This window comes from Chelatococcus sp. YT9 (assembly GCF_018398315.1).
Classification (GTDB): Bacteria; Pseudomonadota; Alphaproteobacteria; order Rhizobiales; family Beijerinckiaceae; genus Chelatococcus.
Genome location: NZ_JAHBRW010000002.1, coordinates 343,864 through 401,221 on the forward strand (window position 1 = coordinate 343,864; position 57,358 = coordinate 401,221).

At 61.2% G+C, this 57,358-nt stretch carries 51 protein-coding genes and 1 pseudogene (1 of these 52 cut by a window edge); 35 read left to right on the plus strand and 17 right to left on the minus strand.

All coding sequences use genetic code 11. The features are described 5' to 3' along the window. The first annotated feature begins 40 nt into the window (after positions 1 to 40). Positions 41 to 1,321 carry a Zn-dependent hydrolase gene (locus KIO76_RS21615; RefSeq protein WP_213325663.1) on the plus strand — a complete coding sequence of 427 codons (1,281 nt, stop codon included), beginning with the start codon at positions 41 to 43 and terminating at the stop codon, positions 1,319 to 1,321. Positions 1,322 to 1,799: 478 nt separating this feature from the next. Here the strand turns inward: KIO76_RS21615 and KIO76_RS21620 are convergent, their stop codons facing one another. Continuing rightward, a complete protein-coding gene (locus tag KIO76_RS21620; RefSeq protein ID WP_213325664.1) occupies positions 1,800 to 2,411 on the minus strand; it encodes a TetR/AcrR family transcriptional regulator in 612 nt (203 codons plus the stop codon). A gap of 145 nt (positions 2,412 to 2,556) precedes the next feature. Here KIO76_RS21620 and KIO76_RS21625 point away from each other — a divergent pair, with 145 nt between their 5' ends. Further along, on the plus strand, positions 2,557 to 3,312 hold the full coding sequence (locus tag KIO76_RS21625) for an SDR family NAD(P)-dependent oxidoreductase (protein WP_213325665.1): 756 nt from the start codon (positions 2,557 to 2,559) through the stop codon (positions 3,310 to 3,312). Positions 3,313 to 3,638: 326 nt separating this feature from the next. Further along, a complete protein-coding gene (gene recQ, locus KIO76_RS21630) occupies positions 3,639 to 5,441 on the plus strand; it encodes a DNA helicase RecQ (protein WP_213327059.1) in 1,803 nt (600 codons plus the stop codon). 106 nt (positions 5,442 to 5,547) lie between these two features. Here the strand turns inward: recQ and KIO76_RS21635 are convergent, their stop codons facing one another. Then, a complete protein-coding gene (locus tag KIO76_RS21635) occupies positions 5,548 to 5,994 on the minus strand; it encodes a CBS domain-containing protein (protein ID WP_213325666.1) in 447 nt (148 codons plus the stop codon). Positions 5,995 to 6,386: 392 nt separating this feature from the next. Between KIO76_RS21635 and KIO76_RS21640 the strand changes: the two genes are divergently transcribed. The 3 genes from KIO76_RS21640 to KIO76_RS21650 are packed head-to-tail and all read left to right on the plus strand — an operon-like array spanning position 6,387 to position 9,807. Beyond that, positions 6,387 to 7,868 (plus strand): ABC transporter substrate-binding protein, encoded by a 1,482-nt coding sequence (locus KIO76_RS21640; protein ID WP_213325667.1) that lies wholly within the window; start codon positions 6,387 to 6,389, stop codon positions 7,866 to 7,868. Between the two features lie 28 nt (positions 7,869 to 7,896). Further along, the gene (locus tag KIO76_RS21645; protein ID WP_213325668.1) at positions 7,897 to 9,144 is read left to right on the plus strand and encodes a M24 family metallopeptidase; all 1,248 of its coding nucleotides are present in this window, start codon (positions 7,897 to 7,899) and stop codon (positions 9,142 to 9,144) included. A 27-nt stretch (positions 9,145 to 9,171) separates the two neighbouring features. After that, entirely contained in the window at positions 9,172 to 9,807 is a 636-nt protein-coding gene (locus KIO76_RS21650; RefSeq protein ID WP_213325669.1) for a hypothetical protein, read from the plus strand. Between the two features lie 20 nt (positions 9,808 to 9,827). On the opposite strand, the gene KIO76_RS21655 is transcribed toward KIO76_RS21650, so the two are convergent. After that, on the minus strand, positions 9,828 to 10,739 hold the full coding sequence (locus tag KIO76_RS21655; RefSeq protein WP_213325670.1) for a LysR family transcriptional regulator: 912 nt from the start codon (positions 10,737 to 10,739) through the stop codon (positions 9,828 to 9,830). A gap of 167 nt (positions 10,740 to 10,906) precedes the next feature. Between KIO76_RS21655 and KIO76_RS21660 the strand changes: the two genes are divergently transcribed. Genes KIO76_RS21660 through KIO76_RS21690 form a run of 7 tightly spaced genes read left to right on the plus strand, consistent with a single transcriptional unit; the run spans position 10,907 to position 17,941 of the window. Continuing rightward, positions 10,907 to 12,364: an amidase gene (locus KIO76_RS21660; RefSeq protein ID WP_213325671.1), complete on the plus strand. Its 1,458-nt coding sequence runs from the start codon at positions 10,907 to 10,909 to the stop codon at positions 12,362 to 12,364. Beyond that, the gene (locus KIO76_RS21665) at positions 12,351 to 13,433 is read left to right on the plus strand and encodes a C4-dicarboxylate TRAP transporter substrate-binding protein (protein ID WP_213325672.1); all 1,083 of its coding nucleotides are present in this window, start codon (positions 12,351 to 12,353) and stop codon (positions 13,431 to 13,433) included. The genes KIO76_RS21660 and KIO76_RS21665 overlap by 14 nt, the downstream gene beginning before the upstream one ends. A gap of 22 nt (positions 13,434 to 13,455) precedes the next feature. Continuing rightward, the gene (locus KIO76_RS21670; RefSeq protein WP_213325673.1) at positions 13,456 to 14,013 is read left to right on the plus strand and encodes a TRAP transporter small permease subunit; all 558 of its coding nucleotides are present in this window, start codon (positions 13,456 to 13,458) and stop codon (positions 14,011 to 14,013) included. Continuing rightward, complete coding sequence (locus tag KIO76_RS21675; protein ID WP_213325674.1) at positions 14,010 to 15,317, plus strand: TRAP transporter large permease; 1,308 nt, start codon at positions 14,010 to 14,012, stop codon at positions 15,315 to 15,317. The genes KIO76_RS21670 and KIO76_RS21675 overlap by 4 nt, the downstream gene beginning before the upstream one ends. Positions 15,318 to 15,342: 25 nt before the next feature. Then, complete coding sequence (locus KIO76_RS21680; protein WP_213325675.1) at positions 15,343 to 16,728, plus strand: aminotransferase; 1,386 nt, start codon at positions 15,343 to 15,345, stop codon at positions 16,726 to 16,728. After that, positions 16,725 to 17,483 carry a transporter substrate-binding domain-containing protein gene (locus KIO76_RS21685; RefSeq protein WP_213325676.1) on the plus strand — a complete coding sequence of 253 codons (759 nt, stop codon included), beginning with the start codon at positions 16,725 to 16,727 and terminating at the stop codon, positions 17,481 to 17,483. The genes KIO76_RS21680 and KIO76_RS21685 overlap by 4 nt, the downstream gene beginning before the upstream one ends. A gap of 17 nt (positions 17,484 to 17,500) precedes the next feature. Beyond that, entirely contained in the window at positions 17,501 to 17,941 is a 441-nt protein-coding gene (locus KIO76_RS21690; protein ID WP_213325677.1) for a GlcG/HbpS family heme-binding protein, read from the plus strand. 58 nt (positions 17,942 to 17,999) lie between these two features. Here the strand turns inward: KIO76_RS21690 and KIO76_RS21695 are convergent, their stop codons facing one another. Next, entirely contained in the window at positions 18,000 to 18,968 is a 969-nt protein-coding gene (locus tag KIO76_RS21695) for a carbohydrate kinase family protein (RefSeq protein ID WP_213325678.1), read from the minus strand. A gap of 405 nt (positions 18,969 to 19,373) precedes the next feature. Here KIO76_RS21695 and KIO76_RS31645 point away from each other — a divergent pair, with 405 nt between their 5' ends. From KIO76_RS31645 to KIO76_RS21725, 7 genes and pseudogenes are all read left to right on the plus strand, one after another. After that, positions 19,374 to 20,018, plus strand: coding sequence for a helix-turn-helix transcriptional regulator (locus tag KIO76_RS31645; protein WP_213325679.1), 645 nt, complete (start codon positions 19,374 to 19,376; stop codon positions 20,016 to 20,018). Between the two features lie 305 nt (positions 20,019 to 20,323). Beyond that, the gene (locus KIO76_RS21705; RefSeq protein ID WP_213325680.1) at positions 20,324 to 21,574 is read left to right on the plus strand and encodes an ABC transporter substrate-binding protein; all 1,251 of its coding nucleotides are present in this window, start codon (positions 20,324 to 20,326) and stop codon (positions 21,572 to 21,574) included. Then, positions 21,571 to 22,533 (plus strand): carbohydrate ABC transporter permease, encoded by a 963-nt coding sequence (locus KIO76_RS21710; RefSeq protein ID WP_213325681.1) that lies wholly within the window; start codon positions 21,571 to 21,573, stop codon positions 22,531 to 22,533. The genes KIO76_RS21705 and KIO76_RS21710 overlap by 4 nt, the downstream gene beginning before the upstream one ends. A gap of 92 nt (positions 22,534 to 22,625) precedes the next feature. Then, positions 22,626 to 23,330: pseudogene (locus KIO76_RS21715) on the plus strand (carbohydrate ABC transporter permease); the annotation flags it as partial. Then, a complete protein-coding gene (locus tag KIO76_RS31785; RefSeq protein WP_502761911.1) occupies positions 23,273 to 23,407 on the plus strand; it encodes a hypothetical protein in 135 nt (44 codons plus the stop codon). The pseudogene KIO76_RS21715 and the gene KIO76_RS31785, both read left to right, overlap by 58 nt. Before the next feature lie 2 nt (positions 23,408 to 23,409). Continuing rightward, the gene (locus tag KIO76_RS21720) at positions 23,410 to 24,786 is read left to right on the plus strand and encodes an FAD-dependent oxidoreductase (RefSeq protein ID WP_213325683.1); all 1,377 of its coding nucleotides are present in this window, start codon (positions 23,410 to 23,412) and stop codon (positions 24,784 to 24,786) included. A 110-nt stretch (positions 24,787 to 24,896) separates the two neighbouring features. Further along, entirely contained in the window at positions 24,897 to 25,934 is a 1,038-nt protein-coding gene (locus KIO76_RS21725; protein WP_213325684.1) for an NAD(P)-dependent alcohol dehydrogenase, read from the plus strand. On the opposite strand, the gene KIO76_RS21730 is transcribed toward KIO76_RS21725, so the two are convergent. From KIO76_RS21730 to KIO76_RS21750, 5 genes are all read right to left on the minus strand, one after another. Further along, positions 25,935 to 27,023, minus strand: coding sequence for a Gfo/Idh/MocA family protein (locus tag KIO76_RS21730; RefSeq protein ID WP_213327060.1), 1,089 nt, complete (start codon positions 27,021 to 27,023; stop codon positions 25,935 to 25,937). A gap of 172 nt (positions 27,024 to 27,195) precedes the next feature. After that, positions 27,196 to 28,032, minus strand: a complete 837-nt coding sequence (locus tag KIO76_RS21735; RefSeq protein WP_213325685.1) for a sugar phosphate isomerase/epimerase family protein — start codon at positions 28,030 to 28,032, stop codon at positions 27,196 to 27,198. Between the two features lie 32 nt (positions 28,033 to 28,064). After that, positions 28,065 to 28,910: a carbohydrate ABC transporter permease gene (locus tag KIO76_RS21740; RefSeq protein WP_213325686.1), complete on the minus strand. Its 846-nt coding sequence runs from the start codon at positions 28,908 to 28,910 to the stop codon at positions 28,065 to 28,067. Further along, entirely contained in the window at positions 28,903 to 29,799 is an 897-nt protein-coding gene (locus KIO76_RS21745; protein ID WP_213325687.1) for a carbohydrate ABC transporter permease, read from the minus strand. Before KIO76_RS21745 ends, KIO76_RS21740 begins: the two co-directional genes overlap by 8 nt. A gap of 68 nt (positions 29,800 to 29,867) precedes the next feature. Further along, positions 29,868 to 31,199: an ABC transporter substrate-binding protein gene (locus tag KIO76_RS21750; RefSeq protein ID WP_213325688.1), complete on the minus strand. Its 1,332-nt coding sequence runs from the start codon at positions 31,197 to 31,199 to the stop codon at positions 29,868 to 29,870. Positions 31,200 to 31,439: 240 nt separating this feature from the next. On the opposite strand from KIO76_RS21750, the gene KIO76_RS21755 reads away from it, so the two are divergent. Continuing rightward, the gene (locus KIO76_RS21755) at positions 31,440 to 32,558 is read left to right on the plus strand and encodes an ROK family protein (protein WP_213325689.1); all 1,119 of its coding nucleotides are present in this window, start codon (positions 31,440 to 31,442) and stop codon (positions 32,556 to 32,558) included. Between the two features lie 26 nt (positions 32,559 to 32,584). On the opposite strand, the gene KIO76_RS21760 is transcribed toward KIO76_RS21755, so the two are convergent. Next, positions 32,585 to 34,099, minus strand: a complete 1,515-nt coding sequence (locus KIO76_RS21760) for an MFS transporter (protein WP_213325690.1) — start codon at positions 34,097 to 34,099, stop codon at positions 32,585 to 32,587. Positions 34,100 to 34,262: 163 nt separating this feature from the next. On the opposite strand from KIO76_RS21760, the gene KIO76_RS21765 reads away from it, so the two are divergent. The 3 genes from KIO76_RS21765 (at position 34,263) to KIO76_RS21775 (ending at position 35,998) form a co-directional block, all read left to right on the plus strand. Beyond that, positions 34,263 to 35,117 (plus strand): LysR substrate-binding domain-containing protein, encoded by an 855-nt coding sequence (locus KIO76_RS21765; protein WP_213325691.1) that lies wholly within the window; start codon positions 34,263 to 34,265, stop codon positions 35,115 to 35,117. 198 nt (positions 35,118 to 35,315) lie between these two features. Then, a complete protein-coding gene (locus KIO76_RS21770; protein ID WP_213325692.1) occupies positions 35,316 to 35,588 on the plus strand; it encodes a type II toxin-antitoxin system VapB family antitoxin in 273 nt (90 codons plus the stop codon). Beyond that, positions 35,585 to 35,998 carry a type II toxin-antitoxin system VapC family toxin gene (locus KIO76_RS21775; protein WP_249729996.1) on the plus strand — a complete coding sequence of 138 codons (414 nt, stop codon included), beginning with the start codon at positions 35,585 to 35,587 and terminating at the stop codon, positions 35,996 to 35,998. Before KIO76_RS21770 ends, KIO76_RS21775 begins: the two co-directional genes overlap by 4 nt. A gap of 152 nt (positions 35,999 to 36,150) precedes the next feature. Here KIO76_RS21775 and pdxA read toward each other — a convergent pair whose 3' ends face one another. Then, positions 36,151 to 37,179 carry a 4-hydroxythreonine-4-phosphate dehydrogenase PdxA gene (gene pdxA / locus KIO76_RS21780; protein ID WP_213325693.1) on the minus strand — a complete coding sequence of 343 codons (1,029 nt, stop codon included), beginning with the start codon at positions 37,177 to 37,179 and terminating at the stop codon, positions 36,151 to 36,153. A gap of 250 nt (positions 37,180 to 37,429) precedes the next feature. Between pdxA and KIO76_RS21785 the strand changes: the two genes are divergently transcribed. Together KIO76_RS21785 and KIO76_RS21790 are read left to right on the plus strand one after the other, a co-directional pair. Next, on the plus strand, positions 37,430 to 38,215 hold the full coding sequence (locus KIO76_RS21785; RefSeq protein WP_213325694.1) for a DeoR/GlpR family DNA-binding transcription regulator: 786 nt from the start codon (positions 37,430 to 37,432) through the stop codon (positions 38,213 to 38,215). Next, positions 38,212 to 39,273: a four-carbon acid sugar kinase family protein gene (locus KIO76_RS21790; RefSeq protein ID WP_213325695.1), complete on the plus strand. Its 1,062-nt coding sequence runs from the start codon at positions 38,212 to 38,214 to the stop codon at positions 39,271 to 39,273. The genes KIO76_RS21785 and KIO76_RS21790 overlap by 4 nt, the downstream gene beginning before the upstream one ends. On the opposite strand, the gene KIO76_RS21795 is transcribed toward KIO76_RS21790, so the two are convergent. From KIO76_RS21795 to KIO76_RS21805, 3 genes are all read right to left on the minus strand, one after another. Continuing rightward, positions 39,247 to 40,062: an IclR family transcriptional regulator gene (locus KIO76_RS21795; protein WP_213325696.1), complete on the minus strand. Its 816-nt coding sequence runs from the start codon at positions 40,060 to 40,062 to the stop codon at positions 39,247 to 39,249. The genes KIO76_RS21790 and KIO76_RS21795 overlap by 27 nt on opposite strands. 71 nt (positions 40,063 to 40,133) lie before the next feature. Next, positions 40,134 to 41,744: a hydantoinase B/oxoprolinase family protein gene (locus KIO76_RS21800; protein ID WP_213325697.1), complete on the minus strand. Its 1,611-nt coding sequence runs from the start codon at positions 41,742 to 41,744 to the stop codon at positions 40,134 to 40,136. Positions 41,745 to 41,749: 5 nt separating this feature from the next. Continuing rightward, positions 41,750 to 43,801 (minus strand): hydantoinase/oxoprolinase family protein, encoded by a 2,052-nt coding sequence (locus KIO76_RS21805; protein ID WP_213325698.1) that lies wholly within the window; start codon positions 43,799 to 43,801, stop codon positions 41,750 to 41,752. Between the two features lie 424 nt (positions 43,802 to 44,225). Here KIO76_RS21805 and KIO76_RS21810 point away from each other — a divergent pair, with 424 nt between their 5' ends. The 9 genes from KIO76_RS21810 to KIO76_RS21850 all read left to right on the plus strand — a co-directional run bounded on the left by KIO76_RS21810 (position 44,226) and on the right by KIO76_RS21850 (position 54,857). Next, on the plus strand, positions 44,226 to 45,752 hold the full coding sequence (locus KIO76_RS21810) for an ABC transporter substrate-binding protein (RefSeq protein WP_213325699.1): 1,527 nt from the start codon (positions 44,226 to 44,228) through the stop codon (positions 45,750 to 45,752). Positions 45,753 to 45,819: 67 nt separating this feature from the next. Then, positions 45,820 to 46,767 carry an ABC transporter permease gene (locus KIO76_RS21815; protein ID WP_213325700.1) on the plus strand — a complete coding sequence of 316 codons (948 nt, stop codon included), beginning with the start codon at positions 45,820 to 45,822 and terminating at the stop codon, positions 46,765 to 46,767. Next, on the plus strand, positions 46,764 to 47,576 hold the full coding sequence (locus tag KIO76_RS21820) for an ABC transporter permease (protein WP_213325701.1): 813 nt from the start codon (positions 46,764 to 46,766) through the stop codon (positions 47,574 to 47,576). The genes KIO76_RS21815 and KIO76_RS21820 overlap by 4 nt, the downstream gene beginning before the upstream one ends. A gap of 27 nt (positions 47,577 to 47,603) precedes the next feature. Next, entirely contained in the window at positions 47,604 to 49,427 is a 1,824-nt protein-coding gene (locus tag KIO76_RS21825) for an ABC transporter ATP-binding protein (protein WP_213325702.1), read from the plus strand. 55 nt (positions 49,428 to 49,482) lie between these two features. Further along, positions 49,483 to 50,808 (plus strand): NAD(P)/FAD-dependent oxidoreductase, encoded by a 1,326-nt coding sequence (locus tag KIO76_RS21830; protein ID WP_213325703.1) that lies wholly within the window; start codon positions 49,483 to 49,485, stop codon positions 50,806 to 50,808. 4 nt (positions 50,809 to 50,812) lie between these two features. Continuing rightward, complete coding sequence (locus tag KIO76_RS21835) at positions 50,813 to 51,517, plus strand: SDR family NAD(P)-dependent oxidoreductase (RefSeq protein WP_213325704.1); 705 nt, start codon at positions 50,813 to 50,815, stop codon at positions 51,515 to 51,517. A gap of 71 nt (positions 51,518 to 51,588) precedes the next feature. Continuing rightward, positions 51,589 to 53,046 (plus strand): aldehyde dehydrogenase, encoded by a 1,458-nt coding sequence (aldA, locus tag KIO76_RS21840; protein WP_213325705.1) that lies wholly within the window; start codon positions 51,589 to 51,591, stop codon positions 53,044 to 53,046. An 81-nt stretch (positions 53,047 to 53,127) separates the two neighbouring features. Next, positions 53,128 to 53,568 carry a RidA family protein gene (locus tag KIO76_RS21845; RefSeq protein WP_249729997.1) on the plus strand — a complete coding sequence of 147 codons (441 nt, stop codon included), beginning with the start codon at positions 53,128 to 53,130 and terminating at the stop codon, positions 53,566 to 53,568. Positions 53,569 to 53,855: 287 nt separating this feature from the next. Continuing rightward, the gene (locus KIO76_RS21850; protein WP_249729998.1) at positions 53,856 to 54,857 is read left to right on the plus strand and encodes a L,D-transpeptidase family protein; all 1,002 of its coding nucleotides are present in this window, start codon (positions 53,856 to 53,858) and stop codon (positions 54,855 to 54,857) included. 310 nt (positions 54,858 to 55,167) lie between these two features. Here the strand turns inward: KIO76_RS21850 and KIO76_RS31650 are convergent, their stop codons facing one another. The 3 genes from KIO76_RS31650 to KIO76_RS21870 form a co-directional block, all read right to left on the minus strand. Continuing rightward, positions 55,168 to 55,422: a sugar-binding domain-containing protein gene (locus KIO76_RS31650; RefSeq protein ID WP_349629419.1), complete on the minus strand. Its 255-nt coding sequence runs from the start codon at positions 55,420 to 55,422 to the stop codon at positions 55,168 to 55,170. Between the two features lie 365 nt (positions 55,423 to 55,787). Next, positions 55,788 to 56,732: an SMP-30/gluconolactonase/LRE family protein gene (locus KIO76_RS21865; RefSeq protein ID WP_213325707.1), complete on the minus strand. Its 945-nt coding sequence runs from the start codon at positions 56,730 to 56,732 to the stop codon at positions 55,788 to 55,790. A gap of 4 nt (positions 56,733 to 56,736) precedes the next feature. Further along, on the minus strand, positions 56,737 to 57,358 hold the 3' portion of the coding sequence (locus KIO76_RS21870) for a carbohydrate ABC transporter permease (RefSeq protein WP_213325708.1). It continues 230 nt past the right edge of the window; only the last 622 of its 852 coding nucleotides appear in the window; the start codon falls outside the window, past its right edge; the stop codon is at positions 56,737 to 56,739.

The following is a 57,358-nucleotide window of genomic DNA, read 5'->3' on the forward strand; positions in this document are numbered from 1 at the left end:
GCGCAAGGGCGCGCATGCCGACAACATGGGCTCGCTGACGATGTCCGCTAAGCTTTCGAATGGTCCAGTCGCCGAACCGGACATGGATCTGGCAACACGGCTGTTCGACACGTTGCGCGACAAGACCAGGGACGGGCGGGGCGTGACGCGAGCAGCCTATGGCGACGGCGAGCAACTGGCTCATGATCTCGTTGCTGCCGAGGCTCGGCGCATGGGTCTCGATGTGGCGGTCGACGCGACGGGAAACCTCTATGTCACGATGCGCGGCACAGACCCCGACGGCAAGGCGGTCATCATCGGCTCGCATCTTGATTCCGTGCCTATCGGCGGCAATTTTGACGGCGCCGCAGGGGTGTTCGCCGGCCTCGCGATCTTGTCCGGCTGGCATGCGGCCGGCTTCCGGCCACGCCGGGATGTTATGGTCATGGCCATCCGCGCCGAGGAAAGCAATTGGTTTCCTTACTCCTATGTCGGGTCCAAGGGCGCGCTCGGCCTCCTTCCAGCAGAAGCCCTGGAGGTCAAGAGATCAGACACCGGAAGGTCGTTGCGAGAGCATATGATCGAACTTGGGCTTGATCCGGCGTCGGTGGCAGCGGGTATCCCACATCTGAAACCAGAAGCCGTGGCTGCCTATCTTGAGCTTCACATCGAGCAGGGACCGGTGCTGATCGGCGCGGATCAGCCTGTCACGCTCGTCACCGGCATCCGCGGCAGCTTTCGATATCGGCAGGCGCGGATGATCGGTGAATATGCGCATTCAGGAGCCGTGCCACGCAGCTATCGGCATGACGCCGTGATCGCCGCTGCGGACTTCGTCACACGCTTGCAAGAAGAATGGATTGCGATGGAGAGTGAGGGTCATGATATGACCCTTACCGTGGGCATTTTCTCGACGGATCCGGCCCAGCATGCTTTCAGCAAGATTGCCGGGGAGGTTTCACTGGCGATCGATGTACGAAGCCATGTTACCGATACTCTTGATGAGATGCGACGTCGGCTTCACATACACGCCGATGCCGTGAGTCGGAAACATGGCGTGACCATCGACCTCGGGCCGCTAACGGGCAGCGCTGCCGCGGTCATGGATGCAGGCGTGCTCAAGGTCTTCGGCGGAGCGATGCGGGATCTGGGGCTGCCTCACTTTGAAATGGCGAGTGGTGCAGGGCATGATGCGGCCGTTTTCGCGAATGCCGGCATCCCGACGATCATGCTGTTCGTGCGCAACCAGAACGGCAGCCACAATCCTGACGAAGCAATGGAAATGGATGATTTCGCGATTGCCACACGGCTCCTGGCGACCGGTGTGGAACGGCTGCTGTAGCGATCTCAGAGCCCAGAATATCGAGCCCGCACAGATATCCCCGAAGGACCTGTTGCCGAGGACAACTTCCATTCACCTCCGGATACTTTCGCAGTGTGGGCAAAGGCTGCCTACAAATATCAGCCACGGAACGCGAGGCCCGATCGGTCGGCCGTAAGCACGCTTCACACGAGACGCTCGTCTTGCTCGCAGAGGCCAGACGCATGTAGAGCAACCAGAGCACGAGCAAGGCCAGCATCATACATGCCATTCGACCGACGCGCCGGACCGTCTACTTTGCGAAGCTGCGCCGGCGTAGCGCCCCCACGAGCAGCACTGCATGTGGCATGTATACATTGCACGGCCGCCCCCTCGCCAGGGGGAGCACGCATTCTCCGCAAGACGTTCCATGAGACCGCTGGCCCGTTTTGCTGCCATTACCCGTGGCACAGGCGAACGGCCATATGAATGACGCAACAAATCCCGCATCGCTCACGTCTCATAAAGCCCTATCAGACGGGGAGCATTTCCCGGCCGGCCAGCTGGAAAGCGCCTGCTCGGCAACGGCCTCCAACATGTCGCGGCTAAAGCCCGCTTTAGCTTGCACAGCCATGCCATGAAGAACGGCCATCAGGAAAGCCGCAAGTGCATCGGACTTTGCCGTTGCCGCCAAGTCGCCTTCCGTTTTCGCCCGTTCGAAACGCTCGCGGATCTGGATTTCCGCGGCCGCCCGGGCCTCGATGAGCGCTTGTCGTACGGGCTCCGCTTCATCTGATCCCGCAAGGACCCCGTTGATACCAAGGCAGCCCGGATGCTCGGGATAGCGCGTATTGAGTTCTGCCGCTGCATACAGGATATGCGCGGCGACTTCGCGCGCGGTTGGCAACTGAAGCGCTTCGGGCAGATAGTGCAGATATCGCTCATAGTAGCGTGTGAGCGAACGGCGAAAGAGCGCTTCCTTGTTGCCGAAGGCGGAATAGAGGGCAGGCCTTTCGACGCCGGTCGCCTCCGTCAGATCGGTGTAGGAAGCCCCTTCGTAGCCCTTGCGCCAGAACACGCAAAGCGCAGCATCAAGCGCTTTCTCCACGTCAAATTCCCGATGACGTCCCATCCCGCGCACTCTGCCCTTCCATAACGATCATTATTAAACCACTTGACAGCCAGCGTCCACATTTCATACCAATCGTTATCGTAATGATCGTTACATAATTGGACGCGTTGTCGCGAGACCTTCAGCTGGGACGGGAGTGGTTTTCATGTCGAACATTTTGAAGGGCAAAGTTGCCCTTGTGACTGGAGGATCGCGTGGGCTCGGCGCAGCTACCGCGGAGGCGCTTGCGGCACAAGGCGCGGACATTGCGATCAGCTACGTCGCGTCGGCCGAGAAGGCTGACGCTGTTGTTGAAACGCTGAAGGCAAAGGGTGTCCGGGCGCTTGCCATTCAAAGCGATCAGGCCGACATGGCCGCGGCCAAGCCATTGATCGACAAGGTTGTCGCACAATTCGGCAAGCTCGACATCCTCGTCGCCAATGCGGCCATCGCGGTTCAAGGCAAGACAATCGATGACCCTGAGCTCGATACCATCAATCTTGATCGCCAATGGCAGATCAATGTTCTCGGCACCGTGGCGGTAACACGCGCAGCAGCCCAGAAACTGTCAGATGGCGGTCGCATCATTTTCATCGGCTCCGGACTTGGCAGTCGCGTCCCATTTGCAGGCGTCGCGGATTATGCGGGCACCAAAGCAGCTGTCGCCGGATACGCCAGAGGCGTCCAGCGCGATCTTGGCGCGCGCAATATCACCGTCAATGTCGTCCAGCCCGGCATCATGCCGACCGACATGGCATCGGCTGTTGCTGACAAATTGCCGGACGCCATCATGGATCTTCACGCAATCCGCCGGATCGCAACCCTGGACGAGGTGGCGGCAGCGGTTTGTTTCCTTGCTGGTCCGGATGCCGGTTATACCAGCGGCAGCATTCTTGAAATTTCTGGCGGCTTTCAGGTCTGAGCATCGACGACCGGAACGCTCGCTTCCGAATCCGCCGATGGTAGACTGCTCTTCCGGCGCGCTTAAGGGACGCTCTCACCTCGTGAGGGTTTCTTCGGCTGTGTGGGAGCCGACCAGAATCTCAGCGGCGCAAGCGCTCACACCACTGCTCAGCGAGGCCAATCGAGCGCAATGGAAGCCGTACGCCTTCCATGTGGATCGTCCGGCAGCCACGGCGCGCAAACCATTGGAAAGCTTTAGCAAGGATTGGGGTGAAAGCGCGTCAAGGACGTTGTCGCGGCGAAGCTGCTATGAAGGATATTCCCTGATTCTTCATGTTGACGCTGATGATCCCCACTGCCCTCGAAATCCTTAAGACTGTCTACGGCTATGATGCGTTCAGGGGGCCACAGGCACGCATCGTCGAACATGTCATCAGCGGCAACAATGCCTTCGTGCTGATGCCGACGGGCGGCGGCAAGTCCCTTTGCTACCAGATCCCCGCCATCGCAAGACCAGGTATGGGCCTCGTCGTGTCGCCACTTCTGGCCCTGATGGCAGACCAGGTCGCGGCCTTGCGGCAAGCGGGGGTGAGGGCAGCTGCCCTCAACTCGGATCTGATGCCCGATGAGCGACGTGCACTCTGGCGCGACATTCACAGCGGCGGCCTCGACCTGCTGTACGTCGCGCCGGAGACGCTGCTTCGTCAGGATGTCCTGGAGCGGCTTGGCCAAGCGCGGCTGGCGCTGATCGCCATCGACGAGGCACACTGCCTGTCGCAATGGGGACATGACTTCCGCCCCTCCTATCGCCAACTTGATCTCCTTATCCGGCAGTTTCCCGACACGCCGCGGATGGCGCTGACGGCGACTGCCGACGAGCCGACGCGCGCGGAGATACTCTCCCATCTCGAGATCGCGGAAGCTGACGCCTTTATTGCCGGTTTCGACCGCCCCAATATCCGCTACGCCATCGCGGAGAAGGATAACCCGCGCGCGCAGCTGAAGACTTTTCTCAGGCGCCACGAGGGCGAAAGCGGCATCGTCTACTGTCTGTCGAAACGGAAGACGGAAGAAACCGCGGCCTGGCTGCGTGACCAAGGATATAATGCGCTCACCTATCACGCCGGCATGGAGAAGGCCGCGCGGGAGGCCAACCAGACGCGCTTTCAGCACGATGAAGCGGTCGTCATGGTCGCGACGATCGCCTTCGGTATGGGGATCGACAAGCCGGATGTGCGCTTCGTCGCCCATGTCGATTTGCCGGGCAGCATCGAGGCCTATTATCAGGAGACGGGTCGGGCCGGCCGTGATGGCCTGCCGTCTGAAACCCTCATGCTTTACGGCTACGAAGATATCGCGCTGCGCAGCCGCTTTATCGAGGAATCGGAAGCACCTGACCAGCGCAAGCGCATGGAGCGCCAAAAACTCGATGCACTGCTTGGGCTTGCGGAGACCGCGCGCTGTCGCCGACAAGTGCTTTTGTCCTATTTCGGCGAGCATGGCGCGCCATGCGGGAACTGCGATACCTGCACCGAACCGCCAAAGCTGTTCGATGGCACGATAGCCGCGCAGAAGGCCCTGTCATGCATCTATCGCACGGGCGAGCGCTTCGGGCAGGCCTATATTATCGAGGTGTTGCTCGGTGCCGTAAATGACCGCATCGCGCAGTTCGGGCACGATCGCATCTCCACCTTCGGTATTGGCACCGAGCACGACAGCCGCACCTGGCGAGCGATCCTACGCCAGTTGATCGCGCTACGCTTCGTCGATGTCGATCTCGCTGGTCATGGCGGCCTGTCTATCGGGTCCGCAGGCCGCGACTTTCTGCGGGACAAGCCGACTCTCATGCTTCGTGAACCGGGCGCTCCCCGCCCCAAACGTGATAAACTCGCGCGGGGCATCAAACCCTCGGTTGCCATTCGCGCAGGGGATGATGATCTCTTTCAGGCGCTTCGGAAGAAGCGCATGGAACTAGCACGCGCCCAGAACGTGCCTCCCTACGTAATTTTCCACGACAGGACGTTGGTCGAACTGGCGGCAGCACGTCCCACGTCTCTGGTAGAGATGGCTGATGTGCCCGGCATCGGCGAGGCCAAGCTCGAACGCTACGGCTCCGCCTTTCTCCAGGTCCTGGCAGACCACATCTAGGCGGAGATTCCGGCGAACGCATGGGAAGCGTTGCGACACCGGGCAACCAAATATTGCACGGGTGCGGAAATGCAATTCCCGCACCCGTACTGCGATGGTCGAGCAACTACCAACGAAGACTATTCGTTTGCGAATGGTCTCCACCGGGACGTGAGATCGCCGCGAGGGTCTCGCCAACGCCCGAGATGCTGTTGCTGGTCGCGATATCGCCAAGCGAAAGAATGCCGACGAGCCGCTTTGCCCGGTCCACTACTGGAATGCGGCGGATCTGCTGATCGGCAAGGTTGTGGCAAACCTCCTCCGTATCTTCGTCGTCGAAGCAGTATCTGATATCGCGCGTCATGACCTCCCCCACAGGCGTGGAGGGATCCATGCCCTGCGCCACGGCCCGCACAGCAATGTCACGGTCCGATAGCATGCCCACGAGCCGGTCGTTGTCACCGACGGGCACGATACCCGCATCAATCTCCGCCATGATGCGGGCTGCTTGCTGGATGGTATCTTCGGGACTGGCGACACGAACGTCACGTGTCATCACTTCGCTCACTTTCATGATCGTCACTCCTGTGTTGGAAGTGTTGTGATCCCGCACTCCTAACGACACCAGCACTCAGATGTTCCGATGGGCTCGTTGCCGCAAGCGTCCCCCGCTGACCATCACCTTGAGCGACACCCTATGAGCTCGGCTGTACCCGTAAGCCTCCGCGGAACGACCAAATTCGATAAAAATAAATCCGTATCAAAAAGTACGTCGAACTAGGAGACGACGCGAAGCACTGATAACCTATTTTAAAATCTATAAATTTTGAAATGGGGAACCTTCCGATGACCGATAGCACCCGGCGAGAGCCAACCCGCCGCTCCGTTCTTCTGGCGGGAACCGCCGCGGTTCTGGCACCGACACTCGCGCCTGACCGTTCGAGCGCGGCAGGCACTCCGCTTTTGATGAGCATCAATGTTGAGCCGAGCACATTGCTCGCGGCCTTCAACACGACCGCCGAAGTGGCCGTCATTTCCGGCAAGATGACCGAGGGGCTGCTCACCTATGATTTCAATCTCAAGCCGCAGCCGCAGTTGGCCACCTCTTGGGAGGTCGCACCCGACGGGTTGACCATCTCCTTCAAACTCCGCGACGGTGTGAAATGGCATGATGGCAAACCCTTCACCTCCGCTGACGTTGCCTATTCCATAATGGAGATTCTAAAAAAGCATCATCCGCGTGGACGCGGCGTATTTGCCAAGGTCACGGCGGTAGAAACCCCAGATCCTCTGACAGCGATCTTGAAGCTGAGCGAGCCCGCGCCCGCGTTGATGTATGCCCTAGCCGCATGGGAATCGCCCATGGTGCCCAAGCATGTCTATGATGGCACCGATGTCCTCAAGAACCCTGCCAACAATGCTCCGATCGGGACTGGACCATTCAAGTTTGTGGAATGGCAGCGTGGCAGCCACATTACTCTGGAGAAGAACCCAGCTTATTGGGAAACCGGAAAGCCGCTCCTCGACAAGATCATCGTGCGCTTCTACGCCGAGCCAAGCGCGCGCGTCGCCGCGTTCGAAGTTGGGGAACTGCATCTCGGCGGAGAGGGACCGGTGCCGCTGAACGAGGTAAAGCGTTTCCAGGACAATGCAAAGTTCAAGGTGGAGATGCGTGGCATCGAGCTGACGAATAACAATGATGTCTTGGAACTCAACCTCCGCAACCCGCACCTCGCAAAACTGCCGGTCCGCCAGGCGTTGATGCACGCCATAGACCGCGATGCGATGCGAAAAACCGTGTGGTACGGACTGGCCGAGGAACTCACGGGCCCGATCCCCAAAACGCTCCCGCATTTCTATTCCGCCGATGTGCCATCCTATCCATATGATATCGCAAAGGCAGAGGCTCTCCTCGATGAGGCTGGCTATCCGAAGGGCGCTGATGGAACTCGCTTCAAGTTGACGCTCGTTTGGCCCAATATCGGCGATACCTACGGGCGCGCCGGTCAGTTCTTGCGGCAACAGCTTCGCAAGGTCGGCATTGAACTCGACCTCAAACCTGGTGACGTCCCGTCCGTCATAAGACGAGTCTACACCGATTATGACTTCGATATTTTGATCCTTCCTTGCACGGTCGCAGCAGACCCTTCAATCGGACTTCAACGTTTCTATCATTCGGCCGCGATCAAGCAAGGCACGCCTTTTGTTAACGCATCCGGCTATCATAATCCTGAAATGGACGAGATTTTATCAAAAGCGTCCGTCGAGCTCGACCCCACCAAACGAGCGACACTGTTCAAGCGTTTTCAGCAGATCGCAATGACGGATCTTCCCATTTTGCCCCTCGCCCGACCGATATACGTCGCCATTGCCAACGCGAAGGTGGACAATTTCGTTACCGGGCCCGACGGGGTTCGAAGTGGCTACGCGACGCTGAGCCTGACTTGACGCGACGTCGTTCAGCTGAGGATATCCCATGGGCTATATGAATAGGGCGCGATGCGCAGCGAGCCTCAAAGCAGAAGGCATTGACGCCCTCGTTGTCGTGCAACCTGAGAACTTCCGCTACGTGACAGGAAGCCATCCGGGGTTTCTATCATCCTGGAGACGGGCGGGAACCCAGATGGCACTGGTGGACGCCGATGTGGATCGCCCCGTATCTGTTGTGGTCGCTGACGCGCTCGAAGGCGCTTTCCGGCATATGGGGGCAGAGAACGTTCGAATTCACCCGGTTTGGATCGATTTCCGTCGGCTCGAACCCGGCGGCAGGAATAGGTCGATACCCGACTGCATCGAGGGTGCCAAGAACACTGGGGGAATACGTCCCAGTACATATGACTTGGACCTTGCCCTTCAACAATTGCGAGAATTGATTCAAGCAGGCGGCTTAGGTCGCTCGAGGCTCGGCATCGAGATGGATTTTATTCCGGCCAACGATCTTGCCGCATTCAAATTGGCTCTGCCGACCGTCGAATTCGTCGATAGCTCCGCTCTTCTGAAACGACTTCAGTTGGTCAAATCACCGGTGGAGATCTCGATCCTGCGTGCGGCCTGCGAGCTCACCGAACTCGGAATTGCGCACACGGTGGAAGCCATCGAGCCCGGTCTCTGCGCACGTGACCTATCGGTGATTTTCCAGTCGGCGCTTCTCAGTGAAGTACGTCGGCAAGGTATCCAGGACTTCGACTCGTCATGGGCAGCTTTTTGCTGCGGCCCCAATGCCAGCGGGCGTGGAAATACGACCGACCCGCTCGAACTCGGTCATGCCATTAAGCTCGATTGCGGTTGTTCAATGTCAGGTTATATTTCCGACGTCGCGCGCACCTTTTTCCTGGGCCAAGCATCACCCTCTCAACGTGATCTTTACAAGGTCATCCTTGAGGCTTGGGAAGCCGGGTTTCAGCAATTTTTCCCCGGGAATCCGATATCGAAAATTTACGAGGCCGTGCAAACATCGATTCATAAGGCCGGCTTCACAGGCTTTCATCGTGGTCATTACGGGCACAGCATAGGCGCGTCCGTCTGGAACGAAGAATGGCCTTATATAGCGGCGAATGAGCATATGCCACTCGAGGAAGGCATGGTATTCGCTTTCGAGGTTCCGATGTATATCGATGGAATCGGAGCCTTGACGATTGAAGATCATATCGTCGTCTCAGACAGCGGGGCATATTCGATGAATAAACTTCCTCGAGAGATCCAAGAAATATACGTATCGAACTAGGGCGCTGATGGTGGAAGGAAAAGTGAGTTGATGCCGCCCCTCCGCACCATTCTTCCCCTTCTGCTCGTTGCCTTCCCGGCGCAAGCGCATGAGACGGATGCGCGGCGCTCGCAATACGTCGTCGAGTGCAGAGCAGAGTTTGCGCCATCCACCAGCCACGCCCGTCTCGTCAAGCTATACGGCGCGAAGAACGTTACTTTCGCAGGCGTGAATCGCCCCGAAGGTGAGATCGTCAAAGCCACCGTGCTTTTCGCGAAAGACGCAAGTCGGCGGCTTGAGATCGAGTGGCATGACGAGAAGAAACGACGTCTTCCGAGTGTAATAACCGTCTTCGGTGAGCAGAACAAATGGACCGGCCCGCTCGGCATCAAGAATGGCATGGCAATCCAGGATATCGAGCAACGCGCTGGCAGGCCATTCAAGATCAACGGCTTCGGCTTCGACGTCGCGGGCGCCGGGCACTTCGATGAAACGAAGCTGGAAAAGCTGCCGGGCGGCTGCTTCTTCAACGCCTATTTCGACATCGAAGGGGGACTACCGCCCCAGCATCTTGAGCGCTTTGTCGGCGATGTCGAGATAAGCTCTGACGATCCTGATCTTCTGACACTCAAGCCGAAGTTGTGGATTTACACGCTGACCTATCCCCCACCCTCGACAGATTGAAAGCCTTTTGACAGGCCCGCTCAGACCAGCACCGCTGTCCGCCAGGCGCCGGAGCTGATGGCGCAAGCGGCTTGTTCGCGCAACATCCCCTCAAAGATCTTGATCGCCTGCGTCAGAGGCCGCTCTTTTGACGAGGCAAGCATCCACTCGATGTCAAAGCCCGTGATCGGCGCCGCGGAGACTTTTCCGGCCACCAAGTGGTCGTGAAGGCCGCAATAGGAATAGACACTATAACCGAGCCCCTGCGAGACGAGATCGAGCGCGATCGTCGCGTTGATTTCAGCGCGAATGTTTAAGACGACGTCCTGTGCCGATGCGGCTTTCTCCAGAGCAACACGCAGGCTGGCAGGCCGTGAAAGACCAACGATCCTCAGCTCGGCCAGGGAGCGCAACTCAACAGCCCGATCAAGGGACAAGCCAGCCGACGGCGGCCCGACCAAAAACATTTGTTCCTTGAGGAGTGGTCGGCTTTCCAACGCCGATGCGGGCTCGTGGATTGAAAGAAGGCCGAGGTCCAGTTCGCCACGGAGAAGCTTGTCGCGCACGAGAGCCGAGGTGTCCTCCACAAAACGGAAGAAGACACCGGGGTAATCCTGCATGAAGCGCGCTATGGCGGGTTTGCTCAGCAAGGTCCGCATGGAGCGGGGAATACCGACGTGCAGCGCACCTGTGGGCCAATCGCGCCGATCTATGATCTCCTCACGCATGTTGGCGATGTGGCGTAAGAGAAAGTCCACGCGCTCGTAGAGCAGTCGCCCCACCTCGGTCAGGTGAACACCCCGGGCGTGTCGTTCCAGAAGCTTGGCGCCCAGCTCCTCTTCCAGCAGCATGATTTGCCGACTGAGAGCCGATTGGGAGATGCGAATACGGTTCGCCGCGCGGCTAAAGCCGCCGGTTTCGGCAACTTCCCGGAAATACTCTAGCTGGCGCACATCCACAGTGACCTACCTATCGATTTTCGGCATGGCTTCAATATGACTTATCTGCTTGTTCTATTCAATACCGGCTCCTAGCCTGTCTGGATCGGCGAAGTGCAAACCACCCGCAGCCCTCATTGAAGGGTGGACGGTGTTGCAACTGAACGCAGGCGGGAGTGGGAATGAATTCGGATCTGACGACGCTCACGGCCACCGAACTCGTCAGCGGCTATCGCAAGCGGGATTTTTCGCCTACGGAAGTTGTCAGGCAGACTCTTGAGACCATCGATGCCCTCAATCCGGCGCTGAATGCTTTCGCTTTCCTTGACCCTGAAGGTGCGCAGGCATCGGCCAAAGCCTCCGAGCAGCGCTGGATGCGAGGCGAGCCAGCCGGGCCGATCGACGGCGTGCCAACCACGCTCAAGGATCTCGCCGCCGTGAAGGGTTGGCCACGCTATCTTGGTTCACGGACAACGCCAGCCTCACCGTCGCCCGACAGTTTCGACGGTCCGGCGGCCGCGCGCCTGCGGGAGGCCGGCGGAGTTTTTCTCGGCAAGACAACGCAACCTGAATTCGCCTGGAAGGGGCTGACCGACAGTCCCCGTTTCGGCATCACGCGCAACCCCTGGAACCTGGAGCGCACACCGGGCGGCAGCAGTGGCGGCGCCGCCGCCGGGGTTGCTGCCTATATGGGGGCGCTCGCGCTGGGTACCGACGGCTCAGGCTCCGTGCGCATTCCAGCGGCGTTTTGTGGTTTGGCGGGGCTGAAGCCAACCTACGGCATCATTCCACAGCACCCCCGCGCCACCCACATGGGTGACATCGTGCATACCGGTCCCATCGCGCGGACCGTGTCCGACGTCGCGCTGATGGCGCAGGTCATGTCGGGTCCGGATCATCGTGACTGGACAAGCCCGCCGCATGGGATCCGCTGCTTCGATGACCTGACGCCCGCGCTGGCCGGACTTCGAGTTGCCTTCAGCCCCACTCTCGGCTTTGCGGCGGTCGACCCCGCAGTTGCCCGCATTATCCGCGACGCGGTCAACAGGCTCGCCGATGTCGGGGCGATCATCGAGGAGGTCGATCCCGGCTTCGAGGACGCCCGTGACATGATCGACATGATCTACAAGGCCGGAGCCGCGCGCACCGCCTTTGCCATGTCCGAGGATGCGCGCAGGGCCATGGACCCGAAATATCTCGCTTTTGCCACGTCAGGTCTCGGCATCACGGCCGATGACTATGTGGGGATCGGCATGATGAAACGCGACGCGCTCAATGCGCGCATGGTCGAGTTTCACGAAACCTATGATCTCCTCATCACGCCGCAGCTCGGGTTGACGGCGCCCCCCGCCGACGAGGAGCTTTTTCCACCCTTCTATACGCATTGGTTCGATTGGGCGCCCTTCTGCTACCCCTTCAACCTGACCCAGCAGCCAGCAGCGACCGTGCCATGTGGCGTGGCCACGGACGGTCTGCCTGTCGCCCTCCAGATCGTCGGCCCGAAATTTGCTGACCAGCGCGTGCTGAACGCGGCACTGGCGGCTGAGCAGGCAATCGGCTTTAAGCCGTTGAGCAAAGATTTGGTCTTTAAGCACTGTGCCAACTTCCTAGAGGGGAATAAGAACCATGCGCATGCCTAAGTACCTCAAGACGCTTGCATGCCTCGCGGCTGCCGGCCTGCTCGCCTCCGTGAGCGCGTCGAAGGCCGCGACCTATGACATCATCGTGGGCGCGGGCCACCCGAATACACAGACCTTCGTGAAGTTGCTCGAAACCGTCTTCATTCCCGAAGTCAACAAGGCGATGAAGGAAGCGGGCAAGGGCGACACCATCAACTGGACAACCGGCTTCGGCGGCACGATCGTCAAGTTCGAGAGCCTGCTGGAGGGCGCGCAGACCGGTCTCGTCGATATCGTCGTCTCGCCAAACGTGATCCGCCCAAGCGAACTCCCGCTCAACATGTTCACCTATATGGCGCCCTTCGGCTCCGATGACGTCAAGCAGACGGTCGAGATCGTCCGGGCGATCTATGACAAGTTCCCGGCAGTTAAACAGCAGTGGGCACGCTTCGGCCAGCAGCCCATCGCGCATTACGTCTATGCCAGCCACAATATCATCGGGACCTTCCCGATCGAGAAGTTCGACGACGTGAAGGGCAAGAAGATCGGCGCGGCCGGCGTGGTCGGCAACTTCTTTGGCGGCACCGGCGCCACCGCCGTGAACGGCAACTTCACGACCTACTACAACGACCTGCAGAACGGCGTCTACAACGGCGCCACGGGCCCGGCAGCCGGGATGCAGCAAGCTAAGCTTCAGGAAGTCGCCAAACACCTCAACGTCGTCAATTTCGGCACCCAGTATGTCGTGGCGCTCTCGATGAATACGGCGAAGATGGACAGCTTGCCCCCATATGTGCAGGACATCATCCGCAAGGCTGCCCTGAAATACGAGGAGGCGCTCGCCAACCTCGAGGTCGCCGAGGCTGCTGCCGCTGTCGAGACGATGAAGGCGGCCGGCGTGACAGTCCATGTTCTCCCGCAGGAAGAGCGCGCGAAATGGGCGGCCGCCTTGCCGGACCTCGCTGGCGATTGGGTGAAGCGCCTCGAGAGCCAAGGCATGCCCGGCCGTGAAGTGCTCGTCTTCTACATGGACGAGCTGCGCAAGCGCGGCGCCAAGCCGGCACGCGATTGGGACGCGGCCTATCGCTGAGCACGAGGCGGGAGCGGGCATCATGTCGACTGACGGTCGTGAGGCAACGGCAGCATCTGAGGCCGGGATTGTCGAGCGCATCTTTGCCGGAGGCGTGCTCGCCCTCGGTTCCCTGGGCACCATCCTCATCCTCGTGCTCGCGGGCCTCATCATCGCCGACGTGATCGGCCGCGAGATTTTCGGGCATGCCGTACCCGGCGTGCCCGAGCTGGTCGCCATGTCGATGGTCTCGATTGTTTTCCTGCAGCTCGGTTACGCTGTGCGCGCCGAGCGGCTGACGCGCAATGGCTCCTTCATCGACAAGCTTTGCCAGACGCGCCCGATGATCGGACATGGCCTCGAGGCGATCTTCTCGCTGGCGGGTGCCGTGGTTTTCGCACTCATCGTCGCGACGACGATGCGCTATTTCCTGTTTGCCTGGACGAGCAATCAGTATTTCGGCGGTGTCGCCGGGTTCTTCGTGCCGGTCTGGCCTGTCAAGGCTGTCACGATCATCGGCAGCGCGGTGATCTCCATCCAGTTCATCTTGCGATTTTGGCGCCACGTCGGTCTGGCGCGCGATGGTGGAGCCCGTCAATGACGCTCGGCGTGATGGTCGCATTGATCTCCATCGTGCTCATGGTGGGGCTGATCTACATCGGCATGCATGTCGGCATAGCCCTGGTCGTGCTGTCCTTCGTCAGCGTCTGGATCATGCGGGGCAATTTCGATGTGGCCTCGAACCTGCTCGCGCTCTCCGTCGCCGACAGCATCGCGGACTACAATTTCGGCGTGATACCGCTGTTCGTCTTCATGGGGTTCGTCGTCAGTGCCGCGAACTACGGGCGGGACCTGTTCGATGTGACGAACTGGATGTTTCGCCGTCTGAAGGGCGGCCTCGGAATCTCGACCGTCGCTGCGAATGCGGGTTTTGCGGCGATCACCGGTGTGTCGATCGCCTCGGCGTCGGTCTTCACGCGCATCGCCGTGCCGGAAATGCTGCGTTTCGGCTACAATCCGCGGCTGGCTGTCGGCATCGTAGCGGGTAGCTCGGTGCTCGGCATGCTGATCCCGCCCAGCGTGTTGATGATCCTCTACGGCATCCTCACGGATGTTTCGATCGGCAAGATGTTCATTGCCGGCATAGTCCCCGGCATCGTGCTCGCTTGCGCTTTCGCGCTTGGCATCATGGCGGCGGTGCATCTCAAGCCGGAACTGATCGCGAAAACCGAAGCGGACGCGCAGGACAGCCTGACAGCCGGCGAGGCCGCCATCAAGATTGCTCCCGTTGTGGCCATGGTCGGTCTCGTCATGGGCGGCATCTATGGCGGCTATTTCACAGCGACCGAGGCGGCGGGCGTCGGCGCCGGCTTGTCGCTGATCCTCGCGGTCGCCATGCGGCGCCTGACCTGGCAAGCCTTCTGGCGTCTTCTGGTCGACAGCGCGACGGTGACCTCAACGATCTGCTTCCTCCTGATCGCCGCGAGCCTCTATTCACGCATGCTGGCCTTCTCCGGGGTGCCGAACTTCTTCGCCAGCTGGATCGCAAGCTCCGGTTTCGGCTTTTACACGGTCCTCCTGATCTTCATCGCGGCACTGCTCGTCCTGGGCGCGATCCTCGACTCCACCTCGATCATGTTGATCACCGTGCCGATCATGTTCCCCATTCTCATGAACTTCGGCGCCGATCCGATCTGGATAGGCATCGTGATCATCGTGGCGGTGGAGATCGGCATCATCACCCCGCCGGTGGGAATCGCGGCTTTTGTGGTGCATGACACGCTGGGACGGAAAGACATCTCATTGTCGGACGTGTTCATCGGGGTTTTCCCCTTCGTGCTCGTCATGACCTTCGTGCTCGCCCTGCTCGTCATCTTCCCGCAGCTCTCGCTGATGCTTCTCTGAGCGGCGAACCGATGGAAGGACCGCCATGCCGCCGTTGATGGACGCCGCCCCCCGCCCGAACTCGCCGGAAGCGCGCGACAAGGCCCATGTCGTGCACGGGCTGACCAACCTGCGCCAGCATCTCGATCGCGGCCCCCTCATGATCGAGAGCGGCAAGGGTGTCTTTGTGCGCGACGCCCAGGGAAACGACTATCTGGAGGGCATGTCGGGCCTCTGGTGCATCTCGCTCGGCTTTGGCGAACAACGGCTGGTGGACGCCGCCAGCCGGCAAATGGAGAAGCTCCCCTACTACCACCTGACCAACCACCGCTCCCATGGACCCGTTATCGAGCTTGCGACGAAGCTGATCGAGATCGCCCCTGTGCCGATGAGCCATGTCTGGTTCGCGAGCACCGGCTCCGAGGCCAACGACTGCGCGGCCCGTCTGGCCTGGTACTACTGGCACGCCAGGGGCGAACCCCAGCGGCGCAAGTTCATCGCCCACGCCCGCTCCTACCATGGCAACACCATCGCAACCGCCAGCCTGTCGGGCGTGGGCTATGTGCATCAGCAATTCGGCCTGCCGCTTCCCGGTTTTCTCCACGTCGAATGCCCGGATTTCTACCTTGGCGGCCAGGACGGAGAAACCGAGGAGCAATTCTCACGGCGCCTATTGGCGTCAATCGAGGCTCTCATTCAGGCGGAAGGCCCCGATACCATCGCGGCCTTCTATACCGAGCCGGTCATGTCGTCAGCGGGCATCGTCGTGCCCCCCGCAGGTTATCTCGAGGGCTTGCAGGCGCTTCTGAAGCGCTACGGCATCCTGCTCGTTGCCGACGAGGTTGTCACGGCCTTCGGACGGACCGGCGCAATGTTCGGCACGACGACCATGGGCCTCGTGCCAGACATGATCGTCTGCGCCAAGGGCATTACGAGCGCCTATTTCCCATTGTCGGCGGTGCTCATCAACGCGCGCGTCTATCAGGCCATGCTCGAGCAGAGCGATCAGCTCCCTGTGTTCGGCCTCACCATGACCTACTCAGGCCATCCGGTCGGCGCGGCGGTAGCCTGCGAGGCCATCCGTATCTATGAAGACGACGGCATCGTCGCGCATGCCCGCGCCATGGAAGCCGTGCTCCAGGAAGCGCTCCGCGGCGAACTCGCTGGTTCCGCTGTCGTCGGCCAGATTCGCGGGCGTGGCCTTCTGGCGGGCGTCCAGCTCGTGTCGAGCCAAGAGTCGAGGCGCATTTTCGACCCGGCCTTGAAGGTCGGGCCACGGATCGCCGCCGCCGCGGAGCAGCATGGGCTCTTCATCCGCGCCATCGGCGACATCATTGCCATATGCCCGCCCCTGATCATCACCGAGGCGGAGATACGAACCTTGGCCACCCGGCTCGCGCTTGCGGTGCGCGAAGTGGAGGGAACCCTGTGAGTGCTCTCCCCATGGAGATCGCCGATAACGCTACGGCGCGCCACGCCCTGTTGACCACTGGAAAGCTTCGCGTCGGCGTAGTCCGCGCGCCGACCGCCGGCGTGTTCTTCGTCAGTGTCGATGACCAGATGCGGCCCGATGGCGTTACCGTGGATATCGCGCGAGAACTGGCGCACAGCCTCGATGCGGACGCCACTTTCCAGGTGTTTCCGAACTCCGGCGAATGCACCGAAGCGCTTGCCGCAGACGTTGTCGACGTCGCCTTCATGCCCGTTGACGATGAGCGCCGCCGCAAGGTCGATTTCGGCCCTGCCTACTACCTCCTGCGCAGCACATTGCTCGTCGACGGCGCGGGCATCGCCAGCATCGCCGGTTATCGACAACGTGGCCGACGTTTCGTCGGCATCGCCGGGACGACGACATTGCGTGCCGCAATCCGCACCTTCGGGGCTGAACGGGCGATTGACGTGCCAAGCGTCGATGAGGCGATCGCCCTGTTCGCATCCAGCGTGGTCGATGCCGTGGCCCTCTCGGAGGACTATTTACGCGCTGTCCAGGCTGGCTACCCCGGTTCCGTCGTGATGGCGGAGGCTTTTCAGGAAACCAGCATCTCGATTGCCGTTGGCAAGGAGAAGCCGGTGGCGCTGCATCTGGCAACCACCTTCCTGGAAAATGCGAAGACGGCGGGCGTGATCAGGCGGATTTTTGACAGCCACGGGCTTGGCGACGAAGCCGTCGCGCCAGCGGGCCGGTGAAGGGCAGAGGACGATCAGTGAGCATCTCTCTTGCGCAAGCGCAGAACTTGTGTGTCGCGGCTCTGGCGAAAGGCCGGGAGCTCAAGCTCGCCCCCCTGACGATCGCCGTGCTCGACGCCGGCGGCACACTCGTCTGCCTGATGCGTGAGGACGGCTCCTCGCTGCTCCGCCCTGAAATCGCCATCGGCAAGGCATGGGGCACGCTCGGCATGGGCTTCGGCGGGCGCGAACTGGCACGCCGCGCCGATGCCGTGCCACAGTTCTTTAGCGCGCTGTCCACCATGTCCGGCGGACGTATGGTGCCGGTGCCAGGCGGCGTCCTCATTCGCGACGCGGACAATGCGATCGTCGGCGCCGTCGGCATCAGCGGTGACACGTCCGTCAATGACGAGATCTGTGCCGTTGCCGGTATCAAGGCAGTGCGCCTTTCCGAGGATACCGGCGATGAGGTGAACTGACGGAATAGCCTTGCGGCCTGCCGTCGGAACGCCGTCGCACCCGGGGCGTGAGGCCTATTCACGGTCCGTGGACGGACGTTCGCGAGTTCATGACTTCAAGGACGTCCGCCTCCGTGGGCAGATCGGCTCCCTTTCGCGCACAGGTGATCGATGAGGCCACAATGGCGAAATCCATGGCCTTGCGAAGATCTTCAACCCCGAGTTCCATGAAGCGAGGACGGGCGAGACGGTCGATTTTGCCGAGATAGGCGAGCAGCGCCGCGTGGAAACTGTCACCGGCGCCGACGGTATCTGACACCCTGACCGGCAGCGGTTCCGCGCGGATCTCCGGGTGCCCGCGCAGATAGGCTGAAGCGCCGTGCGCACCACGTGTGAGAACCACAAGACTTGGCCCACTCAGCAGCCATCGGGCGATGAGTTCCCCCATGTCGCACGCAGCCCCATAGCCGACCCGAATATCCTCCTCGCTCGCCTTGATGATATCGGCGTAAGGGAGGAATGTTTCGAACTTGGCGCGCCACGCATCCATGTCGGGCGTCACAGATGGCCTGACGTTCGGGTCGAGCGAAATTGTCGCGCGTCCCACCTCGCGCCGTGCAAGAGCCAGCAAGGCCTCGGAAACAGGAGGCACGGCAAGCGTGTAAGATCCGAATGTGATCGCCTCAAACCCCTGATTGGGCCTGGGGAGATCTGCGAAGGTGACATCGCGGTCGGCCTTGTCTTCACCGTGAAAAGCGTAGCTCGGCTGACCATGCTCGTCAGTGGCCACAACGCTGATCGTCGAGAGCCGCTCGCTATGCTTGACCAAGGAGGTATCGACCCCCTCTCGCGCAAGTTTTTTGCCGATCGCTTGCCCAAATGGATCGGCGGAAATCCCCCCAAAGAAGGCAGCCGGGGCGCCAAGCCGGGAAAGGCCGATCGCAACGTTGAAGGGTGATCCGCCCAACAGGGCCTCCGCCGCGAGATCGTTCACCGGATCAACAGAAACAAAGAGGTCGACGAGAGCCTCGCCGCAAACAAGAATCATAATCGCTACTCATTGCAGGGGCAGGACAGATTTGGTGCGTGTGCCGGATTTGAGGTTGGTTTCGGTTGGCTATAAGAGAGCATCGACATCTTTCAACACCAGTGGTCGCAGGACCGACCTGAGCGGAGCGCGACGGCCTGGCGCGGCTGGCCTCTATGAGCGGAAATCATGTCTCGATCCATCACCAAGAGTCCCGCCCTCGAACGTATCATCGCAAGCCCCGAACATAGCTTCCGGTGCGTCTCGCACGACTTTCCATGCGAGGTCGCGCGTTGGAACTACCATCCCGAACATGAGCTTCATCTCATCCGGCGCTCCACCGGCCGTGTCTTCGTCGGAGACTACATCGGAACCTTCGGCCCCGGCCATCTCGCCTTTGTAAACTCCAATGTTCCCCACAATTGGGTGAGCGATCTCCATCCCGACGAGATTGTCGCCGACCGCGATCTCGTCATCCAATTCGATCCCCATCTTCTCGAGAAGGCGGCCGGCCTCTTTCCGGAGTTGCGCAGCTTTTTGCCCAATCTGGAGGTGTTCAACCGCAGTTGGCAATTTCACGACACCTGCGCCCTCACCGGCGCCTCCTTAATGGAAGAGATCAGCATGGCAAGCGGCGTGACCAGGCTGATCCGGTTCCTCGAGTTGCTCCACCTTCTGGCGACCACGAAGAATCGAACGCCACTCGCCACCTCCAGCTATGTTCCAACCCTCGATCGGGCCGCTTCGGACCACATCGAAAAAGCAATGAGCTTTATCCTGTCCAGGCTCCCGCACGAGGTCAGCATGGAGGACGTTGCAGCTCATGTCGGTATGTCTTCCAGCTCGTTCTCACGCTTTTTCAAGAAGAATACGGCTCACAACTTCGTTGACTACATGCGGAAGTTAAGGATAGGCGAAGCCAGCAGGCTCCTCGCTGAAACACAACGGCCGATTACAGACATCTGTTTTGACGTCGGGTACGCCAACATATCCAGCTTTAACCGAAGCTTTCGCGAGGAGCGCGGCATGACGCCAAGCGCCTACCGCAGACTTTCGCGCACGATGGACTGAGCACGGGCAACATTGAGTTCTGAATCTGAGAAAAGAACGGGACGTGCAAGCACTCCCAATCCCCCGACCGCCGTTCGTTTGCAAAGCGCGCGATTGGCCAACCCGGACATTCTTATGAACGAACGGCCACTCAGTCTACAAAATTTTGCGCGAACTTTAGCCACGAATTCGACTTCCTCACTCACCTAGCGCAAAAAATCATAGATTTTATGCAAACCCGATGCTGGCGCAGGGGGATCGGAATATTGTTATCTCAGTCGTCCCGGTTCGCCGCGAGACCAAGGATAAGCTGGGAGGACAATACGATGAAGACCGCTTTCGTACGATGGTTGGGCCTGGCGCTCGGCGCCACCGTCATGGCCGGTTCGCTGGTGACCGGCGCTGCGGCCAAAGACCTCACCGTCACGACCTGGACAGCGACCTCGCCCGGCCTGAAAGATTGGTGGAAGGTCATCGAAGAGAAATTTGAGAAGGCCAACCCGGGGGTCGATGTCAAGATCGAGAATATCGCCTTCGGCGACTACATCCGCACCCTGACGACCCGCTTCGTCGCAGGCAGCGCGCCATCCATCGTGCATGTGCCTTTGCCGACCATCAACCTGCCCGCCTGGGCAGAAGCTGGCTTTCTGCAGAATGTCGATGATCGCATCGCTGGAACGGATATCGCCACCAAATGGCCCGCCAATCAGGCGTCGATGACTTGGAAAGGAGTGAACTACGGCGTTCTGCTCGTGCATTACGGTTACGTCTTCTTCGTCAATGAGAAGATGTTCAAGGATGCCGGCATCGCCATCCCTACCAATAAGGTAGAATTGCTTGCTGCTGCCAGGGCACTCACCAAAAACGGCAAGTACGGTTTTGCCATTACAGACGATAATACCGTGAACTTCATGCGCGATGCGCTCGAGTTCGTCAGCGGTCTCGGTGGGCAGTGGGCAAAAGACGGCGCCTGGAACTTCACAGATCCGACTGTCGTCGAGGCCATCGACCTCTGGCGCGAAATCGGCCAGAAATATGCGCCGCGTGGCACCGACATCAATGCCAAGCGGCAGGCATTCTATGATGGCAACGTGGCCATGATGATCGAGAACCCCTCCGTATGGCCCAACGTAGCAGCGGCGGCCAAGCCTGACGTCGTCGGCGATCTTCACCTTGCAACCATGCCCTTCAAGGTTGTGCCAGGCGATGTTAGCCACGGCTTCTCGATTCCCCAAGAAGCCGACGCCGAGACCGCGAAACTTGCGTGGGCGTTCACAGAAATGGCTGCGTCGCCAGATCTCATGCGGTCTTATGTCGAGCTGGTTAAATCACCGGTGGCGCGGCCCGGCGTCGACCAAGCGCTGTTAAAGGATAAAGATACCGTCGTTATCGCCAAATCGGCGGAGAACGCCGAGGTTCTGATACCCAATGACTACTACGGGGTCCGCAAAAACTACGCGGCGTTCTCAACGGAATTGACCAACACCCTTCGCACCATCTTACAGGGACAAGCGGAGACCAAGGAGGCTCTTGCCGGGCTTCAGGAACGACTGAACGCCAAGGGCATTACGCCATGATACGCATCGCAGAAACGGCAGCGCCTCAAGGCGCTGTCGCTCTGGTGCCCCCCACGCAACCACGACATAGGTCAGCGCCGCGTGAGGGGCATGGTTTTGCGCTCGCCCTGCTCGCGCCCTCGTCCACCCTCATCGGCGCTCTTCTTCTGGTGCCTCTGGCTCTGCTGCTCATCATTAGCCTCAAGAGCGTCAAGCTCGGCAATATCGCTCTGATTCTGAAGGCTGACTTCACCTGGGACAACTATATCCGTGTTCTGTCAGATCCGGCGACATGGCACAGCCTTTCCATCAGCGGAGCCTACATATTGGCTTCCTCGATCATCGCTTTCGGGCTGGGCCTCGGGACAGCCCTGATCCTGAATGAGAAGTTCCCGGCACAGAGACTGTTTCGAACACTCATGCTGTTGCCCTGGGCCGTCCCCGGCATCACAGCGACAATCGCCTTCCTCTGGATCCTGCAGCCGTCGTTCGGCGTTTTCAACTTCATGCTGCGGACGCTCGGCTTCGTGGCACAGGACATTAACTGGTTCGGCGATTCGCGGCTTGCCCTTGCGGCAGTGACTTTTCCCACAGTTTGGAAAACCTACCCCTTTTTCACGATCATGCTGCTGGCAGCGCTACAGACGATCCCGCGGGAGCTCTACGAAGCGGCCTCGATCGATGGGGCCAACGAATGGCGCCAGTTTCAATGGATAACCTGGCCGAGCATCCGTCGCTACGCCATCGTCGCGCTCGTCTTCAACGCGATGTATGTCTTCCGCGAATTTGACTTCATCTATGCGTCGACAAAAGGAGGCCCGCAGGGAGCTACCGATACGATTGCGATCCGAATCTACAACCTCGCTTTCGAGACTTTTGACATGGCGGCGGCGTCGGCGCTTGGGGTCCTGACTTTCGTCCTGGTCGCGATCAGCGTTCTCGGTTTTGTCCGCTGGCAGATGAAGGTGGAGCAGCGATGATGACAGGTGAAGCCGAATCCCGCCTCGCTTCAACGCTCCGCCTTTTCCTTGCCGGATTACTGACGGTGCTTCTATTGTTTCCGATCTACTGGATGGCGCAAACGTCGATCCTTCCAACGTCGTCGATCCTGTCGCGCAATCCGGACCTTCTGCCGAGACTCGCCGATATCAACCTCTCCGCGTTCGAAGCACTGGTCCGGCAATATCCAGTTGCCCGCTGGTTCCTGAATTCAGCCGTCATCACTGTCGGGTCGGCCGTGCTCAGCACGTTCTGCGCCACGCTTGCGGGCTACAGCTTGTCCCGGTTCAAGTCCCGGACGGCCAGCGGCATCGCCTTCGTGCTTCTACTGGGACGCGTTCTTCCAGGCACGCTTCTCGTGCTCCCGTATTTCGTTTTGTTCCGCTGGGCAGGAATCCTCGATACCCACACTGCTGTCATCCTCGCCAATGCGTCGATGATCATCCCCTTCGCCACATTCATGATGAAAAATTACTTTGACGATGTGCCGCGCGAACTTGACGAGGCCGCGAAAGTTGATGGCTGCTCCGCTATGACCGCGCTCTGGTTCGTGGTCCTGCCGATCGCCAAGCCCGGGATCGCAGCCACGGTTGCATTCGCCGCGACGGCGAGCTGGGTCGATCTTCTGTTCGCCCGGACGCTGTTGCTCTCGGCAGAGAATTGGACCGTGCCCGTGGGGATCGCCTCTCTCATCGGCGAAGTACAGACGAGCTGGAATCAATTGATGGCGGCAGGTGTCCTATCGGTTCTGCCAGTATTTGCGGTCTATTGGTTCGCGCAACCCTATCTCATTGGCGGAATGACATCGGGCGCAGTAAAGGGCTGATACGGCACCGTCTAGGGTTGGAGAAATAACGATGAACGATACTCGCTATCGTGAGCCAGCAAAAGATATTCCGATCGTCGCCGATGTCGACGTTCTGGTGGTCGGCGGCGGACCAGCAGGTGTCTGTGCCGCGGTCGGGGCGGCCCGGGCCGGCGCACGCACGTTCCTTGTCGAACGCCACGGCTTTCTGGGTGGCATGTGGACCGCCGGGATGGTTTTGACACTTGCCGGCTTCAACTCCTGGCTACGGCCTTACCACCGCTGTGTCGGCGGCGTCGCAGGCGAATGGATCCGCAGGGCGGCCGCGCTGAACGGATGCCAGGATCATACAGGCTTTGTCCTGAACTCAGATCCCGAGATCATGAAGCGGGTTGCCGATGATCTCGTTACCGAGGCCGGCGTCGATCTCCTCTTCCACTGTTGGGGCGCCGATCCGATCCTTGAGAATGGTTCGGTGAAGGGGCTGTGTATCGAAAATGTTGAGGGCCGGCAGGCCATCCGTGCGCAGGTCACCGTCGATTGCACTGGCGACGGCGATGTCATGGCACGCGCCGGTGCGCGCTGGACAAAAGGCCAGTCGCTCCAGCCGATGACCATGTCATTCAGGATGGGCAATCTCCAGATCGAGACCGACAACGACATTCATAAGCCAGTGTCCCCCCCCATTGGTCCGGAGCCGGGCTATCTGCGTGAACCCACGCTCAGCCAATACGCGTCGGTGCGGCAGGACGTGGTGGTCGATGCCGACCACATGCGGGCCGAGCGCGAGAGCGGGCGGCTACCGCGCTACGGTGGGCCGTGGTTCGGCGGCCTCGACGCGGATGTGATCTGGGTGAATTCAACACGGATCACCGGAGATGCCTCCGTTGCATCCGAACTCACACGGGCCGAGCTCACAGGCCGTCGCGAGACAGCGGAAATCGTTGACTACTTCGTGAGACATTTGCCCGGCTTTGCCGCGGGACGGCTTATCCAGACCAGCACGCAGATCGGGATCCGGGAAACGCGGCGGCTCGAGGGCGTCTACACCTTGAAAGCCGAGGACATCCTCGGCCGCACGGATTTCGATGACGGGATTGCCCTCGGCTGTTGGCCGATCGACGTGCATCCGACAACGGACGCCATCGGCCATCACGCGATGTATGTACCCCTGCCCTACCGCATTCCATATCGGTCCCTGCTGCCGACCAATGTGAATGGGTTGCTGGTGGCCGGACGATGCTTCTCGGCCGACAGGGAGGCACTCGGTTCCGCCCGGGTCGGCGCGACCTGCGCCGCGATGGGGCACGCCGCCGGCGTTGCCGCGGCGATGGCCGCAGCGGCCTCCGCGGAACCGCGTGCTCTTGATGCGCGCCGTATCCAGCAGGGCCTACGCGAGCAGGACGCTATCATCGACTACCCGGGCTGATACCAGGTTCACCTCCCCACTTGGCCGCGGCCTTTCTTCGGCCCGAGCCCGGGGCCGATCCCGTCATTCTCTCATACCTCTCACGAGCAGCCCGGCACCGGAGCCCATCCATGAAAGCCCTCGTTCTCGAACGCCCCCGCAAACTGGCCCTGCGCGATATCGATCTCGAAGCGGAAGCGGGGCACGGCCAGGTCAAGATCCGGCTGAACACTGTGGGTATTTGTGGTTCCGACGTGCACTACTATACGCACGGCCGCATCGGCCCCTTCGTTGTGGATGCGCCGATGGTGCTAGGCCATGAGGCTGCAGGCACCGTCGTCGCCATCGGGGAGGGCGTGACCGGCCTCCAACCCGGAGACCGTGTCTGTATGGAGCCGGGCCTTCCTGATCCTCACTCACGGGCCTCACGTCTTGGCATTTACAATGTGGACCCAAGCGTGACCTTCTGGGCTACACCGCCAGTTCATGGAGTCATCCGGCCTTTCGTCGTGCATCCAGCGAATTTCACCTTCAAGATCCCGGATTCCATCAGCTTCGCTGAGGCAGCGATGGTGGAACCATTCGCCGTCGGAATGCAGGCCGCAGCAAAAGCAAAGATCCAGCCGGGTGACACCGCCGTTGTCATCGGCGCCGGGCCGATCGGGATCATGGTGGCCATCGCCGCCTTGGCCGGCGGCTGCGCGCGTGCCGTCGTAGCAGATATCGCCCAGCCGAAACTCGAGATCGCGGCAATCTATGAAGGCGTGATCCCGGTGAACGTGCGCGAAGAGAACCTCATGGCGGAAGTCGCGCAATTGACGGGCGGTTGGGGAGCCGACATCGTCTTCGAATGTTCGGGTTCTGCAGTCGTCTGGTCCGACATCGTCGATCTTTCCCGTCCTTGCGGCACCATCGTGGCGGTCGGCCTGCCAATTGACCCCGTACCCTTCGATGTCGCGCGGCTGTCCACGAAGGAGCTGAAGGTCGAGACCGTATTCCGCTACGCACATCAGTATGACCGGGCGCTCGCCTTGATGGGATCCGGACGCGTGGATCTCAAGCCGCTCATCTCCGCGACATTCCCGTTCGAGGAAGCCGTTGCCGCCTTCGAGCGCGCGGCAGAGGCCCGTCCTGCAGACGTCAAGCTCCAGATCCGCCTCGAAGATTGATTACGTCAACTCGACAACCCGCCCCTCCTTGATACTGCGCTCTGCGGCCAGCACGATGCGCAAGCTATCCACTGCGGCAGCCATTGATTGCGACAAGTCTAGGTTTTCGTGGATAGACCTCAGGAAATATTCCTGCTCTCGCCTACATAACTCCTGGTGTCCAGGCTCATCATCCATGAGCAGAACATCGTCACGCCTAGCAAAATTCCTGCTTTCGTCGACGTCTGCGTGATGGATCCTTATTGTAGCCGTTTGGGTGTGACGGTCGAGATCCGCGGATTCCGAGATGGTATCGAGCATCGCAGACTCGCCACCGTCCCGTCCGGCAACAATCGACACGGAGCCCTTAGGTCCTATGACGTCTTTGACGAAATAGGCCGTCTCACTCATCATTGGCCCCCACCCGGCCTCGTACCAGCCCACTGATCCGTCGTCGAAGGTCACGTGTAGATGCCCATAGTTGTCCTGCGCCGCCTCCGCCCAGAGCTTCGCGCCAATGCCGTGAACCCGAACCGGCTTGGCCGCCGTTAGCTGGCACATCACGTCGACGTAGTGGACACCGCAATCAACGATCGGAATCAGCGAATCGATGAGATTCTTGTGCCAGTACCAGGCCTGACCGCTGGATTGCTGGTTGAGGTTCAGGCGCATGACCAGCGGCTTGCCCAACGACCGCCCGATGTCAATAAAACGTATCCAAGACGGATGAACCCGAAGGATATAACCCAGCACCAATTTCCGATCGTGAGTCTTGGCCGCCGCAACAACCCGCTCCGCATCCTCTATCGTCGTCGCTATCGGCTTTTCCATGAACACATGGCAACCGGCTTCGATCGCCTTTATCGCGTAGCTTGCGTGGGTGTTCGGCCAAGAATTGATCGATACCGCATCGGGCCTCGTCTGCTCCAGCGCCTCATCCAGATCTTCGTACCGCGGATAGATCTCGTATCCCGGCGGCAACTGCTTGGATTTAATCGAGCGGCTCATGATGCCCACGATTTCGAAACCATCGATTTGTCGGTAGGCCTCCGCATGCGACAATCCCATATTGCCAAGGCCAATGACGAGAATTCTTACTTTCTTTGGCATGGTATCTTCTTCTTTCGAAGCGATCTGCCGACTGTCCCGCAGCACGCTGTCATGAGCCGTGCGAGCGAACCGCTCCACGCTCGTCACGGCTCGGCCAGAGGCACAGACAACCGGCACCAACCGAACGGGGTGACGGCCGATCTAGCCTTAGATGGCCACGAACGCGGCCTCCCTAGATTGCGGACAACCAGTGTTCGAGCTGAGCTTTGGCTTTAAGAATGCCCGCGTTGCGCGTCTCGCCGGTGAACTCCGTCTCGATGATCCAGGGGCCGTTGAAGCCAATGCTGACGAGCTTCTTCAACAGTGCGGGATGATCAACCTGTCCCTCGCCAAGCTGCATCTCCTTGCCGAGCTTCTTGGTATCAACAGGATAGCAACCGTCTTTGATATGCACCTGGCGGATGTAGGGAGCCAAAATGTCAATAGCGTCTACAGGATTGGCCTTCCCGTAAACGATCAGGTTCGCTGCGTCAAAATTGACGCCTACATTGTCCATTCCGACGTCTTCGATCAAACGGCACAGCGTGACGGGCGTCTCCTGCCCTGTCTCGAAGCAGAACTCCTGACCGTTCGACTTGCAGTGGGATGCGATATCTCGCACGACAGGCACCAGCGACTTGTAAGTTGGTTCATTGCAATCTTCCGGCACGAAGCCGATATGCGTCATCACCATTCTGATCCCGAGAGAAGCCGCAAAGTCTGACGCATTTTTGGTAATGGCGATGCGCTCTTCCCGCAGATGCGGCGGCACAAGCCCAGTGGTGATCGGACCACCAACGAAATCCCAGACGACATGCCCAGGCCAGCCGGCCCAGAAGCCCGTAACCTCCATGTTGAGGCGCTTCATCTCCTTGCGAAAGTGTTCCTTGATCTCGTCCGTCAAGGCGCCAGGATTATACGCCGACAAATGACATACGTCGAAGCCGAGATCATGAACGCCGGAGATGATGTTCTCATGTTCCGTCCGGATCTTGGTGACCAGGCCGGTCTTCTTGTTGACAGTGCTCATCGCGGCATCGTCCTCACTCAGTGTGCCGATAGTTAGCCTTTGACCGCGCCCATGGTGAGGCCTCTCACAAGGGCACGTTGAACGAAGAGATAGAAGACAAGAACCGGCAGCATCGCCAGAACGGCAGCCGCCGTGAGCTCGCCCCATCGCACCTCCTCGTAGGAGACCCAATTATAGATGCCCAGCGGCAACGTCTTCGCATGACGGTTGGTCAAAACCATCGCGTAGAGGAATTCATTCCAGGCATAGATAAACGAAAATATTGCGGAAGTCGCCAAGCCCGGCTTGCAGGATGGGAGAACGACATATCGGAATGTCTGCCACTGTTCGCACCCGTCTATACGCGCGGCTTCCTCAAGCTCGATCGGAAGATCGACGATGTAGCTCCTCATCATCCAGATCACAAAGCCAAGTATGATCGTAAGATAGACGATAACCAGCGCTGTATAGGTGTCCTTGAGGCCGAGGTTCGTGAAGATGACAAAAAACGGGATGATGAAAGCGACCGGCGGAATCATCCGAGTACTCAAGATGCCGAGAAGCAGGGTACGCTTCCCCCGAAAATGGCGCCGTGCAAGGATGTACGCCGCCGGAACACCAAGCATCAGTCCGATCGCAGTCGCCGATAAGGTTACGATCAAACTGTTCTGCGTATACTCGAGCAAGGCACCTTCGCTCCACACCGTGCTGTAATGCTCGAAGGTCGGCACGAACAGCCACTTCGGCGGCATCGCAAGCGCATCAGCTCGCGTCTTGAGCGACATTAGGATCGCCCAGAAGATCGGCATGATGAACACGATCGCGACGATGACGAGGCCAATGGTGTTGAGGATATCCCCCAGTGTGACCGGGCGATCGTGGTCCCGCGTGTTAGCCAATTTTCACGTCTCCCCAGCGGACGATAAGAATGGTGGACGCAAGGACGATCAAGAAAAGTACCATCGCCAGCGCGGACGCATATCCCATCCGCAGAAAGCTGAACCCCGATGCATACACATAGAGTGCCAGTGTTTCCGTCGACGTTCCTGGCCCTCCACGCCCCACGATGTAAAAGACATCGAAGGTCTTCAGGAGCGCGATCACCCGAAAGACGATTCCGACCATGAGGATCGGCTTCAAGAGAGGTAGCTTGATATTCTTGAAGACCTGCCAAGGATTGGCGCCGTCGATGCGGGCCGCATCCGACAATTCTTCCGGAAGCGTGAGCAACCCAGTATAGATAATGAGCATCAGTTCGGGCGTATGCTGCCAGGCCTCCACGATGATCAGCGAGATCAACGCCTGGTTTGGGCTATAGATCCACTCGAACGGTCCCAGGCCGACAAACGCCAGGAGATAGTTCAGCAATCCAAGGCTCGGACTGAATAGCAGACGCCAGACGAAAGCAACTGCAATGGGCGTGACAATGATCGGCAGCAAGATCAGCCCACGAAGCGCCCCGACGGCCCACCGCTGCCGAAACAGCATCAGAGCGATGACGAAGCCAAGCACCAGCTCGACGATGAGCGAAGCCGTCACGAATATGAAAGTGCGTCCCGCTGCCGCCCAAAATCGCCGATCGACTATCAGTTCGACGTAATTGTCCAGCCCGTTGAAGCCGCGTTCGAAGCTCTTTGGAAGGTAGTAATTCTGAAAGCTGGTCGTAATTGTGTAGAATAGTGGAATGACGTTGATGACAATGAGAACAAGCAGCGCTGGAGCGAGAAAGCTGGCGGGAAGAAGCCAGTCCCTCGCCTTCGTGCGCAGGTTCGCTAGATTAGAGTGCATCGCCTCACCGGTTTGCTTGGAACGTCAAGAACGAGGCAATGCACCGTCTCCTACACTACTGCGGTCGCCTATTTCGAGCGTGCCAGAGCCTTGTCCATCCTCTCAGCCGCGGATGACAAATTGGACTGCGCCGTACCCTGCTTGAGAATGGTCGCGTTCACCGCGCCACCATAAATGTCCAGCCATTCATCGATCGCCGTGATCCGGGGCGGGCCAGGGGTCGGCTCCGCTGGCATCATCGATTTGATCGTTGCCTCAGCCCAGGCCGCCGGATATTTGGAGCGCAAAGATGGGGCCTCGAAGACTGACTTTCGCGCCCCGATGCCAGCGGCTTCGCCAATTTTCAGTCCAACATCCTTGCTCGTCACCCAAGACATGAAGAGCGCCGCGCCCGGCTTGTTCTTCGAGGATGCGCTGATGCTCAGCATCCATGCGCCAGTATTGGCCATAGCGCCTGCAGGTCCGGCCGGCATGCTCGCGTAGCCGACTTTCCCCGAAACGGTCGATTTCTTAGGATCCTCGATCTGCGACATGAAGACGGACGCGTCGAGATACATTGCGGCCTTGCCCTGCTGGAAGTCCGAGACCGTCTCATACCATGTATAGTTACCCACGCCGACCGGACCGGCGTCTTGAAGGAGCTTGGCATACATCGTGATGGCGGCGACCGCCTCAGGGCTGTCAAACGTCGCCTTCGTGGGGCTTTCGGCGTTGTCGAAGACCTTGCCACCGTAGGACCAGATGAAGCCGCTGCTGTTCCACGCGGTGTGAATCTTTTCGCCCCGCAGCAACATTCCAGCCATCTTGCCAGGTTGATTCAGAGCAACAGCCGTCTTGTAGAGCTCGTCGAACGAGGTCGGGACCGCCATGCCCGCAGCATCGAGCACATCTTTGCGGTAGTAAAGGATCTGCGCTTCGCCTGTGACAGGCAGCGCGAACCGTTTGCCGTTGATGAAGGTGTTCCTGGTCAAAGACGGAAGGAAATCATTGACGTCGTAGGACGTGCTATCGAAGTACTTCGGATTGGTGATATATTTGTCCAGCTCCTCGACCCATCCTGCCTTGCTATATTGAACGATGGCCTGGTCCATCATGACCACGTCGAAGGTGCCGGCACCCGAGGATAAGTCGACCAGACGTTTATTCATATACTCGTCCTGGGAATAGGACTCGATCTGGACCTTGATTCCAGTCAATTTCTCGAATTCGGGAATAAGCGGCCTAATCGTGTCAGTAAATACGTGCTTATTCATGCCGATGAAGAGCGTTGTTCCTTTCGCCTGCTGCCAATCGACCGTCCCGTTCTGAGCGAAAGTCGTTGACGCGCCGCATGCAAGCATGAGTGCCGCAAGTCCAGCAGCGCGCGCCAGGACCTCCCGTCTAAACATTTTGAATGCCATTCTAAACTCCCCTGCGTCGCTTCGAGACTTCTTTTCTGGGAAAATAGGCATGCTTCTTCTTGACAGGCCTGCATTTCTCCATCAGGCCAGCTGGAGCAAATCGCTTCTTGAGATATTTGTTCTCAAACGAACAAATGTGTCAAGCTGCAATTCCTTGGATGGCACTTCGCCGGAGCGCTCAGGCCTCTTATGCAAACTGCGACCGGACGTCTGCTGGAATCCCTCGTGCGACATGGGTCGATGACCCGTGCAGAGGCAACACTCGATACGCAGCTCGCGCGGAGCGCTGTCGGTGTGGCAGCAGCCGAGCTGGTGCGGCTCGGTTTGATCAGCATCCTCCCGGCCGCGGCCCGCAGCGGGGTTGCGGGGCGCCCATCCCCCCATCTCGAATTAAAGCCCGGTGGCGCCCATGTGATCGCCGTCAATGTGCGCGCCGACACGGTTGAGCTCGCTGCCGTCGACCTCGCCGGCAGCATCCTGCATCAGGAGCATCACCTTATGGCGGTGCGAGATCACCCACCCCGCGAGGCGCTGCTGCAGATCGCAGAGACGATCAGCCAGACCGTCACCCGGACAGCGGCTCTGTCGCCGCTCTGCGGGATCGGGCTCGCCATCCCCGGCATCATGACGCAGGATAACGCGGTCGCCCGCACTGTGCTGTCGTTGAACTGGCATGACGTGCCCATCAAGTCGGTGATCGAGGAACGGTTGGGAGGGCAGGTTCCCATCACCGTCGGGCATGACGCAACGCTCGGTGCACTTGCTGAGTATCTGAGGGGTGCCGGGCGCGGGGCGAGGCGCCTGCTCTATTTGACCTCTCAGCCGAACGGAGTGGGTTCGGCGATGATATCCCGGCAAACGAGCTTGGCATCGCGCGGCGACCATACGCTGCAGGCCGGCCATCTCAACGTCAATCCATTCGGGGCCGAATGCGCTTGCGGATCCCGCGGCTGCCTCGAGATCTATGTCAATGGTCGGGCGGTGTCCAAAGCCCTTGGATTGCGCAGGACAGGCTCCCCAGAGAATATCCGCCAGCGCCTCGTGACGCTTTCCGCCAGCGAGCGCGGGAGGTTCCTTGCATCGGATTGCATCGGTGCCTTGCGGATCGGATTGGTCAGTCTGATCAACACGCTCGCTCCCGACCGCGTCGTTCTCGCCGGTGCCCTTGCACCGATTGCCGAACTCATGCCCTCGTTGCTCGGCGAGGTCCTCGCGATGTCCGTGGTCGCAGGCGTCGAGCCTGTTGACCTCATCCCGGCGGCGCTCGAACAAGACGTTCTTGTTGGTGCCGCCGAATTGGCATTCGAGGGGCTGAAGCTGGATCCCGTCCGGGCCTTAGGGAGCAGGATCTCGTCCTAGGCCTGCGCGATAGCCGTCTGGTGCAATCACGGATGCGGCGTCATCCTCGGGCCGAACATCATCAAGCTGGCGGCGGCGAGCACCCAGGCGCTCATGCTGGCGTAGAGCATCACCCAGCCGAAACCATCCGCAAGGGCTTGATGAATGACAGTCCCAGTCAAGCCCTGTTCAGAGGAGGAGATGGTGCCGGCCGCGATTTTCCCGGCGTGTGAGCGCAAGATGGACGTGCTCATGCCAGGCGGCAGGTTCGCCTCCAGAGAGGACAGGACGCCCTCGACGAGGATGAAACCCATAACGGGAATATTGATGGCCAGCGCGATCATCCTTGCGCTCATATCGATGCTCGACGCCATTCCGGACCGGGCGGCGGGCACAACACCCGTCGTCGTGTTGGTGACCGGTGTGTTAGTCAGTCCGAGGCCGATGCCGGCCAGCATGCAGCCAGGCAGCATCGTGAGCCAACTCGCAGCATCAGCCGCGGTGCCAAGCTTCATCAGGATAAAGCCTAGACCGATGGTGAACAATCCGGCCGGAATGATGAGGCGAGGTTGATAGCGCAGCGCCAGACGCTCGGCCAGGGGCGGCACGACCAAGGCCGGCAGTGTATAGGCAAGCAGCCCCAGGCCCGCAGCGACGCTGTCATAGCCAAGGCCAGCGTTAAACCAGATGGGGAGATAGATCATGAAGGGCCAGAAGCTCATGTTCATCGCCGCTGACCCAATGATCGCTCCGGAAAAAGCGCGGATGCGGAAGACCGTGAAGTCGAACATGGGCCGTGCGGCACGCTTCTCCACGATGAGAAAGGCTGCGAAGCTTAGGCCCGAGATGCCTAGGATCGAAAGCCCCAGCGGGCTGTCGAAGCCGAATTCCGGCCCCTGAGTGATGAAGAACGCGAGGCAAAACACGGCAAGTGACAGCGTGGTGATACCAGCGAGGTCAAGACGTGTTGCGTCCGGGTCGCTTGCTTCCTCCACCCCGCCGACTGCGAGAACGGCCGTTGTGATGCTCAGCGTCACGTGAATGAGGAACACCCATTCCCAGCTCCACATCGCGACGATGAGGCCACCGATGATCGGTCCGAACCCCAGCCCTGCGCCAGAGACGACGCCCCACCAGCTGAAAGCGACGCTACGTTCACGGGGGGTGCGGAACTGATGCGACAGGATGGCGATCTGGCACACGAGCATCGCCCCTCCGCTCAGGCCCTGAATAAAGCGGGCGCCGATGAGTACGGCCACGCTGCCCGTCATTCCGCAGGCGAGAGAAGCGAGGCCGAACGCGACGATGCTGGCAATGAACACGCGCCTGCGGCCAAAACGGTCTGCCAAAGCGCCCGTCGCCATCAGCACCATCGTCACCCCGATCGTGTACGCATTCATGATCCACTGGAGTTGCCCGAAATCCGCATGGAGCGATTGCTCGAGCGTCGGCAGGATTGCCGGCACGCTGGAGATTTCCAGGCCGAACATCAACGCGGATAGGCAAATGGCGGCGAGCGCTACGGCGCTCTTTCCGCTCGATCGGGAAAGCGCAAGGGTCATGGTTCGCCTTTTGAGGTCGGGACCGCAGGGGCGAAATCCGCTGATGACGGACGGCGCGTGCTTCAGTCCTCCTGCTTCAGTGCGGTGACAGGCTAGCGAACCGTTGATCACAACAGAATAAGATGTTTGAATATATCAGAGATAACAATTTTGGATTATTGGCATGAGCACGCTGGACGTGGACGCTGTCCAAGCGTTCGTCACCATCGCCGATCTACGCAGCTTCACCCGGGCCGCCGAGGCACTCGGGACGACCCAGGGCGCGATCAGCGTGAAACTGAAGCGTCTTGAAGAGCGGCTGGGCCAGCGGCTCATCGAACGCACACCTCGCGCGGTGCGCCTATCGGCACAGGGTGCTGTGTTTCTCGTGGGGGCTCGTGAATTCCTCGCCGCCCATGACCGTGCCATGGCGGCCCTTTCCGGAGGACGCCGCCGCTTTGGCCTCGGTATCGCTGCCCATGTGGCAGGACCTGAGGTCCCTACCCTCCTGGCGCGGCTGAGTGCTCATGATCCAGGCCTCACCATCGAGGTGCGCATGGATAATTCCCGCGAGCTACTGGACGCCTTCGATCGCGGGGAGCTCGACGCCGCCATAATCCGGCGCGAGGATGACCGGCGAGGCGGCGAGGTGCTGGGGCCGGAGCACTTCGGCTGGTTCGCGGCTCCGCAATTTGAGCATCGCCACGGCGACCCCTTGAGACTTGCGGCGCTTTCGCCAACCTGTGGAGTCCGTGATATCGCTACGCGGGCCCTGGATGCCGCCTCAATTCCGTGGACGGAGGTCTTTCTCGGAGGAACCTCCTCGATGGTGACGGCCGCCGTCTCAGCCGGCCTTGCCGTCTCGGCCTTCTCCTGCCGCCTGGCGCCGCCCGGCGCTGTCGAAGTCAGCCAACGCTTCGGGCTTCCACCGCTGCCTTCGACCGAAATCGTGATGTTTTCCACGCTGACCGACGCGAAATCCCGGGAAGCTCTGCGTGCCCTCGCCGCCGGCTTCCGCGAACATCGTCCGAGTTCGTGATAGCGCAGGTTCAGTGACGAGGTGAGGGTGACACGCTCTCCATCGGGATCGCCTGCATCATGGAGCCACCCTCAGTTGCAGCGGCGGACAAGCGGGATGTGCCCTCACGCGCGATCGATCGGTTGGGATTTCGATCATTCCGGTTGAAAGATAAGGGTCGCAATGATATCTAGATTATTGATCTAGACGGAGGCTGACATGGCCTTGAGCATCAAGACCGAGGAAGCGGATCGGCTGGCGCGGGAATTGTCCCGGCTGACCGGCGAAACCATGACCGACGCCATCACGCAGGCCATGCGCGAGCGGCTCGAGCGGCTGCGCGCCGAGCAGGAGGCGCAGAGCGACTATGTTTCGCGCATGAGGGCATTCGTTCGGGCACGCTCTGGCCGCTATGACCGCAGCCGAGTCACGAAGCAGGAATGGGATGAGGCGGTCGGCGACACGCCCGAGGAGCTCGATTTCCCGCGATGATGATCGTCGACGCGTCCGCCATCATCGCGATAATGTTCGAGGAGACAGAAGCGTCCGACTGCATGGCCGCTCTCCAGACGGACCCTGCGCGACTCATATCTGCTGTGAACTATGTCGAAGCCGGCACGGTCATGGCGGGGAGGGTCAAGGACGGGGATCGCCACGAGGCGATAGCCGACCTGGATGCCTTCCTGTCCGACTTCCGCATCGCAATTGCTCCTACGGATGAAAACCTCGCGCGTGCCGCCGTCAGGGCGCGGCTCGACTATGGTAAGGGGTTTGGAACGCGGAGCGGCCTGAACTTTGGCGACTGCTTCGCCTATGCCCTCGCCAAACGGCATTCGGCCCCGCTTCTGTATGTCGGTGATGACTTCGCGTTCACCGATATTCAGTCGGCATTGTCGCGATAGCGGGTCGAGAAGAAAGCGGGAGCATCGCCGCCATGACCACGCCCCCTCTTACGCTCGCTATTCCTCGGACAACCAGCGAGAGGCGCCTCACGCGGCAATGGCGATCGCGCCCCGGCGACACCGACGGCTAATCCTGGCCGCGCCTCGGCGCGTTAGGCTACGGTCGAATTGGCCAACTGCAGCGCGTAATCGATTGCCTCAATCAGGCTGGTTTCGTCGGCGACGCCCTTGCCCGCGATGTCGAACGCGGTGCCATGATCCACCGATGTACGGATCACCGGCAGTCCAAGCGTCACATTCACACCGCTGAGTGCCGTCCAGCGGCCGGTCTCCGGGTCGACCGAGAAGCCCAACAGCTTCACCGGGATGTGGCCCTGGTCATGATACATTGCGACGACCGCGTCGTACTCCCCGCCGCGGAGCTTGACGAACACCGTATCTCCCGGCACAGGGCCGACTACGTCCTCGCCACGCGCCTCATAGTCTCGCACCAGGGGTTCGGTCACATCCATGTCGTGGCGGCCGAAGAGACCGCCTTCACCCGCATGGGGGTTAAGCGCGGCAACGGCGACACGGGGCCGCTCAATGCCGAGCCTACGCAAAGTAGCCAATGTGAGGTCAATCACCCGCGCTATCCGATCCGCGGTGGCGCGGCCGGGCACTTCTTCCAAAGCGCAGTGTGTAGTGACATGGCTGACCCGGAAGGTGCCATGGGCGAGCATCATCACACTGCCCTTCGCTCCCGTCAGCGTAGCGAGGAGCTCGGTGTGGCCAGGATAGTTGTGCCCTGCCAGATGCAAGGCTTCCTTGCTCAGGGGGGCGGTCACGATACCTGCAACCTTGCCGGCCTGTGCCAGCCGTGTCGCGATGGCCACCGCCTGATAGGCCTGCTCGCCGCCAATCGCCGAGACCTCGCCCCAAGAGACGGCGCATTGCGGTCCGGGCGTGGGCAGGATGGCGGCTCCAGTCACCGCATCCAGCGCGCCTTCGCCGATCACCGGCGGCAGGGGCAGAGACAGCAGTTGCCCCGCACGGTCGAGCGCCCCCGGGTCGCCAACCAGAACCAGCCCGAGCGTCCCGCCTTCAAGCCTCGGCTTCAGCCGCGCCACCGCCTTCAGTGCGATTTCGGGTCCTATACCCGCAGGATCGCCGAGGGTGACGGCAAGAACGGGAGGCGTCATGGCAAACCTCTTCTGCAAAAAAACATGACGGATAACGAGAACGATCGATCCTGGAGGGTCAGCAAGATTGCTCTCCAACCATCCCAGGGCCTCTTGGCGTGAGTACCCATGCGAACGCAACGTCCGCGGAAAAGAGCGTTTGGCACAATTTGGAATAAATTGAAACCTTGTATTCGAATATGTGGTCAAACGTGGTGCATATTGAGATATTCCGCGCTATCCAATAACGGCAACGAAGGGATTCCCAAGAATGCTTGCACCGCTGCGCCGCGCGCGGATCATCGAGTTTCTGCGCCGGGACGGGGCAGCTGGGCTGAAAGACATGTCGGTCGCACTGGGCATTTCGATGTCGACGCTGCGCCGGGATGTCGATTATCTCTGCGAACAGGGCCATCTGGAACGCACCCATGGTGGCGCGGTACTCAATGCTGGCGGTCACGCCGGAGTAGAGCTTGAACGCGACATCGCCAGGGCGCTGGAAAGCGACGCGAAGCGGGCGATTGGTCAAAGGGCGGCCGCGCTGATCCGGCCCGGACAGACAGTTTTCATCGACAGCGGCACGACCACCGCCGCGGCGGCGCAGGCGGCCCGCGAGCGGGGGATCGCCTTCACCGCGATCACCAACGACCTCGCCATCGCGATGATCCTCTCCGAAAGCTCCTTCATCCGCGTGATGGTTGCCGGTGGCACTGTGCGCTCCGGCAGCAGCACCCTGCTCGGCGCCGACACGCTGCAGGCCATCAGCCGGCTCAGAACCAATTTGGCCTTGATTGGCACCCACGCCCTGTCGGAGGAGGAGATGTCGGACAGCTCGGTGGAACTCGCGGAAGTGAAGCGAGTGATCATCGCCGGCACCAGCGAGCCGGTACTGCTCGCCGACAGCTCAAAAATCTTTTCGCGCGCGTTTTGCGGTTTTGGCCGTCTCGCAGCCATGAGCCTCCTGATCACGGACACGCGACTGTCCCCGGACAAGCGGGCTATCTTGGAGCGTGGCGGCCTGCGCATCGAAACCGCGCCAAGCGGGCACGGCGCATGATGTATCCTCTGTCGACGCCCCCATCCATCACAAGCCTTCGCCTGATCGCCGATGACTTGACAGGCGCGCTCGACGCGGCGGCGCCCTTTGCCACGCCCGAGGCGCCGGTGCGGCTGCCGTTAACAGACGCCGGTTTTCACGGCGATAAGCTGACCCTCAGCACCGAAAGCCGGGATCTGCCAGAAGCCGAGGCTATGGAACTGGTCAGGCGGGCCTTCATGCGGCTGCGCCCTGGCACCTCGGCGGACACGGTATGGTTCAAGAAGGTCGATAGTGTTCTGCGCGGCCACCCAATCAGCGAGACGCTGGCCATGGCACAGGCCGGCCGCTTCGACCGCTGCCTGTTCGCTCCCGCCTTCCCCGATATGGGACGGATCACGCGCGCCGGCTACCAATTGGTGCAACATGCTGACGGCAGCTGGAGCAAGACGGCCCATGGTGACCTGCGCGCGACGTTCGCGGCTTTTGTCCCTAGACTCGCGCCCCGCCTGGTGATGGACATCCCCGACGCCGACGCTCTGGCCGATCTGCGAGGGGCCGCCGCTCGACGGCGCAGTGAGCCCGGCATGCTGTGGGCCGGAAGCCGAGGTCTTGCGGAGGCCCTGGTGCCGCCGCAGCCGGCGCTCGCTCGTCCCCGCATTGGGCTTTTCATTCTTGGCACGAGCCATCCCGCCACCCGCGCGCAGGCAACGGCTTTATCCGGATTGGTCAGCGCAGTGCCGACCTCCGGCCTGTTCCGCCCCGAAGGTGTGGCTCCCCTGCTTCTGGATCCTGTTCCGGATTGCTCCTCCGCAACGGAGACCCGGGCTTCCCTCAACTCGGCGCTTTCGCGTCTTGAGGCGCCGTCCGATGACAGCGCGCTTCTGGTCACCGGCGGCGACAGCCTGTCGGTGGTGCTCGCCCGGATCGGCGCAGCAGCGGTTGATTGCCTTGGAGAGATCAGCCCCGGCTTGCCGCTTTCACGGATCAGCGGCGGGGCATTGGACGGTAGCAGCCTGATCACAAAATCCGGCGGCTTCGGTAGCCCGGATCTACTGCGCGGCCTGCTGGGACCCTGAGAGACGCCGCAGTTCCGTCTGCCGCACCTCGCTCGCCGCGGTCTCGGCGCGGCGGACGATCTCGCGGATCTGATCTATCATCGCTACTTGCGCAGGCTCATCCAGCATATTCAGAGGTGCCAGCACGGACAGCGCCACCTCAAGCCCGCGCCAGTTGTCGTTCACCACTGGCACGGACAGCGTGAAACTCTCAATGCCCCGGGCACGACGGAAGCCGGCCACATAACCATGCCGGTGATAGAACGTGATCTCGGACATGATCTTTTCCGGCGGCACATCCCACTGCCGATACTTTTCGGTGAGAAGCTCCATGCAGCGTGCGCGCGCCTTCTCCTCCATCATGCCGAGGATGCAGGAACCGGAGATGCCCACCCCAAGCGGAATGCGACCGCCTATGCCCGAGATGAATGGCTGCCCGACAATCTGCCCGACTTGGGAATCGAGGCAGACTGTGTCGAGACCGCTTCGGACCATGAGGTAAGACGAGAGGAGCGTCTTGGTGGTGATCTCAAGCAGTGCCGGGCGGTAAGTGGACACAACTTCATTCATCGACGGCGTGCGCAGTGCCAGCGCGTAAGCGCCAGGCCCCAGCTTGTAGCTGCCACGATTTCCGCCCTGAATGACGAAACCATGATCCGCCAGCGCGACGAGCGTGCGATGCACGCTCGACCGGGCTTCATCGCTAGCCGCCGCAAGCGCGCTCAAGGTCATCCCCTTGGCGCCGGCCTGGGACAGCAGCACCAGCAGTTCCGCCGCGCGGCCGGCGTTCGAAGAGGACTGTCTCGCCACGTGAAAGGGCTCCGAAAACCAAGTCCCGCCCCGATGCTCTCGGGACGGAGACGTGTCAACCGCTCAAAACGTTATGCAATCCTTTTTTCGCGGCGATCTCGCTCGCGCGCCGCGGCCGTGCGTTTCGCGGGATCACCGTAGCCGCCAGCTCCCGGCGTCACGATCTCCAGGATGTCACCCGGCTTCAGGTCCACCGCGCTGCGCGTGAAGCCCAACCGCTCGCCGTTCAGGGTGAAATATCCCGAGGCGCCCGGTTTGCCCCCCTTCAGCCCCCAGGGCTGCGAAGTCAGACGCGCGCCCATCACCTGGACGCGGCAGATCTTCTCTGCACGGTAGACTCTGCGCAAACCCATGCCACCGATGAACTCACCCTCACCGCCTGACCCGTCGACCAGCTCATAACGCCGCAAGGTGATTGGATATTCGTTCTCCAGCGCCTCGACGGGAAGGTTCGAGGTGTTGGTCATGTGAACATGCACGCCATCGAGGCCGTCCTTGCTGGAGCGCGCGCCGAAGCCGCCGCCGATGGTCTCCAGATAGACCCACAGCGTGCCATCCTCACGCCGGCCATCGAAGCTCGCCACCGAAACGGCCCCGTTCGACGCGGCCGTGAGCCGCTCGGGCACAACCTTCGCCAACGCGCCGTGGATCAGGTCAACCACCCGCTGGCAAGCGGTAATGCGTCCATCCACTGCCGCAGGATGAGAGCAGCGCAGAAGCGTACCCTCCTCCGCATTGACCGTGATGGGGCGTGCAAGGCCGGCATTGGGCAGAACGGTCGGATCGACCACCGTCTTCACAGCATAGTAGACGGTAGCGAGCAGCGCCGTATAGACCACGTTCAGACCGGCGCGGACCTGGGGCGGACTAACGAAATCCAGAATGATCTCATCGCCCCGCACCTCGATCGTCACCGAGAGATCGAGCGGAACCTCAAGGGATTCGCTGTCGAAAACGTCGGCGAATGTGTAAACCCCATCCGGAATCTGGGCGATGCCGGCGCGCATCTTGCGTTCGGCATAGTCCATCAGTTCCTGGCCGGCGGCGAGAACCGTTTCGACACCGTACTTGCGGCACAGCTCCTGCATCCGCAATACGCCGAGGCGGTTCGCGGCCACCTGGGCGCGCAGGTCCGACACGCGCTCATGGGGAACCTGGCAGTTCAGGAGGAAAAGGCGCTGGATGTCTTCCTGCAGCACGCCCTCACGATACAGCCGGATCGGCGGAATGCGCAGGCCTTCCTGATAGATATGGGCATGGCCGCGGTCGGCGAAGTCCGAGTGATGGGCGGTGTTGATGGCCCAGGCCACCAGTTTGCTGTCCACGAAGATTGGCTCGGCGAGCACAATGTCCGGTAGATGAGTACCGCCTCCCTCATAGGCGTCGTTGCCCATGAAGATGTCACCGGGCTTGATGCTCGCTGGCTCGACATGCTTGAGAATATAGGGAATGAACCCGATGAAGCTGCCGAGGTGCATCGGGATATGCTCGGCTTGGCAGAGCATGCGACCACTGGCATCGAAGAGCGCTGTCGAGCAGTCACGACGCTCCTTGATATTGGTCGAGTAGGAGGCGCGGACCAACGCCTCGCCCATTTCCTCGACGGTGGAGGCGAAAGCCGAGCTGATGACCTCGACGGTGATCGGGTTCAATCTGCCCGCGACATTCACATTGGCGTTCATGGTGATTACTTCGCCTCCAGAATGAGATTGAGGTAGGCATCGACAGTGGCCGTCTGGCCCGGCGGGACCACCGTGGTGGAGTCCATCTGGTCGATGATCGCCGGTCCTTCCACCACATTGCCCGCCCTCAGCAGGGCGCGATCGTAGAGCTTGGTTTCAACGAAATCGCGGACCTCGACCATCCATACCGGACGTGCGCCAGTGACGGCGTGGGCGCTATCGACGCCCTCGATCTCCTGGGGCTTGAACTCGGCTTTGGTCACGAGGCCGCTGGCGGCCATGCGGAATGTGACGAGCTGCATCGGTTCGCCCTCGGCGATGAAGCCATACAGCTGGCGGTGGGCGGCGACGAAGCCCGCCTCGATCGCCTTGAATGTCTCGGCGGTTATCCGCCCCTCCGGCACCGGAACCGAGATCTCGTAGTTCTGGCCGGCATACCGCACGTCGACACTGCGCTCCAGCACACGCGCGCCAGCGTTTATCCGCTCAGTGTTGAACCAGGCCTCGGCTCGCTGAGCCAGATCGTCGTAGATCCCGGCGATATCCTGGGTGGTCGCTTGATCGAGACGGGTGAGGCTGGTGGCCGAGAAGTCGCTGCGCAGATCGGTCATCAGCAAACCCATGGCGCACAGCACGCCTGGCGTACGGGGAATGAGGACGCGCGTCATGCCGAGCTCGCGCGCGAGCCGAGCCGCCTGAACCGGGCCAGCGCCGCCGAAAGCGACCAGCGTGTAGTCCCGCGGATCATAGCCGCGCTGCACGGAGATCACCCGGATCGCCTTCGCCATGTTGGCGATGACGATGTCGAGAATGCCATTGGCCGTTTCCAGCATCCCGAGGCCGAGGCGGTCAGCAAGCTTCTGGACCGCGTTCACGGAAAGCTGGCGGTCGATTTTCATTCGACCATTCAGCAGGTACTCGGGATTCTGGGTCTGCAGCACCACATTGGCATCTGTGACCGTCGGCTCCTCGTTTCCAAGCCCGTAACAGGCTGGGCCGGGGTTTGCGCCGGCTGAACGAGGCCCGACCTTCAGCAACCCCCCGTTGTCGACATAAGCGATCGATCCACCGCCAGCACCAACCGTGTGGATGTCGAGCATCGGCACCTTCAACGGATAGCCATGCACGACCGACTCATTGACGATGCGGCAGCGGCCATTGGTCAAAAGCGCGACATCCGAGCTGGTGCCGCCCATGTCGAAGGTGATGAGGTCGGCGATGCCCGTCATGGCGCCGATGGCCTGGGCCGCGACCACCCCCGTTGAGGGGCCGGAAAGGACGGTGCGTACGGGATTTTCTGCGGCGGTATCGAAGGCGATGACGCCACCATTTGACTGCGTGAGCTGTGGCGGCACCTTGAGGCCAATCTCTTCCAGCTTGCGCTTGAGCGCACGCACGTAGCCCTGCATTACCGGGCCCAGATACGCGTTCACCACGGTTGTGGAGAGCCGCTCGAACTCGCGGAATTCCGGAGCGATAGCGGATGAAATAGCGGTAAAGGCCTCGGGGAATTCGTCGCGGATAATCGCTGCCGCGCGACGCTCATGGGCGTCATTGAGGAAGCTGTAAAGGAAAGAGACAGCAACGGACTTCACGCCTTGAGCCTTCAGCTCACGCACAGCCTCGCGGAAAGCATCCTCGTCCAACGCTTCCTCGACGCTTCCGTCCTGCGTCAGGCGCTCACGCACGCCCAGGCGCAAATCACGCGGCACCAGCGTTTCAGGCTTGTCTGCCTGTAAATCATAGAGGTCCGGACGCTTCTGACGGCCGATCTCCAGCAGATCACGGAAGCCATCGGTGGTGATGAGGCCGGTCTTCACACCGCGCCCCTGGATCAATGCATTGGTGGCGACCGTCGTGCCATGGCCAAGGAAGCTCAGTTCGGCAGCCGTCGCTTCGACGCGCTCCAGCCCCTCGGTGACGCCCTGAGTGATGCCGCGGGAGGGATCGTCAGGCGTGGATGAAACCTTCCAGATCGTCACTTCGCCAGTGATGTCATTGAAGAGGCAGACGTCCGTGAAGGTTCCGCCAGAATCTACGCCAATGCGCCAAGCCATTGTGTTTCCCTGAAAATTGCCGGGCATCACACGGGGGCCATCACGATCATGCGATAGCTCCGGACCGCTTCACGCGGCTCGCCCTGCCCCGCATCAAGGCTGTCTCGGATGGACTCGTCAATCTTATTCTTTATATCGGGACAATGAAATTTGTTATATTCCTATTATCAGAATAGATACGCGAGGAATGTGAGTTCTCTCCCCCAAAGGCAGCGCATTCGACGCCTTTTATTCCAATTATTAGAATAACAGAAATATGTTGTATCAATAAATGGAATTGGCTTGACCGCAACCCGCCCCGGTACGTAGTTTGGCCGCCCAGAGAGCCGCCCACGACATACCGATCGGACACGCAGCCAACGCTCTCACAGCATCTGGCGCTGTTCCCAGCTCAAGCGGCAACCATCAACGGGAGATACGGGCCTTGCAGCTTTCCAGACGTCGTCTATTGCAATTGACTACCGTGGCGGGTGCCGCTTCGGTTCTCGGCGGCCGCTTCGCCTTCGCAAAGGAGCCGCAGGTTCTTCGTATCGGTCTTTCGACCTATCCCCCGCATTTCCGCCCATGGGTCAACATCGGCTGGTCGGGGCATCTTCTGTTCTCACTGGTGAACCGCAGCCTTATCAACTACGACGAGCAGGGCAAACTCGTGGGCGAGTTGGTGGAGAGCTGGTCAGCCGTCAATCCCACCACATGGGAATTCAAGCTACGTGAGGCTAAATTCCACGACGGAAGCCCGGTCACTTCGGCTGACGTGAAGTGGAACTTCGACGAGATCGCCAAGCCGAAATCCGGCGCCTATATGTTCGATGCGCTGAAGGTTATCAAGGCCTTTGAGACCGTCGATGAGCGGACATTCCGTCTGATCACCGAGGGACCCGTCGCCACGGTTCCGGCCCTCATGGCGTTCCCCTTCTTCACCATTCTCAAGGCCGAATCGACGGCGTCCGAGCCGCAGGGCATCGGCGCCGGCCCCTATCGCATCACCGCGGCTGAGAAGGGCGTGAGCATCGAGCTCAAGCCGAACGAGCATTACTTCAAGGGCCCGCCCCCGCTGAAAGGCATCATCGTCACCCCTTATGCCGACGAAAGCGCCCGTGTCGCCGCAGTGACCGCCGGCGATGTCGATCTGGTGGACTACGTGCCGTGGTCGGCCATGGCCGCGATCGAGGCCAACCCGGCGCTGAAGCTGTTCAAGAAGGACGCCGGCCCCTTCATGTATCTGAGCTTCAATGGCAGCGGCCCATTCAAGGACGCGCGCCTGCGGCAGGCCGTGGCCTTCGGGCTGCGCCGGGATGAGTTCGTGAAGTCCGTGTTCTTCGGCTTCGGCGCCGAGATGCGTGGTCTGCCGCGTGCCGCCGGCACCCCATACTATCACGAGGACCAGGCGACCTACTGGGGCTATGATCCCGACCGCGCCCGCGCCCTGTTGAAGGAAGCAGGCCATGAGAAGGGCTTCGAGGTCACGCTTCTGGCGACGTCGCAGTATTCCATGCATCGCGACATTGCCGTCCTGGTCCAGAGCCAATTGGCCGAGATTGGTATCAAGGTGAACCTGCAGCTGCCGGACTGGGCCACCCGTATCAGCTTGGGTAACAGGGGCGTAGGTGATTTCGCGGTGCAGGGAAATGCGCTCGACATCATCGATCCCGATGCCACGCGCTCCATCGTCGACCCGACACTGACGCCCACCTATCTGCGCAGCCGCAACTTCAAGGTCGAGGGTTTGCCGGAACTCTACGCGCAAGGCGTCCAAGAGCTCGACGAGGCGAAGCGCGTCGCGATCTACAAGCAAGCCGACCAGCTCGCGCTTGAAGGCACCGCGATCTGCGGGCTCGCCTATCGTGCCCAGGGCTACGCCACCAGCGCCGCGGTGCAGACCGTGCCGCTGCTCCCGGATCAGATCTCGGTCTATTCCGCGGTGAATTTCGACCGGATCGCTCTCGACTGAGCCTCTGGGTGCGGGACCGGACCTTTGCTGGCTCCCGCACCCGCTGTGACGAACGAAGGACTCCTGTATGGGCTGGTTCATACGCCGCATTGCCCAAAGCATGGTGATGCTCTGGGTCGTGGTTTCCCTTGTTTTCCTGTCCATCAATATGGTGCCCGGCGACCCGGTGGAGTTGCTGCTGGCCCAGGACGGCGCATCGCCTGACCCGGCGACTGTGGAGATGGTGCGCGATCAACTAGGCCTGAACCGCCCGCTGCACGAACAATACATCCAGAAAATCACCGATATCCTCCACCTTAACCTTGGCACGTCCATCGTTGACGAAAGCTCGGTTGGCGCGGAAATCGCGCGTCGGCTGCCACGGACCCTCGAGTTGATCGCCGCCGCGGGCCTTCTCAGCCTCCTCATCGGGATCCCGACCGGCGTGCTGGCCGCCTTGCGGCCCAATGGTCTCTTCGGGCGCATCGCGACGTTCGCCGCCGGCACAGCGCAATCGATCCCGGTGTTCATTCTCGGTTCGCTCCTCGTGGTGGCCTTCGCCCAGTTGCTCGGCTGGCTGCCGGCCGGCGGCTTTGTTTCGTTTGAACGCGATCCCGGCAAGCACCTCATCCTCCTGATCATGCCAGCGGCGACCATAGCCATCGGCCTCTCGGCTATTGTCTTCCGCATCACCCGCGCTTCGATGCTGGACGTCCTGCCCCTCGATTTCGTGCGCACGGCGCGCGCCAAGGGCGTGCCTGCCCGCCGCGTGCTGGTGCGCCACGCGTTGCGCAATGCGCTGATGCCGGTGATCACTGTGTTCGCCTTGCAGCTCGGCGGCCTTTTGGCTGGCACGGTGCTGGTGGAAACAGTCTTCAATTGGCCCGGCCTCTCGGGAATGCTGGTCACGGGCGTCAATACTCGTGACTATCCAGTCGTGACCGGTGTTATCGTCGTCGTCGCCGCGTTCTATATTGGTCTCAATTTGCTTGTCGACATTGTCTACGGTCTGACCGATCCGAGGGTGCGCAGATGAGAAAGATCTTCTCCAGCCCCTCCGCCGTTCTCCTCGCCATCGTCGTCATTGGCGCGCTGCTCGCCCCCGTGCTGCCGCTGCACGATCCCGTCGCCATGGACGTCAGCGCACGCTTCGCCCCGCCCTCGGCTAGCCATTGGCTCGGTCAGGACGAGTATGGCCGCGATCTTCTGGCGCGGCTCGTCTTCGCATTGCGCTCGGCCATTCTCATCTCGGGCAGCGCGGCGCTCATCGCCGCAGTCATCGGCGTCGCCATAGGTGTGGCGGCGGGCTATGCGCGCGGTTTTTCCGAGATGATCTCGCTGCGGATCATGGACGTCATCCTGTGCTTCCCGCCACTGCTTCTGGCGATGCTGGCCGCGACCTTCTATGGCGCGGGGCCGCAGATGCTGGTGCCGGTGCTCGCCCTGGTCTTCGTGCCGAGCTTCACCCGCGTCGCCCACGCGAGCGTGATGACCGTCCGGGCGCTGGATTATGTGGACGCGGTGAAGCTGATGGGCGCGCCGACGAGTCGGATCCTGTGGCGGACCATCCTGCCCAACATTGCAGGCCCCCTCTTCGTACAATTCAGCTTCGTCGTGGCGATGTCGGTGGTCCTGGAATCCGGCCTGTCCTATCTCGGCCTCGGCGTGCTTCCGCCCGCGCCATCGCTTGGCATGATGGTTGGTGCTGCGCGCGCCACTTTTCTCGACGAGCCCTGGCTTCTCTTGGCGCCGAGTATCCTCCTGACATTGGTGATCCTTCTGCTCAATGCGTTCTGCGATCACCTGCGCCAGTTGCTCGATCCGCGCCGCAGCACCGGAAACTGAGCGGGGCTCGCAGGAGAATTGACACAGATGACCAATCCGGCCCCCGCGCTTCTTCAAGTTTGTGATCTGGCGGTTTCCTTCCGCTCCGGCGCGCAATGGCGCAACGTGGTGCGCGACGTGAACTTCTCGGTCGCGGCCGGGGAAACGATCGCCATCGTCGGTGAATCGGGCTCCGGCAAGAGCGTGACCTCGATGGCGCTGACCCAGCTTCTGCCGCGCGACAGCGCGCGCATTTCCGGCCGGGTCCTGCTGCACGGGCAAGACCTTCTCCAGCTTGACGAACGCCAGATGGAGAAGGTGCGCGGCAACCGGATCTCGATGATCTTCCAGGAGCCGATGACCTCGCTCAACCCGGTGATGACCATCGGGGCGCAGATCGCCGAGGCCATCAGCGTGCACCGCCCCGTCAGCGCCGCCGAGGCGCGGGCCGAGGCGCTGGCCATGATGGAGCGGGTGCATATTCCCTCGGCCCGCAGCCGCTATGACGATTTTCCGCATCAGTTCTCCGGCGGCATGCGGCAGCGCGTGATGATCGCGACCGCTTTGGCCTGCAAGCCCGACCTGCTGATCGCCGATGAGCCGACCACCGCGCTGGACGTGACCATCCAGGCGCAGGTCATCGACCTGATCAAGGAATTGCAGGCCGACACTGGCATGGGGGTGATCTTCATCACCCATGACATGGGCGTGGTGGCTGAAGTCGCGGATCGCACCCTGGTGATGTACCAGGGCGATGTGATCGAGACGGGGACCACCGCCCAGATCTTCGCCGATCCCAAGGAGACCTATACGCGCGCGCTTCTCTCGGCGGTCCCGAAACTCGGCTCGATGAGCGGCTCGTCGGTTCCGTTGCCATACCCGACCTACGACCTCGCCAGTGGCCTCATGATCGCGGCGCCCGCGCGGCCCGACACCCTGCGCCCGCAGGAGCCGCCGCTGCTCGACGTGACTAACGCAACCAAACGGTTCGACATGCGCAGCCCGTTCCTGAAGCGGATCGTGGCGCGCGTTCATGCTGTCGAGGATGTCACGCTGACCTTGCGCCGGGGCGAGACCCTGTCGATCGTCGGCGAATCCGGCTGCGGCAAGTCTACCACCGGCCGCCTCGTCACCGGACTTTATCCCTACGACAAGGGCAGCGTGAAGCTGAACGGGCGCGAGCTCACCACCATCCATCCGGCCGAGCGCGCCCGTGACATCCAGATGATCTTCCAGGATCCCTACGCCAGCCTCAATCCCCGGTTGCGGGTTGGCGAGGCCATCACGGAGCCGCTGCGCATCCACGGGCTCGCCACCCGTGAGGAGGAGGCCCGTATTGCCGAGCGCCTGTTGTTGCGTGTGGGCCTGCAGGCGGAGATGGCCAGCCGCTTCCCGCACGAATTCTCGGGCGGGCAGCGCCAACGCATCTGCGTGGCGCGCGCGTTGTCGATGAAACCCAAGATCATCGTGGCCGACGAGGCGGTTTCGGCGCTCGACGTGACAATGAAAACCCAGGTCGTCAACCTGATGATGGATCTCCAGCAGGAGATGGGCCTCGGTTTCCTGTTCATCAGCCATGACATGGCGGTGGTCGAGCGCATCAGTCACACGGTCGCCGTCATGTATCTGGGCGAGTTGGTGGAAGTCGGCCCCCGCGCCGAAATTTTCAGCAATCCACGTCATCCCTACACGCGACGCCTCCTGAGCGCGGTGCCGGTACCCGACCCCGCGCGTCGCGGTCAGCGCAGCGCCCCACCCGTGCTGGAGCTCAACAGCCCCATCCGGCCGCGCGACTATCAGCCGCCGAAGCGCCGCTACATTGAGATCTCAGCAGGTCATTTCATGCAGGAGCCAGGACAGGAATGGCACTGAACAGCAACTGCCAAGATCTGCCAACGACCCAGCACGACCTGAGCGAGATCTGAACATGACCAGCCTCTCCATCCCCGTCACCCCTTTCCAGGGGGACCCCGATCTGCCGCAGGCAGTCGACGTCGTCGTCATCGGCGGGGGCATCATCGGCGTGACCACCGCGCTTGAACTCGCCGAGCGAGGCGTCTCTGTCGCGCTGTGTGAGAAGGGCGTGATCGCCGGCGAACAGTCGAGCCGGAACTGGGGCTGGACGCGACAGATGGGCCGCGACGAGCGCGAGCTGCCGCTCTGCATCCGCTCCGTCGCCCTATGGGCGGAGCTCAACGCGCGCATCAACCGCGAAACCGGCTGGCGCCGCACCGGCATCAGCTATCTCTCCTACAACCAGCGCGATCTGAAGGGCTGGCTGACGTGGGAAGAGATCGGCAAGCGCCACAACCTCGACGCGCGGATGCTCAGCAAGGCCGAGATCGCCGAGAAATTGCCCGGGAACCGTGGTGATATCCTCGGTGCGCTGCACACCGCCAGCGACGGCCGCGCCGAGCCCTGGATCGCCGTACCCGCAATGGCCGAATACGCTCGCGAAAAGGGCGCCAAGATCCTCACCGGCTGTGCTGTGCGAACGGTCGAAACGTCGGGCGGCGGCGTCAGCGCCGTGGTGACGGAACGCGGCGTGATACGCTGTCAAGCCGTGGTCCTGGCCGGCGGGATCTGGTCACGGCTGTTCGCCGGCAACATGGGCTTCGATTTCCCCCAGCTCAAGGTCATCGGGCCCGTGACACAGGTCGACAACGTCGCGGGCGTGACAGACATGCCGATCGGCGCTGGCGACTTCGCCTACCGCCAGCGGCTCGACGGCAGTTTCACCATCGCCGTGCGCAACAAGAACCTCGCACCGATTACGCCTGACCACATCAGGCTGATGGCCGATTTCGTACCGACCTATCTCACCACCTGGCGCGAGCTGAGCGTCCAGCTCAACGGCACCTTCCTGCAGGAACTGATGACGAAGCGCCGCTGGAGCGGACAGGATCGCACGCCCTTCGAGGAATGCCGGGTCATGGACCCGAAGCCCTATCCGGATTTCACCCGCAAGGCGCTGCGCAACATCACGCGCCATTTTCCCGCCTTTGCTGAGGCGCGGGTTCTGCGCGAATGGGCTGGCGTCATCGACGCAACGCCGGATGCCATCCCTGTCATCAGCCCGTTCCACCCGGTGCCCGGCTTCTATCTCGCTTCGGGCTTCTCGGGCCACGGCTTCGGCATAGGGCCCGCCGCGGGCGAGCTGATGGCTGATCTCATCACCGGCAGTCAGACGAAAGTGGACGCCAGCGTCTTCGACATCGGCCGTCTGCGCCCGAAATATGCCGCGAAGGGGTAAGGCCATGACGGCGAGAGTTGCATTGATCTCTGGAGCGCGAAGGGGCATCGGCGCCGCGATCGGGCAAAAGCTGCTGGCCGATGGCTGGAACCTATCCCTTGGCCTGCGCGGCGACGCCGTGCCCGATTGGGCCGCGACGGCAGGCGACGGCCGCGTCCACCACCAAGCCTATGAAGCCACCGATCCCGCCGGTGAGGCGGCCTGGGTCGAGGGCGCGATGGCTGCCTACGGCCGCATCGACGCCGTTGTCGCCTCGGCGGGTATCTCCGCGGGCAAATCGGTCCTCGCGGCTGATGACGACGAGATCCGCCAGATGATGGAGATCAACGTCCTGGCGCCGCGACGACTGGTCAAAGCTTGTTGGCCAGCCTTGTCCGCCTGCGGCCAGGGACGCGTGATCATCCTCGCCTCGTTGTCTGGGAAACGGGTGAAGAGCGCCGTTTCCGGAAGCTATGCGCTGTCGAAATTCGCCGCCGTCGCGCTCAGCCATGCCATCCGGCAGGAGGGTTTCGACCTCGGCATTCGTGCGACGGCGATCTGCCCGGGCTTTGTTGCCACCGAAATGGCCTTCTCGCTGACGGCGATGGCACCCGAGAAGATGACCAAGCCCGAGGATATCGCGCGTATTACCGCGCTTTTGCTCGACCTTCCCAACGAAGCCGTTGTGGCGGAGTTGGCCGTGAACTGCACGCTCGAGCCGAGCTTCTAACCCGTCCCCGTTCTCCTATTCCGACCATGGCACGCCACCATGGCGGACCCGTTCCGCACAGAGGAGCCAATATGGCCAGCAATGCATTTCTGGGCCTTGACCGGACCTACCGCACCTATGTCGACGGCGCGTTCTCCGACAGCCGCGTTGGGTTGATCGATGTCATCAACCCGTCAACCGGCGCGGTGATGGGCCGCGTTCCGGAGAGCGACACCGCCGAGGTGGACCGCGCCGTCGCTGCCGCGCGCCGCGCGCAGTCGAGCTGGGAGAAGCTCCCGGCGATCGAGCGCGCGGGCTATCTGCGTCAGATTTCGGCGAAAGTTCGAGAGAACCGCGTCGATCTCGCCGACATTCTTGTCCAGGAACAGGGCAAGATCCGCGGCCTCGCCCAGGTGGAGGTCGATTTCACTGCCGACTACATCGACTATATGGCCGAGTGGGCGCGCCGTATCGAGGGTGAGGTGCTCACCAGCGACCGCCCCAACGAAACCATGCTCCTCCTGCGCAAGCCGGTCGGCGTCGTCGCCGGCATCCTGCCCTGGAACTTCCCGTTCTTCCTCATCGCCCGCAAGCTCGCCCCGGCACTCGTGACCGGCAACACCATCGTCATCAAGCCGAGCGAGGAAACCCCGATCAACGCCCATATCTTCGCGGAGCTGGTCGCGCAGACCACCTTGCCGAAGGGCGTGTTCAATCTCGTGGGCGGACGCGGCGCCAGCACCGGCCAAGCGCTCGCCGCGCATCCGGGCATTGACCTCATCACCTTCACCGGTTCGGTCGGCACCGGCTCGCACATCATGCAGCTCGCCGGGCGGAACCTGACGCGCGTCAATCTCGAGCTTGGCGGCAAGGCCCCGGCGATCGTGCTGAAGGACGCCGATCTCGACCTTGCGGCCCGGGCTATCTTCGATTCCCGCGTGATCAACACCGGACAGGTCTGCAACTGCGCCGAACGCGTCTATGTGGAGCGCGAAGTCCATGATGCTCTCGTCGAGAGGCTGAAGGCCCTGTTCGAAGGCACCCGCTACGGCAATCCGGCTACCGAGGACGATCTGCACATGGGGCCGCTGATCAACCAGGCCGGCCTCGACAAGGTCGCAGCGGCAGTCGATCTGGCACGCCAGCAGGGCGCCGAGGTCATCACCGGGGGCCGCAAGGCCGACCTCGGCCAGGGCTACCACTACGAGCCAACCTTGCTCGTGGGGGCGACCGCGGACATGGACATCATGCGCCGTGAGACCTTCGGCCCGGTGCTGCCGATCCAGGCCGTCGACAGTCTCGACGAAGCTATCGCCCTCGCGAACGATTCCGACTACGGTCTGACCTCCTCGATCTACACGCGCGATCTGCAGGCGGCCCTGAAGGCCTCGCGCGAATTGAAATTCGGCGAGACCTACATCAACCGCGAGAACTTCGAGGCCATGCAGGGCTTCCACGCCGGGCGCCGCAAGTCCGGCATCGGCGGAGCCGACGGCAAGCATGGCCTCTACGAGTTCACCGAAACGCAGGTCGTCTACATCGCAGGCTGACGCCTCCCGCCGCGCTCCCGTCCGCGGGACGGTGTCCCACCCTCTCACCAACCCTCCCCGGATCTCAGGGGAGAATGGTTCATGAAAGAAAGAAGAGTGTTCATGCACAAGAAGCTCAAATCCAGTTCCGCTTATGAAGAGCGCTACTCCTACAGCCGTGCCGTCGTGATCGGCGACTGGGTTCTGGTTTCGAATACAGCCGGCCGCAATCACGCGACCAAGGAAATGCCCACCACGCCGCTCGGCCAGCTTAAGCAGACCATAGACAACATCCAGAAAGCGCTCCAGGCTGCTGGCGCGGATCTCGAGGACATCGTCAGGGCTCGCATCTACATTCCGGATCCCAGCCACCATCCGGAGCTGCTCGAGCATTGGGGCGAGCGTTTCCGCGGCATAGATCCGGTCGCGACCATCACCGCTTGTCCTTTGGCCTCGAAGGACTACCTCGTGGAGATCGAAGTCACAGCCTACAAGGGCGCGCGCGAGACGGGCTGGGAGCGGGAGGCGATCTCCCTCGCCTGATGCTATTTCGCCCGGCCCCGGAAGGGGCCGGGCCTTTCGACTTGTTGGGGTATAGCCTCGCCAAAAGTTCTCGGTGCCATATGACCTTGGCGCCCGGGATATGCCTGCGCTGGCGGGCCAGTCGATGCGGTTTCAAGATTTGATCCAGATTTGGCCCTAGGTTAAGTCCGTATAGCGGCCCCGCTCCGCCTCATAACAGACGCGTGAATTCCCCGGCTGAGCCTCGACGGGAACCGGCGATACCAGGGTCGCGTTTTCCACCCAGGCCCGCTGCTGAGGTGGATTTCATGGTCTTCGCCACGCATGTCCTGGTTCAAAAACTTCGCGCTGCAATGTCAGTGGGGATCATGGTGCTGGCGATGGGAGCCGCACAAGCCCTCACCGTAGATGAGATCAATAATGCCGGGCGCCCCGTGCCCACGAAAGCCAAGACACACCGCCCCAATGCATCGCTCGTCAAGGCCCAGACCTTGCTTGCGCGCCAAGGGATATCCCCCGGTGAGATCGATGGTATAGATGGTGATAACTACAAGAAGGCGGTCGCCGAGTTCCGGCGCCAACGCAATTTGGGCGAAGGTGATGTGGTGGACGACGCCACCTGGCGAGCCCTGCAGGGCGATACGAGCAAAGACATTCTGCAAGACTACAGCGTGACGAAGGAAGACATAAAAACCAACTTCGTCAGACGCATTCCCCATGACTATGCCCGACAGGCGCGCATGAAGCGGCTGGGCTACCGAAATGCCCGAGAGATGTTCGCTGAGCGCTTCAAGATGAGCGAAGGCCTCCTACGCTCTCTTAATCCAAAAGCGCGCTTCCGCAGGTCCGGCGAGACGCTGCACGTCGTCTCAGCGACGCGAAAACTTCCTTCAGATGAAGCGCGCACCATTGAGGCCGACAAGGCGATGAGTGTCGTTCGGGCTTTGAATGCGGCTGGGCAGACGATTGCCACGTATCCGGCAACAATCGGCAGCGGGGACACACCCTCTCCAGAGGGCGAGTATCAGCTTGTTCGGGTTGTAAAGAACCCCAGCTACCACTACGACCCGGAGAGGAACTTCCAGCAGGGCCGCAACAAGCAACGGCTGGTGCTTGCGAAAGGTCCCAACAATCCCGTCGGAACGGTTTGGATGGAATTGTCGAAACCGACGTTCGGTATCCATGGAACCCCTGAGCCGTCGCGTATCGGTAAGACATCGTCGCATGGCTGCGTCAGGCTTACGAACTGGGACGCCCAGGAACTGGCTCAACTGGTGAGGCCGGGCACGACCGTCCGCTTTATCAACTAGGTCGGGACCGGGATGGCAGCGCGATCCGCCTGCACGCATAGCAACGGGGCAGATCGTATTGACGCGCCCCACGAAGACCATCCAAGACCATGACACGATTGCCGAAGAACCTCGGTCAAGTACGCAAGATCTCGCATGCCGTTGATTCATCGGTTATCACCATGTTGCAATAGCCGCCGCGCAAAACCGCCTTAAGGCTGTCAGCCTAGCGCTTACCGTCCGCCACAACGATCCGCCGTGGAATTTTCATGAATCTCTGCGAATCGAGACCACAATTCGGGAGGCGAGCGGATGCGAAATAGCTGTCCCGTCACGCCCGATAGCCTCGCTTTGCAGAATACACACTGCCAGCATCGGAGAGCGTTTGCAGATCGGCTTTCGACACTTGGCCCGTTGAGCTCAGCGCGCTTTCGCGACTTAGATCGTCGACGCCGACAAGGACGACGTCGGCGGAGGCGGCAAGATCCATTGCCTCGCGGATGTGAGCACTCATCCGCAAATTCTCCGCCTCGCGTGGCGTTTCGGTGACGAGCGGAGCCATCAGATAACAACATTCGGCATCCAAGGTCCGGACCTATCGGGACGCGATGTCGAAGGAACTCAGCCCCCCGAACCATGCTTCCGAACAGCGTCACAATCCGGTTTCCGCTGCCTGACCGCGGTTGGAGCCCCGCAACAGAGGCGTCGAGCGTTCGTCCCCACCCGATAGCAGGGTCTGCCCGTTTCCCAGCACATTCGAAAGAGGCTAGGGTGGTCCACGCCGTCACAGGCCCCGGTCCGATCAGCATTCATCAACGAGCCGACAGTCCAGCGCCGGCAGGGCGAATTGCTGTGAGATTTGATCCAAGCCGCATCGTGTCATTCGAGCGCGAGAGCGGGAAGGCTCTCGGGTCACGGCCCTCGCGGCATGCTGCGGCGTGACGGCCTCTGCTATCGGGTCTGGATGGGCGGATCAGCGGCGGCTCGTAAATCGAGACCGGGGACCGGGACCTTCGCTTGCAGGATAGAGCCGGTTTCGGATTCCGTGATAAAGAGGATACGCCGGTCAGCGCCGCCGTAGGCGAGATTGGTTGTCAACCGTCCACGGCAGGAATCGATCCGATAGGTCGGGATGCCGAGACCGTCGAACATCCATACGATCCCCATGCGATTGTGACAGACCGCAAGGCCTCCCTCGATATCCATCGCCAGGCCATCGGGACCACTGAATCCTCCGGAGAATGACTGGTAGACGCCGACCTTGTGCGTTGAGCCATCGGCAAGGAGCGGGCAGCGCCAGACCTGCTGGGCGAAGGTGACGGCGACGAACAACTGGTTTTCCGTCGGATTGAGCGCGATGCCGTTTGGGCTCGGCACGTTATCAAGCAGGCAATCAAGCCGGCCGTCCCGCCGCAAGCGAAACACGCGTCCTGACGGGTCCTGCAGGCCGGTATTGCCCTGATCCGTGAAGTAGAGGTCACCGTTGCGAGCAAATACGAGATCGTTGGGTCCCTTGAAGCCCGGCTCCAATCGCTCCCGCGGGAGGTACGGGCTTACGTGCCCGTTGACCGGGTCGAGGTGCATGATGCCGTTCATGCGGTCGGCGATGTAGATGTCACCGTCGCGATGCACCTTCAGGCCATTCGGCGCCCCATTGTATTCCGCTGCGATGACGACCTCTCCCGCCGGAGTGACACGCAGGATGCGGCCAAAGGGTGTATCAACCACATAGAGGTTGCCATCCGCATCGAAACTCGGGCCCTCCAAGAAGGAATGCGCCTCGCTGAGCCCGGATGCGGTGAGCCAGGGTGAGTTGCGAGGCTTCAACCCGAGTTGGGCCACGATGTCGACGAAGAGCGTGGTGGCGATCGGCGATGGGGGTGGATAGAGGCTCATCACGTCATCCCTTGACGCTGCCGGCGGCAAGTCCGGCGGCCATGTAACGGCGAGCCACGAAATAGAGTATCGCCGGCGGCAAAGAATAGAGCACACCCGAGACCATCAGAAGCGGCCAGGGGGCGGAATCATCGCTCAGGAACTGCCCGAGCATGACCGGCAAGGTGATGCGGTCCTCATCAGACAGGAGGAGGAACGCGTAGAGATACTCATTCCATGACAACATCACCGCGAAGGCCCCGACCGCTACGATGGTCGGCACCATCAATGGAAGATAGACCAGGCGGAAGATCTGCCAGGGACTGGCGCCGTCGATCTCCGCCGCCTCATCGAGTTCACGCGGCACGCTGCCGGCGTTCTGCTGCAATACCCAGATCGCATAAGGCGTGGCGAAGGTGGCGATGGTGATGATCAACGCCCAGCGGCTGCCGAGCAGACCGTAGGACCCCATCACCTGGTAGAAGGGAATGGCGAGGAAGGTCGCCGGCACGAGATAGGTGATTAGGGCAAGATGCGATGCGAGGCCCGCGAAGCGGGGCCGCAGTCGGGTGATCGCGAAGCTGGCGGTCAAGCTGCAGGCAAAGACGATGACGCAACTGGTGAAGGCCACGAGCAGGCTGTTGCCG

Coding starts and splice junctions, on each gene's coding strand:
- KIO76_RS21865 (WP_213325707.1), bottom strand. CDS start 56,732: ATGAGCCTCTATCCACCCCCATCGCCGATCGCCACCACGCTCTTCGTC.
- KIO76_RS21675 (WP_213325674.1), top strand. CDS start 14,010: ATGACGCTCGGCGTGATGGTCGCATTGATCTCCATCGTGCTCATGGTG.
- KIO76_RS21615 (WP_213325663.1), top strand. CDS start 41: ATGTCCGCTAAGCTTTCGAATGGTCCAGTCGCCGAACCGGACATGGAT.
- KIO76_RS21705 (WP_213325680.1), top strand. CDS start 20,324: ATGAAGACCGCTTTCGTACGATGGTTGGGCCTGGCGCTCGGCGCCACC.
- recQ (WP_213327059.1), top strand. CDS start 3,639: ATGATCCCCACTGCCCTCGAAATCCTTAAGACTGTCTACGGCTATGAT.
- KIO76_RS21750 (WP_213325688.1), bottom strand. CDS start 31,199: ATGGCATTCAAAATGTTTAGACGGGAGGTCCTGGCGCGCGCTGCTGGA.
- KIO76_RS21660 (WP_213325671.1), top strand. CDS start 10,907: ATGAATTCGGATCTGACGACGCTCACGGCCACCGAACTCGTCAGCGGC.
- KIO76_RS21665 (WP_213325672.1), top strand. CDS start 12,351: ATGCGCATGCCTAAGTACCTCAAGACGCTTGCATGCCTCGCGGCTGCC.
- KIO76_RS21720 (WP_213325683.1), top strand. CDS start 23,410: ATGAACGATACTCGCTATCGTGAGCCAGCAAAAGATATTCCGATCGTC.
- KIO76_RS21830 (WP_213325703.1), top strand. CDS start 49,483: ATGACCAGCCTCTCCATCCCCGTCACCCCTTTCCAGGGGGACCCCGAT.
- KIO76_RS21850 (WP_249729998.1), top strand. CDS start 53,856: ATGGTCTTCGCCACGCATGTCCTGGTTCAAAAACTTCGCGCTGCAATG.
- KIO76_RS21695 (WP_213325678.1), bottom strand. CDS start 18,968: ATGATTCTTGTTTGCGGCGAGGCTCTCGTCGACCTCTTTGTTTCTGTT.
- KIO76_RS21770 (WP_213325692.1), top strand. CDS start 35,316: ATGGCCTTGAGCATCAAGACCGAGGAAGCGGATCGGCTGGCGCGGGAA.
- KIO76_RS21640 (WP_213325667.1), top strand. CDS start 6,387: ATGAGCATCAATGTTGAGCCGAGCACATTGCTCGCGGCCTTCAACACG.
- KIO76_RS21820 (WP_213325701.1), top strand. CDS start 46,764: ATGAGAAAGATCTTCTCCAGCCCCTCCGCCGTTCTCCTCGCCATCGTC.
- KIO76_RS21845 (WP_249729997.1), top strand. CDS start 53,128: ATGAAAGAAAGAAGAGTGTTCATGCACAAGAAGCTCAAATCCAGTTCC.
- KIO76_RS21805 (WP_213325698.1), bottom strand. CDS start 43,801: ATGGCTTGGCGCATTGGCGTAGATTCTGGCGGAACCTTCACGGACGTC.
- KIO76_RS21670 (WP_213325673.1), top strand. CDS start 13,456: ATGTCGACTGACGGTCGTGAGGCAACGGCAGCATCTGAGGCCGGGATT.
- KIO76_RS21775 (WP_249729996.1), top strand. CDS start 35,585: ATGATGATCGTCGACGCGTCCGCCATCATCGCGATAATGTTCGAGGAG.
- KIO76_RS21765 (WP_213325691.1), top strand. CDS start 34,263: ATGAGCACGCTGGACGTGGACGCTGTCCAAGCGTTCGTCACCATCGCC.
- KIO76_RS21745 (WP_213325687.1), bottom strand. CDS start 29,799: ATGCACTCTAATCTAGCGAACCTGCGCACGAAGGCGAGGGACTGGCTT.
- KIO76_RS21625 (WP_213325665.1), top strand. CDS start 2,557: ATGTCGAACATTTTGAAGGGCAAAGTTGCCCTTGTGACTGGAGGATCG.
- KIO76_RS21680 (WP_213325675.1), top strand. CDS start 15,343: ATGCCGCCGTTGATGGACGCCGCCCCCCGCCCGAACTCGCCGGAAGCG.
- KIO76_RS21725 (WP_213325684.1), top strand. CDS start 24,897: ATGAAAGCCCTCGTTCTCGAACGCCCCCGCAAACTGGCCCTGCGCGAT.
- KIO76_RS21815 (WP_213325700.1), top strand. CDS start 45,820: ATGGGCTGGTTCATACGCCGCATTGCCCAAAGCATGGTGATGCTCTGG.
- KIO76_RS21790 (WP_213325695.1), top strand. CDS start 38,212: ATGATGTATCCTCTGTCGACGCCCCCATCCATCACAAGCCTTCGCCTG.
- KIO76_RS21635 (WP_213325666.1), bottom strand. CDS start 5,994: ATGAAAGTGAGCGAAGTGATGACACGTGACGTTCGTGTCGCCAGTCCC.
- KIO76_RS21710 (WP_213325681.1), top strand. CDS start 21,571: ATGATACGCATCGCAGAAACGGCAGCGCCTCAAGGCGCTGTCGCTCTG.
- KIO76_RS21835 (WP_213325704.1), top strand. CDS start 50,813: ATGACGGCGAGAGTTGCATTGATCTCTGGAGCGCGAAGGGGCATCGGC.
- KIO76_RS21760 (WP_213325690.1), bottom strand. CDS start 34,099: ATGACCCTTGCGCTTTCCCGATCGAGCGGAAAGAGCGCCGTAGCGCTC.
- KIO76_RS21800 (WP_213325697.1), bottom strand. CDS start 41,744: ATGAACGCCAATGTGAATGTCGCGGGCAGATTGAACCCGATCACCGTC.
- KIO76_RS21785 (WP_213325694.1), top strand. CDS start 37,430: ATGCTTGCACCGCTGCGCCGCGCGCGGATCATCGAGTTTCTGCGCCGG.
- pdxA (WP_213325693.1), bottom strand. CDS start 37,179: ATGACGCCTCCCGTTCTTGCCGTCACCCTCGGCGATCCTGCGGGTATA.
- KIO76_RS21620 (WP_213325664.1), bottom strand. CDS start 2,411: ATGGGACGTCATCGGGAATTTGACGTGGAGAAAGCGCTTGATGCTGCG.
- KIO76_RS21645 (WP_213325668.1), top strand. CDS start 7,897: ATGGGCTATATGAATAGGGCGCGATGCGCAGCGAGCCTCAAAGCAGAA.
- aldA (WP_213325705.1), top strand. CDS start 51,589: ATGGCCAGCAATGCATTTCTGGGCCTTGACCGGACCTACCGCACCTAT.
- KIO76_RS21755 (WP_213325689.1), top strand. CDS start 31,440: ATGACCCGTGCAGAGGCAACACTCGATACGCAGCTCGCGCGGAGCGCT.
- KIO76_RS21730 (WP_213327060.1), bottom strand. CDS start 27,023: ATGCCAAAGAAAGTAAGAATTCTCGTCATTGGCCTTGGCAATATGGGA.
- KIO76_RS21735 (WP_213325685.1), bottom strand. CDS start 28,032: ATGAGCACTGTCAACAAGAAGACCGGCCTGGTCACCAAGATCCGGACG.
- KIO76_RS21825 (WP_213325702.1), top strand. CDS start 47,604: ATGACCAATCCGGCCCCCGCGCTTCTTCAAGTTTGTGATCTGGCGGTT.